Source organism: Bordetella genomosp. 4, assembly GCF_002261185.1.
In the GTDB taxonomy this organism is placed as follows: domain Bacteria; phylum Pseudomonadota; class Gammaproteobacteria; order Burkholderiales; family Burkholderiaceae_B; genus Bordetella_A.
Genome location: NZ_NEVQ01000013.1, coordinates 572135 through 629805, shown reverse-complemented (window position 1 = coordinate 629805; position 57671 = coordinate 572135). Strand labels below are relative to the sequence as shown.

The window sequence follows — 57671 nt, the reverse complement described above, 5'->3', positions numbered from 1 at the left end:
GATTAGATAGTTGCTATAGGCTTGATTGTTGTCTCGATCTGCATACCACAGGACTTGAAAGCCTCTGGTGTTCACGATCGATATATTGTCCAGTATGCAGTTTTTAGGGGTTTTGAACGAGAAGCCTTGTCCGCCCGTCGCTGGGGCATTTCCATCGAGCCCCAGCATTCCACCATCGAGCTTGAGATTACGAAATACGATGCCATCGGGTGCATTGGCTTCGAACAGGTTTCCGCCTATGCCGTATCGCTGAAACTTGATCGTGCTGCCACGCAGTCAAAAGAAATATCTTTGGCGGCTGTTCCAAATGTGAGTTTGTCTGAACCCATCATCCAGATGTGGCCTTGGTCTACGCAATGCACCGCGATACCACCGCGGCTTTTCCCCGTGTTAATAGCAAGTTGAAATGCCGCCCAGTCCAGTTGTTGGTTGAGCGAAGTCGCATGCGGATAGACGGCTTGAGCTGCAGCTAAAGACGCGAATTTGGAGCTTAGAGGCCGGCTTGTGCCGTCTCCGATGGCACCGAAGTCTTTGATCGAAAGGGTGTCTTGAAGCCGAGAATACACGTCTCGGTTGACATATCCCACCAACGCCGCTCCCTTTGCAGGATCGGTCGCATTTGCAAGATCACCTCGTAGTGCATCATCAGCCATTTCAGCCTCCCGATAGAACTCGTTGCGGATCCAGATTAGGCCAGTTATAGCACCGAAGCGTGTCAGGTGCGTAACGGGTAATGTGGGCTTGGGCTGACTCGGCAGCCAGGTGGAAAGACCAGGCGAGTGGTTGCGTGGAAAGCATTGGAACGTAATCCCATATTACGTCACTACACCCTCAAGCCAATCCATAACCCCACCAACGCACCTAACCCCCATGCGCAAATCCGATTTCGCAAAGGCCGCCTTGCTACCCCCGCATCGAGCTACCCGCTGGTACCACCCCGTCGAACAATCCATGATGGAGTTCGGAATCATCTCACCCCTGCGCGCCGCGATGTATATCGCCACCCTGGGCCACGAATCATGCGGGTTCACCTGCACCCGTGAAATATGGGGCCCCACAGCCGCGCAGCGGCGCTACGAGGGCCGAACTAGCCTGGGCAACACCCACCCCGGCGACGGATTCCGATACCGGGGGCGCGGCCTGATCCAGATCACTGGCCGCGCCAACTATCGCGCGGTGTCGAATGGGCTGGACGTTGACTACGTGACCCATCCAGAATGGCTCGAACGCGCCGTGGACGCCGCCAGAGGCAGCGGCTGGTGGTGGCTGAATAATGGATGCAACGAGATCGCCGATAGCGGCGATTTTTTGCGTCTGTCCATACGGGTCAATGGCAGGAATGTCAGGGGTCTGCCTAACGGATGGAGCGATCGGAACCGCAGGTATGCAGCGGCGTGCATGGCACTGGGAGTGTGACGCTGACCGTCATTGGGGCGCACAATCATTGCATCAGAAATCACTCTGCCTGCAAGCTGCGGACTTTTGTTAGACAATTCAGTAAAGGTCGGCGTAGTGCCAGCTGTTGCATCTGGCATATGTCCCTCACCGGATTCGCCGACGATTTCCAGGAAAGCCAGCATGACGCTCGCAACAGGAATAACGGCAATCCTCGTAGGCATCGTCGCCTACGGTATGGGCAAACTCAGCGTTTACGTCCAACAGGACAACGAGCGCGATTCGGCATTGCCCGACGACCCTGCGCTAGGTTGGGGGCAACGCCAGTTCGAGTTGTGGTGGCAGACCCAGGAAAATGCATTAGCGGCGGAACGGGAATTGGCAAAGCTGATTTCGACGCTGTCATTGGCCAGTATCGCTGGCATCGTCGCTTTGGGCGAGTTGAGAATCCTCAGCGCTACAGGCCTCTGTGTGTTGATTGTGGGCTTTCTGCTGCCGGTTTTATGTGGCGTCTTCAATCTGCAAATGCGCCAATCGCTGTTTCAGCAGCGCGCGCGTCGGCTGCAGGATGCTTTTGCGCAGGGCGAGCCAACTCGGCGTTTGCGCCGCGATGCCCTGGGTCACCATATTGTTTCCGCAATCTCAACGCTCGGCGCAATCCTGTTCGCCATCGCGCTGGTGCTGACCGCACTGACTTTGGCCGCCAGCAGCTCTGATTGCGCCGGCCCGCGCGCCAAGTACAGTCTGGAGCAACTGTATTGCAGCGCGCCTGTCCACAAATTGAGACGCCAGGACTGAGGACGCCTTGATGGCGACCTCAGCACCTGCTATTCCAGCTTGATTCCCGCATCCTTCACGACTTTCAGCCATTTCTCGATCTCCGCTTGTAGCGAGCGATTGAATTCCTCCGGTGTACTACCCACGGTTTCAATGCCGTCCTGCGCGAGACGCTCCTTTAATGCCGGATCGGCCAGGACCTTGACGATGGAGGCGTGCAGCGTCTGGATGATAGGCTCGGGCGTGCCGCGTGGCGCCAATACGCCATGCCACGCAGAGGCCTCATAGCCGGGAACGCCTGCCTCGGCCACGGTAGGCACATCAGGCAGCAATGGCGAGCGGCGCGCACCCGTCACCGCCACGGCCTTTACATTACCCGCCTGCGCCTGTTTCGACGCCGATGCAGCGTCGCCAAACGTCATGTCCACGACACCACCCACGACATCGAGCAGGGCAGGTCCTGCGCCTTTATAAGGCACGGGAATCAGCGAAATATCAGCCTGACGCATGAACAGCTCGACCGCCAAATGCGCAGAGCTGCCTTGGCCCGCCGTGGACAGGGTCAATGTACGAGGTTGACGTTTGGCGAGTTCGATCAGCTCTGCCAGGGTGTTGACGGGCAGTTGTTTCTTCACCGCCACGACGTAGGGATAGCTGGTCAGTTGCGTAATAGTCGCAAAATCCCGCCGTGCGTCATAGGGCAGTTTGCTATAGACCGAGGGATTGATCGCATTGGGGCCGCTTTGCCCCAGCAGCAGGGTGTATCCGTCGGGGGCGGCTTTGGCCACTGCATCGGTGCCTATGATGCCGCCAGCGCCACCGCGGTTGTCGATGATGAAGGGCTGGCCCAGTTGTTCGCTGACGCCTTTAAATACGAGGCGTGCGACGATGTCCGCGCCACCGCCGGCGGCGAAGGGGACGATGACCTTGACCGGGCGGTCGGGGTAGGCGGCCTCGGCGTGGCTAGCGCCGAGTGCAGCGAAACAGATGGCCAGCGTTGGCGCGACTGCCTTGAGAATGCTGCGCATGAGAAAGTCTCCTGTGTTGTTTTTGTAATGTGATGGCTTATGGAATGCTGGTAGCCGGAACGCCGCCGGCGTAGGTGCGATAGCTGACGCCGCTATTCCAGCCGGCATCCACTGGCAATAGCACACCGGTGATCAGGCTGGCCTGGTCGGAACACAGAAACGCGACGGCGTTGGCGACGTCATCAGGCACGGGTAATGCCGCTAATGCATGCACAGACATCATCTGCGCCAGGTCGCGTTGGCCGCCGTCGATTCTGGCCTGCAGGGCAGGGGTCATGACGTAGGTGGGGGCAACACTATTGACACGTACGCCATGCGGCCCGAGCTCTTGGGCGAGGATTTGCGTCAGACGGGCGATCGCCGCCTTGCCCGGGTTGTAGGCGGGCAGGGGCAATGGGTGCAGACTGTTGATGGAGCCGATGGTCACGATGTTGCCATGCCCCTGCGCACGCATGCGTACGCCGAAGCTGCGGCATGCGTGCACGGTGCCGTGGTAGTTCACGCGCCACATGCGGTCGTGTGCCGACAGGGCCATGTCCAGCACGGATTCGGTATTGGGAATCAACGCGGCGGAGGTGACCAGTACGGTCGGTTCACCCAGGTCCGCGCTGATGGTGTCGGCGCAGGACTGCACCGCATCGGCATTGGCGACGTCGCAGGCATAAAAGCAGGCGCGGGCACCCTGGCTGTGCAGTTCAGCGGCGAGTGCCTCGCCCGATTCCTGCGTGACGTCCAGGATGGCTACGGCCAGCCCCCGGGCCGCGAAACGTCGTGCGCATGCGGCGCCGATGCCGCTGGCGCCTCCGGTGATGACGGCAACGCCGGTCGCCGTGCTCATGCCTGACCCGCTGCCGCTTTGCCGCGGACTTGTACGCCTGCGCTGTCTTCGACGTAGCGAATGATTTCGGTCAGGTCGGCATCGCTGCCGAGTTTGTCGCGGGCATCGTTGAGGAGTTTTCGCGCGGCGTCGCCGACTCGCAGCGGTACGCCGAGTTGCTCGCTTTCTTCCAGGCAGAGGCGCACGTCTTTGGTGGACAGGCCGATTGCAAAACCGAAGTCAAAGCTGCGCGTCAGCACAAAGCGCGGGATTTTGTCCTCAGAAGCGTTGGTGCGGCCTGAACCGGAGTTGATGATTTGCACCATGACGTCCGGATCGAGGCCCGCCTTGACACCCATCACCATCAGTTCGGAGGTGATGCTCAGCGCGGTGACGGAGATCAGGTTGTTGATGACTTTCATGGTCTGGGCCATGCCGGGTTTTTCACCAACGTACACGGGCTTGCCCAGCACGTTGAAGATGTCCTGCAACTGCTCGAAACGCTCGCGCGGACCGGAAATCATCAGAGCCAAAGTGCCACGCGTGGCGCCTGTGACGCCGCCGCTGACGGGGCAGTCGATGCTCTGGATATTGGCAGCCGCCAGGCCATCGGCCAGGGTACGCGCGGCGGCGGAGCCGCTGGTGGATAGGTCGATCACGGTACGTACGGCTTTGCCGCGCGCCAGACCTTGTTCGCCGAGCGCCACGGCAATGACGATATCGGGGGTGGGCAGCGATACCAGTACGGTGGTGGCGCTATCGGCCACGGCTTTGGGCGACTCTGCGATGATCGCGCCTTTGTCTTTCAGGGCCTGCAAGGCCTCGGGCTGGGTGTCGTAGATGGTCAGGGTGTAGCCGGCATTGAGCAGCCGTTCTGCCATCGGGGTGCCCATGCGGCCGATGCCGACAAAGCCTAGATGTTTTTCCGTCGTCATGATGTTTTTCACTCGCACAAAAGGGGAAGGGGTTCAAGCGGCTGTCCAGCCGCCATCAATGGGTAGCGTCGCGCCGGTGATATCGCTGCCGGTATCGGCGCAGAGAAAACAAATCAGGGCAGCCACGTTTTCCAGGGCCACAAAACGGCCGGTGGGCTGGCGTGCGGCGAGATACTCGCGCTCGGCGTCCTCGATGCTTTGGCCCGACTGTTTGGCGATGGCGGCAATCTTGCTGACGATGGCGGGCGTCGGGGCGGTGCCGGGCGCGACGGCGTTGCAGGTGATGCCGCTGCCGGCTGTTTCGATGGCCAGGGCGCGGGTCATGCCCAGCAGCGCGGTCTTGGTGGTGATGTAGCCCACGCGATTCGGTGCTGCGCCGCTGCCATAGACGGAGGACAGGTTGATGATGCGGCCCCATCGCTGGGCGAGCATGCCGGGCAGGGTGAGTCGTGCCAGGTGAAACGGGGCAGAGAGATTGACGGCCAACCCCTCATCCCAGTGTTCACGAGGCAGTTGATGGGCCGGCTCGAAATGCCGGATCACGGCGTTGTTGACCAGGATGTCGATGCGGGGAAATCGTGCCAATGCCTGTGCGGTCATGACCTCAATCTGGTCTACATCGCGCAGGTCGGCTTGCAAGAGCTCGACGTGGGCGCCATGGCGGTCTGCGATGGTGTCGCGGGCGTGGCGCGCTTGGTCGTTGGCTGCGAGGCAATGCATCACGACGGATGCACCGGCGGATGCCAATTGATCGGCAATGGCGTATCCCAGGCCGGCTTCTGCGCCCGTCACGAGTGCATGGCGGCCTTTTAGCGGTGAGCTCATGCGGCGTCCCCGGCAGTCTTGGTCGGCGTGACGTCGAGCTGCGCGATCTGGCCTGCGTGCTCGGGCGAGGGCGCGGGATAGCGTTGCATGACCTGCGGATCGTGTCCGGGAATGATGTGGTCCTCGGAATCGGCGAGGCTGCGCACGATGCGATAGCCCTCGAGCATGTCGCCTACGTTATAGACGACGGGAAAGGGGGCGTTGTTGCCGATGTTTCCGTATAGGTGGGTGGCGTCCGAGGCCAGCACGACCCATCCGCGCTTGGTCCACACGCGCACGATTTGCAGGCCGGCGGTGTGGCCGCCTACCAGATGCACGGACAAGCCAGGGGCGAGTTCGCTGCTGCCTTGGTGAAAGGTGACACGGCCTGCATAGAGCCGCCGCACGTACTCGACGATGTCCTCGACGTCATAGGGATGGCGCAATGCGCCGTGGCACATGCAACGCCCGGTGGCATAGGTGGGCTCTGCGTCTTGAACGTGAAAGGTGGCGTTGGGGAAGTCGGCCAGCGTCCCCGCGTGGTCGTAGTGCAGGTGGGTGAGGATGATGTTGCGGACTTGAGCGGCATCTATGCCCAGCAGCTTTAGCCCTTGGGCGGGACGCATGAACAGTTCGCGGCCTCGCTGCTGTGCGGCTGTTTCGCCAAAGCCGGTGTCGACCAGATAGATCTCGTCGTCACGGCGCAGGACCCAGACGTAATAGTCCAGGTCGGACTCTGCATCGTGGAAATCAACGTGGCCTAGATAGTTGTCGGATGAAGTCCGGCCGGAATGGCGCGCGTAGCGAATCGCGTACACGCTGAAAGGGGCGTAGTCCAAGGTATGTCTCCTCCTGGTCGAGGTGTCGGTTTTATTCAAATACAATAGGATTGTATTATAGTAATACATCATGCGGTGGCAAGAGGATGGTCCGGCGCCGCATTTCATCCGTGGAGAAAAAATATCATGGCATTGAGGCCCGAATTCCAATCCGAGCAGTTCCAAAAGGGGCTGGAGGTGCGTCGAGCTGTTGTGGGTGACGCCTATGTCGACAAGTCGCTCAATGGGGCCGACGACATGAGCGCCCCGCTGCAGAAGCTGGTGACGGAGTACTGCTGGGGGGATGTGTGGACCCGGCCCGGGCTGGAGCGCAAGACCCGTAGTTTTCTCAATCTGGCGATGCTGATCGCATTGAATCGGCCGAACGAGTTGCGGCTGCATATGCGTGGCGCGGTCAATAACGGCGTGACGAAGGAAGAGATCGTCGAGGTGATTCTGCAGGCCGCTATCTATTGCGGTGTGCCGGCTTCGTTGGACGCGATGAAGGCGGCGCGTGAGGTGATCGCCGAGATGGAAAAGGAAGGCGCATTACCGTAAAGCACAGCCGCGGATGCTGATATGTCAGGTGTGTGCCGGTGGCGAGAAACGATCGGCACGCCATAACGAGGAGACACGAATATGAAGAATGAGTCGATTGCGTTTATCGGTCTAGGGGCGATGGGCCTGCCGATGGCGCGCAATCTCGTCAAGAACGGATTTGCGGTGACGGGATATGACTTGAATCCGCAGGCGCTGGAAGCGCTGGTGCAGGCGGGCGGCAAGCGGGCAGCGAGTGCGCGGGAGGCTGCGGCCGATGCAGGGTTGGTGATCACGATGCTGCCGACGGCGGCTCACATTCGCGCCGCGCTGGAGGGCCCCGAAGGCGCGTTGCAATCGCTCTCGGAGGCGTCGCTGCTGATCAATATGTCGACCATCCTGCCGCACGAGACGGAGGGCATTGCCGCGGTGTTGGCAGCGCGTGGCCTGCGGATGCTGGATTCCCCGGTGGGGCGTTCTGCGATGGAGGCCGAGCGTGGGACGCTGCTGATTCTGGCCAGTGGCGCGGCCGCCGACAAGGCCCGGGCAGAGGAGGCGTTGCTCTGCATGGGCAATCAGATCATTGATTGCGGCGAGGTAGGCGGCGGCTCGCGGGTGAAGGTGATCAACAACTTCATGGGGATCTCACTCAATGCCTTGACGGCCGAGGCATTGACGCTGGCCGAGGCCTGCGGGCTGAGTGTGGAGCTGGCGTTGCAGGTGATGCGCGGGACTATCGCGGGCCAGGGCCACATGAATATCACGTATCCGAACAAGGTGCTGCGGGGTGACCTGTCGGCGGGTTTTCAGGTCGATCTCGCGCATAAAGACCTGGGTCTGGCCCTGGAGTTGGCATCGCGCAGCCGTGCGTGCGTGCCGATGGGTAGCGCCGCGTATCAGTCGTATACCGCGGCGCGGGCGCAGGGCAGGGGCGGGCAGGACTACAGCGCTATTTATCCCTTGATGCGCAGTCTCGCGGGGCTGCCTGAAGCCCTGCCGTATACCGTGGATACCCCGGTGAATGCGGATCCCTTTGGAAAGTCGGCGGCTCGTTGAGTGGCGCCAGCGGTTTTTAGGGCGATCATCGTCCGTGGACCCTGAACGGTATAGGCTCTGTTAATCCGCTTGGTTAGTCCGCGCTCTCGGACTGTAGCGATTCCTGCAGGATTTTGATCGCGACGTCGGCGGCATTGCGTACGTGACGTCGCGCCGCTGCGCGGGCGGCCTTGCCGTCACGCGCTTCTAGTGCCTGCAGCAGCTCGGTCAACTCGGCGATGCTGTGCTTGGAGCGTCCAGGCGCCTGGATTGATGTCGAGCGCAGCAGCATGACGCGAGAGTTCAGCAGATGCAGGCTGTTGGTCAGCGCCTCGTTGCCGGCGCCATCCAGCAATTGCTGATAAAAGGCGTTTTTCGCAGCTAATTGTTGGAGGGCGGTACCCTTGGGCAGGGTGCGTTTCAGCGCTTCGAGTGCTTTGCGCAGCGCCGTCAGTTGCGCTTGCGTGGCGTGCTCGGCGAAAAGCTCACAGGCCAGGCCTTCGAGTTCTTCGCGGACTTGGTAGATGCCGCGCGCTTGTTCAGGCGAGAGGCGGGCGACGACTGGACCGCGGTGAGGAATGACGAGAATCAGGCCTTCGGATTCCAGCTGGCGCAAGGCCTCGCGGACCAAAGTCCGGCTCACGCCGGTCATCTCGCACAGGTCACGCTCGGGTAATCGTTCACCGGGCCGGAACCGCCCGACCAGGATGGCGTTGCGAATGTTCTCTGTCACGCTGTGCCTCAGTACTGAAGCGACGCGTTGGACCTTGAAATCGTCTTGTGGCTCTACGTGGGCAGTCATGGGCGTAATGCAAAAGGTATCCAGGGCATGTTCGAGCGCCCCGGATACCGTTGGGTGCGCCCGTCGATTATTGCGTTTTGCCTAATACCTTTCGAACACGGTCCAGGTAGGCAGGGCCATCGAATCCAACTTGCTGGGCACGTTTGTTCCAAGCATCGTACGCGGATCCTATATATTGCGGCTGCATTAGTTTAGCCCTTTCTTCATCCGGTGCGACCCAGAAGGTCACGCCGTTCTTTTCCATCGCCTGGCGCGCATTGGCGACAAACTGGTCGTATTGGGTAAAGGCGTCGTGTTGCACGCCGTCCATGGCGCTTTGGACTTGTTTCTGGACGTCGGGCGGCAGTTTTTCCCAGCTGTCGGGGTTGACGAGTATGGCCCAGCCGTTGATTGGGCCGAGGCTCCAGTTCTGGACGTTCCTGGCGATGCGCCAGAATTCCAGCGATCCGCCTACGCACATAGAGATAAACAGGCCATCGATGACGCCACGCTCTAGCGCCGGGAAAATCTCAGTGGTGGGCATGGCGACCGGCTTGCCGCCCAGGGCGTTGACGACTTCGGCGGTCTGGGGATTGTGCACGCGCAGGCGTTTGCCCTTGAAATCCTCGATTTTATGGATGGGGTCCTTGGAAAACAGCTGTTGAGTGCACCAGGTGCCCTCGGCAAGCACGATGGCATTCCATTTGTCTTTCCAGATTTTGCGGGTGTCTTCGCACCAGAAGGCGTCGCAGACCTGCTTGTACTCTTTGATGTCGTTGATGAGCCCCGGCAGGTTAAAGATGCCCATGCGCGGCTCGTCGGCCGCCAGATAGGTGTGCAGGGCCGCGCTCATGTCCACGCGGCCTTCGCGTACAGCGGTCGCCATTTGGGCGGGCGGCACCAATGAGTCGCTGACGGTGACCTTGACCTTGCCGCCGGTGGCTTTGGCGACGCGGTCGGGAACTGACGCGGTGAGAATGGAGTAACCGTCGCCTGGTGAAGTGATGACAGCCATGGTCAGGTCATAGGTCTGTGCCTGAACGCTGGCAGCCCATAGGGTGGCGCCCATGGCCGCCGAGAGCACTAGTGACCGTAGCCGCGAGGGCGGGCGAGAGGGGTGATTCATGTTGCTCCTCCTGGATGATGCGCGGTGCGCTGTGTGAAATTATGATCATTCGATCATACAATATGCCTATAATATCGTCGTAGCAATTCTCTGGCGGTCGATATCGATCAGGGAAAACACCATCGCGCGCACAGCGTCGAGGAGACAAGCATGAGCAGCATTGATATGCCGATGCAGGCGCCGGCAGAGGGCGTCATATCGCCAGGGGCGTCGCCTTATCCATTGGGTGGCAGCGCGGACTTCAGCCTGATTCGGGCAATGGTGGGTATCACCCGCTGTGCTGGATCGCTCGCGACGGCAGCGTTGCTGTTGATGGCGCTGTCGATGTGCTACGAGATCTTTTCCCGTTACGTCTTTAATTCGCCGACCGCGTGGGCCACGGAAATCTCGGGGTATCTGTTGGTGGCGACGGTTTTTTTTGGGCTGGCCGCGGCGCAGTCGGCGAATGCGCACGTGCAAGTAGAACTCTGGATTGATCGCGTGTCCTCATCGGCGCGGGTGCAACTGGAACTGCTGGGGCAATGGCTGGCTTTGCTGTTCAGTGTGGTGCTGGGATGGCAGATGGCCAGCTTTAATTTTCGCGAGTATGTGAATGACACGCGGGATTGGGGCTTGTTGTCGACGCCGCAATGGATGCCGCAGTTGTCAGTGTCGCTGGGCATGTTGACTTTCTGCTTGTCGATTCTGGTCGATATCTATCGTTTGCGTCCGCCCGCGGAGCATGGGCGCCGTTGGCTGGCGCCGATTGCGTTGGCCGTGATGGTGCTCGCGCTCGTCGGCCTGGGGTCTAATCCTGTGCTTATTGCAGGCAGCCGGATCGATTGGGGGATGGCGGTGATCGCCGTGGCGTTCATCATTGCGATCTGGGCGTGGAGCGGCACGGCTACGCTGGTGCAGTCCTTGATTCTCATCGGCGGCTGCGCCGCCTTGTATGCCTTGGCGCGCGGGCAGTCGTTGGGATGGGTGGCTGCGCTGTTGGTGGCCAGCATGATGGTGTTTCTGTTTCTCGGCGTACGTATCGGTGTGGCGTTGGGGATGGTGGGGTTGCTGGGCGTGTATTTTTTGTTGTCGCGCCCTCAGCTTTCGCTGCTGGCCGAGCGGGCCTGGAGCAGTACGAATACTTTTACGTTGACGGCCGTTCCCATGTTTATTTTTATGGGCGGGCTGTTGCTGCGTAGTGGGATTACGTCCGGCATGTTTGACGCGTTGGTGCGCTGGTTCGGCCGCGCGCCGGGCGGCCTGGCGCATGCCTCTGCGGGGGCTTCGGCGATCTTTGCGGCGGTGTCGGGGTCCAGTCTCGCCACGGCGGCGACGTTGGGAAAGGTCGCCTGCCCGGACATGATCGAGCGCGGCTATAGCCCGCGACTGACGTATGGGGTCGCAGCGGCGGGCGCTACGTTGGGCATTCTGATTCCACCCAGTATTCCGATGATTATTTATGGGACGACGGTGGGGGCCTCGGTGACTCACTTGTTTCTCGCCGGGATGATTCCGGGCTTGTTGTTGATGGGCGTCTTTATGCTGGGTGCGCTGGTATGGGCGCTGACGGTGCCGGGATCGGCTCCGCCTGCGCGTGCATACACCATGCGTGAAAAGCTCTCGGCCTCGCGCGGCATGGTGCCGTTCGTGGCCATCATCGGCGCGGTGCTGGGCTCTATGTATGCGGGGATCGCCACACCGACCGAGGCTGCCGCCATCGGCGCCGTCAGTGCGTTCGTGCTGTGCTGGTTGCGCGGCAAACTCAATTGGCGCGCGCTGATGGAGATCGCCTATGACTCGGCGAAGGTCACCGCCTTGTTGCTGCTGATCGTGGTGGGGGCGGGCATCTTCAGTTGGGTGTTCGACTATCTGAGGTTGCCGCGCGAAGTCGTCAATCTCATTCAGGGGGCCGATTTCTCGCCCGTCCTCGTGATGGGAGCGATGGTGTTGATTTATCTGGTCCTGGGCATGTTCGTAGAGTCGATCGCGATGATGCTGATGACGCTGCCGGTGACCTATCCGATCGCTATGGCGCTCGGGCTGGATCCGATCTGGTTCGGTGTGTTTCTGGTGTTGATGATCGAGGTGGGCCTGATCACGCCGCCTGTCGGCATGGTGCTGTTCGTGTTGCGCAGCATGAATGATAAGGCCCGATTCGGCGACATCATCCGCGGCGCGTTGCCGTTCGTGCTGATGATTCTGCTCTTCTTGTGCCTGATTTATGCCTTTCCGCAGATCGTCATGTGGCTCCCCCAACAAGTGAAATGACAATGAATCAACCCGCTGTTTCCGATGCGATTTCCCCCTCTATCGAACTATCGCGTTTCGTTGCGGCGTCGCGATGGGAGGATGTACCGGCAGAGGTGCGGCATGCCGCACGACGGGCGATTTTGAATTTTTTCGCCGTGGCGATCTCTGCGGCACGTACGCCGTCGCTGGATATTGCGGTGCGTACGTATGCGCGATTTTCGGCGGGGCCGCAGGCGAGCCTGGCGGGCCGGCCTGATCGCGTGGATGTGTTGAGCGCTGCTGCGTTGAACGCGATGGCGGCGAATGTGTTCGATTTTGACGATACCCATCATCCGACCATTATTCATCCCTCGTCGCCGATTGCGCCGGTGTTGTTCGCCTTGGCCGAGACGCGGCCCATGAGTGGGCAGGAATTGCTGCATGCTTTTGTGCTGGGTGTTGAGGTGGCTTGCCGTATCGGTAATTCGATCTCGCCCGAACACTATGCGCGTGGCTGGCATATCACCTCGACGTGCGGGGTGTTTGGCGCGGGGCTGGCAGCGGCGAAGACACTGGGCTTGGATGCGCGGCAGAACGTTCATGCGCTGGGTATTGCGGCCGTGCAGGCGGGTGGACTGGTGGAGGCGCTGGGTACCGGGGCCAAGAGTGTCAGTGTGGGAAATGCCGCGCGAAATGGGCTGTTGTCGGCTCTTTTGGCTGCTGATGGTTTTGATGGGCCGGCGTTGCCGTTGGAAGGGGAGCGCGGGTTCTTGAGAGTCGTCAGCGACGCGCCGCGCCTGAATGCGATGACAGAGGGGCTCGGGGGCAGCTGGGAATTGTTGAATAACGCCTACAAGCCGTATCCCTGCGGCGTGGTGTTGAATCCGGTCATCGATGCTTGCCTGGAGCTGTCGTCGGATCCTCGTATTCAGAATGAGGGATGGCGCGGTATTTCCCGTATCGAACTGACGGGGCATCCTTTGTTGCGCCAACGGACGGATCGTCCCGGTATCACCAGCGGGCGACAGTCTCAAGTGTGCGCGCAGCACGCTGTGGCAGTGGCATTGGTACGAGGTCGCGCCGGTCTCGCTGAGTTTTCTGATGAGGCAGTGGCGGATCCTGTTCTGCGCACGCTGGGTGCACGGCTGGCGTTCAACGATGATGCCGCGATGTCGGTTGACGCGGTCAAGGTGCGCGTTGAGTTCAACGACGGCGCGGCGTTGCTGCGTGAAATCACTGCGCCGCGTGGGTCGTTGGCTCGTCCGCTGGAGGACGACGCGATCGAGCAGAAACTGCGTGACCTCGTGCGTTATGCCGGCGTGGATGTGAATGCCGATCGCTTGATTGATTCGGTCTGGTCATTGGAGACGGCTGCCGATGCCGCGTTGCCTATGCGCCTGGCCGCCACTCGTAAATAGGAGACACTGCGTGAAAAAGAAAATCATCGGGGCCATGATGGCTGCGTTGTTGATGGGCAGCGCAGCCCAGGCGGAATTTCCCGACAAGGCGATACGCATCGTGGTTCCTTTTGCGGCCGGTGGTGGCGTGGATACGCTGGCGCGGCCGTTCGCAAAGGAGCTGGGCGAGATTCTCGGACAGAGCATCGTGGTCGAAAACAAGGCCAGCAATACCGGCCAGATCGGCGCCATCGATGTTGCCCGGTCTGCGGCCGATGGTTATACCGTGTTGTTGAGCTCGGCGGCTTTTGGTACGACACCCGCGTTCTATCCGCAGGTTCCGTATGACCCGATCAAGGATTTCAGTCCGGTGATGATCATGGCGGCCGCGCCGCAAGTGCTGGTGGCCAGCAACAAGTTCAAGGCCGAGTCTCTGCAGGACGTGTTGGCTCAGGCCAAGCAGTCAGACAAGATCAATTTCGCCTTGTCCGCGAGCACCGGAATTCAGGCGCTGGCCACGGCAATGCTGGCCAAGCAAGGCGGCGTGGCTTTCACGAAGATTCCGTACAAAGGGGCCGGCGCTGCCTTTGTCGACCTGATCAGCGGCGAGGTGGATCTGATGATCGATAATCCCGCGTCTTCATTGGTGCATGTACGTTCGGGAAAGCTGCGGCTGCTGGCCACCACGGGCGCAAAACGGATGAGCATTTTGCCGGATGTACCGACCGTGGCGGAAACCCTGCCAGGCTTCGAGGCCCGCAATTGGTTCGTGCTGGTGGCCCCGGCGGGAACACCGCCAGCGGTCATCGACAAGCTGAACGCAGCGTCGCGCACGGCGCTGAATACGCCGGCGATGAAAGAGCTGCTGGCGCGTGACGGGGTAGACCTGGTGGCGAACAGTCCAACGCAGGCATCAGAGTTTCTGCAGGCGGAAGCCAAAAAGTGGGGCGACCTGGTCAAGGAGTCGAATCTGCAGGTGCAATAGGCGTGACGGTCTATTCACCATGCGGCAATTGCGTATGGACATAAACGTTCACTGCATCTTCCGATAGCGTGTCCTTAGATCGATAGTGGATAGGCTCGCTCAGGTTTCACCATCCCGCCGAGCCCACGGCTGACTGGCGTAGCATTGCGCCAGATAATCGATGAAAGCCTGCACACGGGCAGGGCGTTTGCGTCCGGGCGGGGTCAGAATGTGCAGAGCAATGGGTTCGACCTCCCATTCATCCATCACGGTCTCCAGCCGGCCTGCCTCAATATCCTGCCAGACCAGGAATTCCGGCTGTAGCGCCAGGCCGAGACCGGCTGTCAGCGCATGCGTCAGGGCTTCGGCGTTGTTGACGCGCAAGGGAGTGTGCATCGTCTGGCTGAATTCGCCGTCTCGCTCATGCCGGAATCGCCAGCTCGGGCCGTTGCGCGAATAGGCATATTGCAGGGCGCGGTGGTCAACGAGTTCGCTCGGGTGCTGTGGCCGGCCATGACGCTCGAAATAGCCGGGCGAGCCCACCAGCAGGATGCGCACGTTGCACAGGCGTTTGGCCAGTAGGCTGGAATCGGACAGAGCAGAAATGCGCACGGCGACGTCGAACCGGTTCGCAACGAGGTCCTTTTGTTCGTCGCTGAATTCGATGTCCAGACTCACATCGGGGTGGGCCTGCATGAATGGAGGCAGGACGGGCGCCAGATGTGAGAGCCCGAAGGACATCGGGGCGGTGACGCGGACCAGGCCGCGCAGGGCGGTGGCCTGTTCGGCCAGGTCGGCTTCGACGGCCTCGCCTTCCTCGAGAATGCGGGTGGCGCGCTCCAGCGCAGCCAGCCCGCTCTCGGTCAAGCTCATGCGGCGGGAGGTGCGGTGAAACAGCATGGTTTTCATGCGTGCTTCCAGGCGCGTGATGGCTTTGGACACCGTGGCTTGTGACAAGGTGAACTCGTTGGCGGCGCGGGCAAAGGATCCTGTTTCGGCAACCTTGGCAAAGATGGCCCAGGCTTCGAGATCTGGCAGTCTGTTCATGGGGACGGGCGAATGAGTGTGTTGTGCTGGATTCTACTGACCGCATGGTGCTGGCGGCAATGCGTCGCAGCCTGTTTGCCTGGCTGGCAGGGATCTATTGACGGCTCGCTACGAGGCTGTTCCTGGCGCGTGTGAGGAATGCGCCCTTGGCGCAATGACGCGTCCACCTCAATTTTGGAAAGGATGCATTTCCAATTTGGCTCTTCTGATGACATCTATCGAGCCCTACACTGCTGCGCTGCGGCACTTTATTCGATCATCACTGTAGGGAGCAATGCGATGTCCAAGTATCTCGAAGTCCTGACCCCCCAGAATAGCCAGATCATCTTCATCGACCAGCAGCCGCAGATGGCCTTCGGTGTCCAGTCGATCGATCGCCAAGTGTTAAAGAACAATGTCGTTGGCTTGGCTAAAGCCGCGAAAGTGTTCGATATTCCAGCCACCATCACCACCGTCGAAACGGAAAGCTTTTCCGGTTTTACATATCCCGAGTTGTTGGCCGTTTTTCCGGATCATCCGATCCTCGAGCGCACGTCGATGAACTCGTGGGACGATCAGAATGTGCGTGATGCGTTGGCTGCACATGCAGCGCAAGGCCGCAAGAAAATCGTAGTCTCAGGTCTGTGGACCGAAGTGTGCAATACGACGTTCGCACTGTCGTGCCTGCATGACACGGACTATGAGATTTACATGGTGAGCGACGCGTCGGGAGGCACGTCGGTCGATGCGCATAAATACGCGATGGACCGCATGGTTCAGGCGGGTATTGTGCCTGTGACGTGGCAACAGGTGTTGCTGGAATGGCAGCGCGACTGGGCCCGCCGTGATACGTACGATGCGGTGATGGAGATAGTCAAAGAACACTCGGGCGCTTATGGCATGGGCGTAGACTACGCCTATACGATGGTGCACAAGGCCCCGGAGCGTGTGAAGCACGGCGAGCGTATTGGCCCGAATCCGGCCAAATAATCTGAATCTGGCCAAGAGTAGCCCCGGGCCCGCGCGGTCTGGGGCGCAGCTATGTCTGCCGGCGTTCATCGGCGGCCTCAAGAAAAGCTCCACAACGAGGAGAAAAGCGTGACAATGACAACTCGTCGAAAAATTCTCGGCGCGGCCACCACGCTGGCTGCCACAGCAGCGTTCAATGGCGCATTGGGCCGCAATGCGGCGGCCGAGGCACTCCGGAAAGGAACGTCGACCGTGTCCGATGCTAGTCCTGACATCATTTTCCATAACGGCCAGATCACGACGCTGGATCGTGCCAAACCGGTGGTCAGCGCCGTCGCGATCAAGTCTGGCCGTTTTGTCGCGGTGGGCACCAACGAAGAGGTCACACGGCTGGCGGGATCGAATACCCGCCTGATCGACTTGAAACGCCGCCATGTGCTGCCCGGGCTGTTCGATAACCACACGCACGTGGTGCGTGGCGGTTTGAACTACAACATGGAGCTGCGCTGGGATGGCGTGCGTTCGCTGGCCGACGCGCTGGAGATGCTCAAGCGCCAGGTGGCCATCACGCCTGCGCCGCAATGGGTGCGTGTAGTGGGCGGGTTCACCGAGCAGCAATTCGTCGAGAAACGCCTGCCGACGATAGACGAGATCAACGCGATCGCGCCTGATACGCCGGTCTTTCTGTTGCATCTGTATGACCGTGCGCTGCTCAATGGGGCGGCGTTGCGTGCGGTGGGCTACACCAAAGATACGCCGGATCCGTTGGGCGGGCAGATCGTGCGTGATGCCAATGGGAACCCCACGGGTTTGCTGCTGGCAAAACCCAACGCCACGATTCTCTATTCCACGCTGGCCAAAGGCCCCAAGCTGCCGCTGGACTATCAGATCAATTCGACGCGCCATTTCATGCGCGAACTGAATCGACTGGGCGTCACGGGGGTGATCGATGCGGGCGGCGGTTTTCAGAACTATCCCGAGGACTACGAAGTCATCCAGAAACTGGCCGATGCCAACCAGATCACGGTGCGCCTGGCCTATAACCTGTTTACGCAGAAGCCCAAGCAGGAGAAGGAAGATTTTCTGAACTGGACCAAGTCGGTCAAGTACAAGCAGGGCGATGACTATTTCCGCCACAATGGGGCAGGGGAAATGCTGGTCTATTCGGCTGCCGATTTCGAGGATTTCCGTGTCGAGCGCCCGGATATGCCGCCGCAGATGGAAAGCGAGCTCGAAGAAGTCGTACGCGTATTGGTACAGAACAAATGGCCATGGCGTTTGCACGCGACATATGACGAAACGATCTCGCGCGCGCTGGATGTGTTTGAAAAGGTCAACCGGGATACTCCGTTAGAGGGAATCAACTGGTTCTTTGACCATGCGGAGACGATTTCCGACAAGTCCATTGACCGTATTGCGGCGCTGGGCGGTGGTATCGCCGTGCAGCATCGTATGGCCTACCAGGGCGAGTATTTCATCGAACGCTATGGCGCAAAGGCGGCCGAAGCCTCGCCGCCGGTCAAGCGTATTCTGGAAAAGGGTGTCAAGGTGTCGGCTGGCACAGATGCTACGCGCGTTGCCTCGTATAACCCTTGGGTGTCGTTGTCGTGGATGATCACGGGCAAGACCTTGGGCGGCACGCAGATGTATCCCCAACGCAATTTGCTGGATCGTGAGACGGCATTGCGCATGTGGACGGAGAATGTGGCCTGGTTTTCCAACGAGGAAGGCAAGCGCGGCCGGATTTCGGTCGGTCAGTTGGCAGACTTTATTGTGCCGAGCAAGGATTTCTTCAGCGTGCCCGAGGATGAGATCTCGTTTTTGACGTCGCACCTGACCGTCGTGGGCGGAAGGGTGGTGTATGGCGAGGGCGAGTTTGCCCAGCACGACGATAATCCGTTGCCGCCCGCAATGCCCGACTGGTCGCCCACGCGCTTGTTTGGCGGCTATGCGGCCTGGGGGGACCCCGAGGGCGCAGGCAAGAACTCGCTGTCGTCTTCGTCATACCGGCGCTATCAGGCGGTGGCAGGTTGTGGTTGCGCCAGTGCGTGCGGCTTGCATGGACACGACCATGCGAATGCCTGGGCATCGAAAGCGCCTGTATCGGATCTGAAGGGCTTTTTCGGTGCGCTGGGCTGCTCGTGCTGGGCCGTCTGACCGTCGTGGAAAAGGGACCCTCCATGCCTGCACCTGATGCTGCGACGGATCACGCGCTGACTGCCGCTGTCCGGCCGATATTTGGGAGCCGTGCTGCACGCTTTGTCGCTTATCTGGCCTTGTGCGCGGCTTATCTGCAAGGCGGACTCGTGAAGCTCACCGATTTTTCGGGAGCTATCGACGAGATGAACCATTTTGGCCTGTCGCCGGCCCCGCTGTTTGCGGGGGCGGTGATAGTGCTTGAACTGGGCGCTTCCCTGATGATTCTCACAGGCCGGCTACGGTGGCTGGGGGCGCTGGCTCTGGCAGGGTTTACGGTGCTGGCGACCGGCATGGCCCTGCGGTTTTGGGAATTGCCGGCCGGGCAAGCGCGTTTCATGGCCGCTAATTCGTTTTTTGAACACGTGGGCTTGGTTGGCGGCTTTCTGCTGGTGGCCTGGCTGGATTTGAGGGATCGGCGGGCATGACGCATACGGATGAATCCCCATCAGGCAGCTTTGCGCCGCTGCGGCAGACGCTGTTTGCGGTGTTGTGGGTGGCCACGGTCATAGGCAACACCGGCAGTTTCGTGCGTGATGTCGCCAGCGCGTGGTTGATGACTGACTTGTCTTCATCGCCCACCGCGGTGGCGATGGTGCAGGCTGCGGCCACGTTGCCTGTGTTTTTGTTGGCAATTCCAGCGGGCGTGCTGGCCGATGTTCTGGATCGGCGCAAGTTTCTGGTCGGTATCCAGTTCCTGTTGGCAGGTGTCAGTGTCACCCTGATGCTGTTGTCGGCTGCGGGTCTGCAATCGGTGGCGTCCCTGGTGGCCTTGACGTTTCTGGGGGGTGTCGGTGCGGCGTTGATGGGGCCGACTTGGCAGGCCATCGTTCCTGAGCTGGTTCAAAAGAAAGATCTCAAGAGCGCGGTGGCGCTCAATTCGCTGGGCATCAATATCGCGCGTGCGGTTGGCCCCGCACTGGGAGGGCTGATTCTGGCCAGTTTCGGGGCGGCCTTCACCTATGGCGTGGATGTGATCAGCTATGTGTTCGTGGTCGCCGCGTTGCTGTGGTGGCGCCGCCCGCAGGCGGTAGACGATGAGCTATCCGAGCGTTTCGTGGGGGCTTTTCGTGCCGGATTGCGCTATGTCCGCGCCAGCCGCGAGTTGCATGTGGTGTTGATTCGGGCGTTCTTGTTTTTCGCGCTCGCCAGTTCGATCTGGGCTTTGCTGCCTTTGGTCGCACGCCAGTTGTTGGGCGGCGGCGCCGGTTTTTATGGCATTTTGCTTGGAGCGGTCGGTTTGGGCGCGATCGGCGGCGCGGTCGTCATGCCGAGCCTGCGTGCGCGTCTGGATGCGGATGGATTGCTGTTGGCGGCGGCGTTGGTCACGGCGGCGGTGATGACGTTCCTGTCTTTCGCGCCGCCGCAATGGGCTGCGGTGGCTGCGTTGCTGGTGCTAGGGATGGCTTGGATCACTGCGTTGACGACGCTCAACGGGGTGGCGCAGGCGATCTTGCCGAACTGGGTGCGTGGGCGTTCATTGGCGGTGTACCTGACTGTGTTCAACGGCGCGATGACCGTGGGCAGCCTGAGCTGGGGCGCGGTCGCGCAATGGACGTCGGTACCTATAGCGCTGTTGACCGGCGCGGCGGGGCTCGTGGTGGTTGGCCTGATCGCGCACCGTATCAAGCTGCCAGCGGGCGAGGCCGACTTGGTGCCGTCGAATCATTGGCCCGAGCCACTGACCGCTGCCCCTATCGAACATGACCGCGGGCCGGTGCTGATCCAGATCGAGTACCGCATTGCACCTGCGGATCGTGCGGATTTTCTCAAGGCCTTGGCACGGCTGTCGGCAGAACGCCGCCGCGATGGCGCCTATGCGTGGGGCGTGGCAGAGGACTCTGCCAATCCCGAACTGATGCTCGAATGGTTCCACGTCGAGTCGTGGGCCGAGCATTTGCGCCAGCATAGGCGGGTGTCCAAGGCGGACGCCGACGTTCAAGGAGAGGTCCTGCGTTTCCATCAAGGAGAGCAGCCGCCTGTGGTGCGCCATTTTCTGGCGTTCAATCGTCCGCATCAGGGGCGGGCGTAGGCCAGGCGGCGAGTGTGGGCGCTGCTGTTTCCTCATGGTGGAGTCGGCGGCCGTCTACACCAAGCCGCGCTGGGCCAGATTCCGGTACAGTGCGCGCGTGCCGAATTGCCAGGGCGCTATCTCGGTGCACAAGCCAACTCGATTCACTAGCGCCCCGAGGGAGTCAGTCGAGATGGTTACGATGTCGCCTAGGTGATGCGTGAATCCTCCTCCGGTTTGGTCTCGATCCTTGACGGGGGAGAACATCGTTCCGAGAAACAGCATGAAGCCATCGGGATATTGATGGTGTGCGCCATATGTCTGGGCGAGCAAGTCAAGAGGGTCACGGCTGATCGATTGCATGTGGCTGACGCCATCCAACTCAAATTTGTCTTCCCCTTCGATACGCAGCCTGACCGACAATGTGCGTACCGTATCGATCGTGAAGTGCTCGTCGAATATCCGGACGAAGGGACCAATCGCGCACGACGCATTATTGTCTTTGCATTTACCCAGCAGCAATGCCGAACGCCCTTCGATGTCGCGCAGATTGACATCGTTGCCCAGCGTGGCGCCGACGGCGACGCCGTGGGCATTGGCCGCCAGTACGACTTCGGGCTCGGGATTATTCCAATTCGAGGCAGGCAGCAAGCCCACCTCGTCGCCGAACGCGACAGACGACATGGGCTGCGCCTTGGTGAAGACCTCGGCGTCGGGCCCGATCCCGACTTCCAGGTATTGGGACCATAGGCCGCGCTTTTGCAGCTCGGCCTTCAGGCGGATGGCGGCGTCGGAGCCAGGGATGATCTGCGATAGATCGGCACCGATGAGCTGTTGAATGGATGCGCGCACATCCTGCGCACGGCTGGCGTCGCCACCGGCTTGTTCTTCGATGACGCGCTCGATCAGGCTGACGGCAAAGGTGACACCGCAGGCCTTGATGGCCTGTACGTCGCAAGGGGCCAACAGTTTCAATGCTGGCGGTTCGTCGTGCAGTTGGCTGGCCAGGATGTCGGCAGCATCCCCCAATTCGTCGCCGTCGCATTGATTCAATAACGCGGCGAGATCCGGTTTGTCGAAAAGATCGGCCGATGTGGCAGCGATGTGGGTGATGTCCAGCATTTTTCCCTGACGGACCAGGACGACGCAGGGGCCCTCGAAGGAGGGCGTTTTGCGCCAGACTCTGCCGACCAGCAATGCACGATCCAGATCGGTGGGCAGGCCGGCGTGTATGTTTCTCGCATTCATTGTTGAATTGTTCTCGATGGGTTTGATCGCGTCCGATTGCAGCTGACGTTTGTTGTCAAACGGCCAGCATCAGTTGGTTGCTGCCTTCTTGCACGATCTCGCCGTGCTGGTTCTTGACTTTGATGTCCAGCGTGACGATGCCGCGCTTGCCCGAAGTTGTCAGCCTCTTTGCCGACACAGTGAGCTCGGCCTCGATGCGATCGCCGACAAACACGGGGCCGACAAAACGCCATGATTCCCAGTTGAGTGCAGCGATCACGTCAAATTGCACGAGCGAGCGATTCTTTAAGCCATCGACGAGGCTGAGCACCAGCAGTCCGTGTGCAAGCCTGCCTCGAAAGCCGAGATCAGTGGCGAATTTTTCGTCGACGTGGTGAGGCATGAAATCGCCCGTCAATCCTGCGAATCCCAGGATCTGGCTTTCGCTGATGGTGATTCCGGGCGTCTTGAACGAGTCGCCCACCGACAGATCGTCAAATTTGTTCAGTTGAGTGGTATGCATAGGGATGACTACTAAAAAATAGGGCGGAAAAGCTCAATCGGACAACGACCGTCCACGAGTCTCTGGGCTGACGAGCAACCCTATCGTGGTGATGACAGCCATGGCGATGGCGTATATCGCGACATAGGTATAGGCGCCGTCGCCCGCCTCGAGCAGTGCTGTGCAGATAAAGGGCGCGATGCCGCCTGCAAATACGGCGGAAATTTCGCGTACGGTGGAAATAGCGGTAAAGCGGGTACGCGCGTTGAAGAGCTCATTGAAATAGGCGCCTTGGACGGACAGCATCGCGTAGTTCGAGAATCCGATCGCGATGGCGATCGTGGCAATGACCACGGCATCACTGCCGGAATTCAGCAGCCAGAAATAGGGCAGGGTTCCCAGGCCGAACAGCAGTGAGCCGAACAGGTACACGGGTTTTCTGCCCACGCGATCCGACAGCCATCCGAAAAAGGGAATGGTCAGTATCCCGAGGCTGGCGCCCAGCAGGACGCCGGCCAAACCCACGCTCCTGGATACGGCCAATTGCTTGGTGATGTAGGCGAGCGTCCAGACTTGGAAAAAGTATCCCGACACGTTTTCAGCGAAACGCGTGGCAAAGGCGATCCAGAACTTTTGTCCCGCGTCACGGAACATGTCTTTCATCGGGCTCTTGGTGACGTTGCGTGTCTTTTTGAGCTGCTCGAATACGGGAGACTCATTCACCTGTTTGCGGATATATACGCCGGCGATGATGGCGAATATGCTGAGCAGGAAGGGGATGCGCCAGCCATAGCCGATGAAATCGTCTTCCGACATGACATTGTTGAGCAGAAAGAACACGCCGGCCGATAGCAAGGTGCCCAGACATACGCCCAAGGTCGGCAGGCTGGCATAAAACCCGCGTTTTTCCGCCGGCGCGCATTCGGCCGCCAGCGTGACGGCGCCGCCATATTCTGCGCCTGCGGCCAGGCCTTGGAGAATGCGCAGCACGATCAGGCAGATCGGGGCGAGGATGCCGATGGAATGATAGGTGGGCAGGAATCCCACGGCCATGGTGGCGACACCCATCAACACCAATGTGACGACCAATACTTTCTTGCGGCCGTACAGGTCACCCATCCGGCCAAACACCACGCCGCCCAGGGGCCGTGCAAGAAAGCCCACCGCATAAGTGCCAAAGGCGGCCAGCGTGCCCATGAAGGACGAGAGCTCAGGAAAGAAGAGCCGATTGAAAATCAACGCGGCCGCTGTCGCGTAGATGTAAAAGTCGTACCACTCGAGCGCGGTGCCGATCACGGCCGAGGTCGTCGCCTTGCGCAAGTTGCGCGCATTGGCATCGGACAGGGCCGAGCTTTCGTGGGCTCGGGAATCTTGTCCCGAATGGGTTGGCAGAATAGCGTTCTGCTGGGTCACTGTCTTCTCCTTATGGGGATAGGTATGAGTAATACCAGGCGGACGATGCCCGGTATTTCTATTGCGTGCGCGACGGGCGGTTAATGCGATAGCCGCGTGAATTCCCGGTTCAGTTCTGCAATGAGCTGCCGATGCGCTGTCTGATCGGCGAGCGCAGCACGTATCGCCGCCGAGGCTCGAGTCTGAAACTCGATATACCCCGGACAGCGTGGACGGACATAGGCGTCTTCCATTGTCTGCAGTGTGTTCTGATAGAAATTATTCGATGCGGCATTCACGTCTGGGCTGGTCCATGCCGTTCGATGACTGGGTTGCCCTTCGTGTGCGGGAATGAACGAGACTTGTGTATGCTCGGCCATGAGATGGCGCAGGTGGTCCAGCAGTGCTTTGGACGGCTTTGATCTCTTGCTCAATGCGATGCCTGTACCGCCCAAGGTAGACCCACGGCGCCCGCCAGCGGCGAGGATGGGCGCGTCATGGAATGTGACGATTTTCCGGCCGGCCCTTGGCATCGAATAATTCACATAGCCGTAGACCAATGGGCAATATCGCACCTCATCGTGATTGGCCATCAGTTCGAGGATGCCGATCGGATTCAGGGTATGGACCGATTTCGGCATTCGGCCATACAGCGTCGCCATGATGTCGAGGACGTCCAGCGCCACGCTTTCCTTGACGAAATAAGGGCGGTCTGGATCGACCTCGGCGGGTGCCCCATGAGCGGCCATCATCGAGCAGAAACTCAATAAGGCGTGCGGCCCCGCAACGGACAGGCACACGCCGCCTTGTGACGACAGTTGCACGACGTCCTGCCAGGTGACAGGCATGGACCTGTCGATCAGATCCGTCCGTGCGGCGGCAACTTGTGTGGCTGCATCCAGGGGGATGGCCCATTGTTTCCCTTGCCAGGAATACGAGGCATAGCTGAGGCCGACAGATTGTGCCGCCCACGCACGCAGCTCGTCTGGGGCAAACAGATCCTCCAGCGGCCACAGGCATTGCTCCTGTACTGCTTCGCCGATATGCGGATGATCGATCACCACCAAGTCGTACTGGTCGCACAGCTCGCGCAAAGGATGGGATTCGAATCCCTCCAGCGGTTGCGTGCGCCAACGCAGATGCAGTGCCTGCGCCTGGGGGAGTCTGGAGGCCGCGTCCAGGGCGGTAAATCCGCGAGGGTGATCCCACGTGAGACCATTAATGGCAAGCTCGGACATCTAGTTCACCGTTTCGGCGATAACGTGTTTTTCCAGGAGCTGCGCGATCTGCGTTTCGCTGTAGCCCAGTCCAGCCAGCACCGCACGAGTGTGTTGTCCGACCAGAGGCGCGCCGCGTGTCACCGAGGCGGGCGTCTTTGAGAACTTATAAGGGAATCCAGGCGCTTTGACGCGGCCTTCTGTCGGATGATCGTATTCGATGAAGGTTCCGTTGTGTGCGATCTGGGGGTCTTTGAGCAAGTCCCCGTATCCATATACCGGGCCGGCCCAGATGCCATGGGCATCGAATAGCGCCAGCCATTCGGCGGTGGTTTTCGCTTTGAGGCGGGTTCTGGTGCGCGCGTAGATTTCGTCGCGATAGGTCCATGGGTCGGTCGAATCGTTCATCTCGACAAAGGTCGGTTCGCCGATGACTTCGCCGAACGTTTTCAGCGAGGGCATAGCCACGATGACGAATCCGTCTTGGGTCGGGAACGCGCCGTAGGGCGCACGGATATAAACGTGTGCGTGAGGTTCGTTGGAGCGTTTCTGCGGCAGGCCACCCTGCATGAATACTGCCAGCTCCTGCATTTGCAGAGTCGTGATGGCATCCAGCATGTTCACGGTGACCAGTTGTCCTTCGCCGGTTCTTTCGCGATGCAAAAGCGCGGCCAGTACGGCCTCAAAGGCCGTCGATGCTGCGACCGCGTCTACGAGATATTGGCCCGCGGGGGAGGGGGCATCGCCTTCGCGTCCCGTCGACAGCATGGCGCCTGACATCCCCTGCAGCAACAAGTCCTGGCCTGGCCGATGGGCGTAGGGGCCGTCCTCGCCATAGCCTGACATCGATACATAGATCAGCGAGGGATTGAGTTTCGACAATGATTCGTAGTCGACACCCAGCCGCTTGGCCACGCCGGGCCGATAGTTCTGCACAAAGACGTCGGCGGATTTGACGAGGTCGAGCAGAATCGCGTGTCCCGCCTCGTCTTTGAGGTTCACCGCAAGCGAGCGTTTATTGCGGTTCAGAGACAGAAAGGATGCGTTGATCTTGTTGCCCGTGGCGCCGCCGGCGGGCGTGTGCCGTTGCCATTCGCCATTGGTAGGCTCGACCTTGATGACGTCAGCGCCGAGGTCGCCAAGACGTTGGGTGGCAAAGGGGCCTGCCATGGCAATAGTGCAGTCTACGACCGTATAGCCCGAGAGGATGGATTTAGCAGCTTGTTCCGACATGAAAGTACGACACCTGAGAGGATTGATAGCGCAAACATGATAGCGCTATCATGTTTGCGCTATCAATTCATTTCGAATCAGGGTTTTCCCTGGTTTGCATTTACAGGGTGATCAGGCGCTCTCGCGCTGTATCAACTGGTGGTCGAGGCGTATGGTCGACTCGAGGTTGTCTGCGCCGTCAGCTCGAGCGAGCAACATTTGTGCAGCGGTAGCGCCCATTTCCTCGGGCCGGGTGCGGACTGTGGTCAAGGAAGGCGAAACCATCGTCGCCAGCTCATAGTCGCCGAATCCGCAGATGGCGAGCTGATCCGGAACCTTGATGCCGCGTCGGTTGCATTCCAGGATCGCGGCGAGCGCCATGGTGTCGGCTGAAAAGAAGATTGCATCTGTCTCAGGCGCATTGCGCAGGACTTCGTCGAGTCCTCGCACGCCATCGGCGCTGCTCATGGGCAGTTGCAGTTCTACGCGATAGACATTGGGCAGTCTGGCTTTTTTGACGGCCTTGCACAGGCCCAGATAGCGGCTTTGTGCGCGAGAGTCCTGGGAACTCGACCCGCCGACAAACGCGATCCGCTTGCTGCCGCGCTGGCAGAGCAGGCGGCCCACATCGTAGCCGGCCGTGAAGTTGGAAAAGCCGACCGCCATGTCGATCGGATCGCCGTCGGTGTCCCAGGTTTCGATGACGGTCACGCCGCTTTGCTGCAGCAGCGTTCGTACCTTTTCGCTATGCTGCAGGCCCGTGAGGATGATGCCCATGGGGCGTCGTTCGAGCAGGCTGCGCACCAGGGATTCCTCGCGCTCGGCGGAATACTCGGTATTGCCAATGATGACCGAGATTTTGTGGGGCTCCAGCGTGTCGATCACGCCTTTGACTTCGGCGGCGAAGGCGGAACTGGACAATGTCGGAATGATGACCGCAACGACGCGGCTTGATGCCGACGCCAGACTCCGGGCAGCGGCATTGGGGATGTATCGCAGCGCCTGGATCGCAGCCTCGACCCGGCGGCGAGTCTTGTCAGCGACGAGAGAGGAATTCGCGACGACGCGTGAAACCGTTTGCGGCGATACGCCGGCATATTCGGCGACGTCGAACATGGTGACTGCGCCGCCGGCTTTTTGTTCTCTCGTTTTTTTGACTTTCATGATCGGGCCAATGACAGAGTATGCGCATTCTATCAGCCAGGCCGATGATTGGCGTTCCTAATGCGTGATTTGATGGCGCTAACATGGTAGCGCTAGCAACGTGATGATGCGCTACACAAACGGCGGTACATGACGCGTCAGGCGCGTAGGGACGGAGTTGTCGAGCATCGTGCGATTTCCGTTACGGCAACTACGCATAGACATAGGGATTCACTGTGGCTTCCGGCAGGCGAGGGTTAGGTCGATAGTAAAGAAATCGGCGGCCGATAGGTCTAACTTGATGTGGATTGGAATATACGTCATTGACGTATATAATTAAATGGAATTTATCGAAACCCCAGTTTTCACGAGGTTGATTACCGCGTTGTTGTCAGATGAGGAATACGCCGGGCTACAGAGTTTGCTCATCGAGAATCCCGAGAAGGGAGACCTGATCCGCGGCGGGGGCGGCATACGGAAACTGCGTTATGGGCGGCAAGGCGTGGGCAAGAGCGGTGGAATCCGAGTTATTTATTACTGGATTAGTGAAGCCCACCAAATCTATATGTTGGCCGCCTACCCAAAGTCTAAGCAGGCTAATTTGACCTCCGGCGAAATTGCAGTGCTGCGCGAATTAGTCAAGGAGCTGTAAAAATGAAGAAGGACAACGCTGTATTTGACGATTTGCAAACCAGTCTGAAGCAGGCGGCTGCCATTCGTAAAGGCGCGATGAAGCCGTCGCGCGTGTTCAAGGTCGATGTGATCGATGTAAAGGCGACGCGTGAGAAAACCCATTTGTCTCAGGCCGAGTTCGCCAAGGCAATTCAGGTCAGCGTTCGTACACTGCAAAACTGGGAACAAGGCCATCGCAATCCGACGGGCCCTGCTGTTGCGCTTTTGAAGATCGTAGCGAGCGTTCCTGATGTGGCTGTGCGGGCATTGCTGCGCGCGTGACAGAAGATTCGGTCATGCAGCGAGCCATTTGTGACGCTCGTAGTCAGGCAAAAGCCGCGATCGGATAGCCAATATCCTGCGCAGCTTGGCGTATGGTGCGGGCGATTTCGATAGAGTCCGGTGTGTCGCTGTGCACGAGGATGGAGTCTACAGGCATGTCGAGCTCCGTTCCGTCGATGGCGCGGACTTTGCCGTCCTGCAATACGCGTTGCACCCGTTCGCGGATCACGGCCGGATCATGGATCACTGCGCCTGGCGTTTTGCGGCTGACGAGGACGCCGTCGGGCGTGTAGGCACGGTCGGCCAGGAATGATGCGACGATGTCGATGCCCAGTTTCTGCGCCACCCGGTATGCAGCGGTGTGGGGCAGGGCGACGAATTTGAGCGTCGGGTCAAAGGCCTTTACCGCGCTCAATGTGGCAAGGGAAACGTCCTCGTCGACAAAAGACAGATTGCCCAGCGCCCCGTGAAAATTGGCATGGGTGAGCCGGGATCCAGCGTGTTCTGCGATGGCGCGCAGCGCACCGAGCTGATAGATGGTCATCAGCTCGAGTTCCTTGGGGGTATAGGCGATATGGCGGCGTCCAAAGCCCTGGATGTCTGGATAGCCGACATGGGCGCCTATGCGGACGCCGTTCTTGTTTGCCAGCACTGCCGTCTGATGCATCGTCATGTAGTCGCCAGCATGAAAGCCGCAGGCGACGTTAGCCGATGTGATGAGGCCCAGAATCGCAGCGTCGTCGGCCTTGGCATAGTCGCCATAGCCTTCGCCCAGGTCGGAATTGATGTCGATGGTTTTCATAATGGGTTTCAGTGAAAGCGTCGGCGCGTCAACTCGCAACGCAGCGCGATGTCGTCCAGGAATTTCTGATGGCGGGTGGTGATCGCCGCAGCATAGGCGATATCGCAGAGGGCAAACCGCACGGGCGTGCCGGGGCGCAGTTGCGCGAACATGTGCAAGTCTGCCTCGATCACGGTGGCGATGACGGGATAGCCGCCGCTGGTGTTGCCATCGCAGAGTTGGACGATGGGCAGGCCTGCGGGAGGCAACTGCACTACGCCAGGCATGATGCCATGGGAGCGCATTTCATGCCGTCTCTGCATTGGCAAGGTGGGGCCTTCCAACCGGCAGCCGACGCGGTTGCTTTGGGGGGAAACTTGCCAGGTGGCGTTCACTAATTGCTGCTGTGCGGCTGGGGTCAGGTCCGGCCATTGCGCTGCCGGCAGAATATGCACCAGCGGAACGACGGTCTCGCCGTCCGGGGTGGTCTGGTCCGCACGGTCTCCCTGGTGCGCGTAGGGCGCGCGTTGCATGACCGGCAAGCCAAAGCCCGTATTGCGGCGCGTGAGGGCCGGCATGGGGCAGAGGTCCAGCATGTCGCCGTTCTTGAGCGCACGGCCTTGCATCCCGCCATATCCGCCTTTCAGATCGGTGGAGGCAGACCCCATTACGGAGGGCACCGCCAATCCGCCGCGAAACGCCAGATAGCTGCGCACGCCGGCGTTGACTGCACCCAATCTCAATTGCTGACCGGCCCGCACGCTCAGCGCCCACCAGTTGGGTAATGACCGACCGTCGAGGGTAGCCTCGACGGTGGCGCCTGATAGCGCGATTTCAGTGTCGGTGTGAAAGGTCACGCATGCATGGCCCATCGTGATCTCCAGGCCCGCTGCGTCAATGGCATTGCCCAGCATCAGATTCGCGACTGACAACGCCACGGGATCCATGGCGCCGCTCAAGCCGACGCCGAGATGGCGCCAGGATTTGCGGCCCAGGTCTTGCACCGATGTATAGAAGCCGGCCTGATTGATTTCAATCATGGCAGGACCTCCTGGATTTCAAAGCATACGGTATCCCCGGGCGTGAACAGGGCGGGACGCTCCTGCGTATGATCAAAGCAGTTGAGCGCCGTCTTGCCGATGATGTGCCAACCACACGGTGTGGTGCGGGAAAGGATGGCAGCTTGGCTGCCGCCTACGATGACGGATCCGGCCTCCACACGAGGCCTGGGTACGTCGCGTCGTGGCACGGCCAGGCGGGGGTCCAGGCCGCCTAGATAAGCGAATCCCGGTTGGCTGCCCAAGGCATAGACGACATAGGTACCCTGCGCATGCAGGTCGATATAGTCTCGGGTCGTCAATCCAGAGTGACGCGCCACGAGGCCGAGATCTTCTCCATCCTGTCCGCCGTATACCACCGGCACGATAATCTGACGGCCGGGGGCTGCGCTGGCCCCGGCCGTTTCCCAAGCGTCGTGGATGAAAGCCTGGCAGGCATCGAAGTCGTGCTGGATGCTGCGGAAAATCACCAGCAGGTTGTTCATGCCGGGCACGACTTCGAGCACGTCTTCGCGAGCCGATAGGCAGGCGGACATGCCCCAGACTTTCTGCTGCACGGTGAGGTCCGCGGTAGATGAGGTGGGAATGCCGAGGTCGCACAGGATGGCGTATTCGCCTTGCCTGGAGCAGATCGGTTTAGCGGCAGGACGGGTCATGTGCGGTCATTGGGGCAACGTTGGCGTGCGCAGATGCCACTGTGTACGGGATTGATAGATTTCGCCGATGTCGAGGATGCTTTCTTCGCTGTAAGGACGGCCGATGATCTGCAGTGACAGCGGCAGACCGTGTTGTGTAGCGCCGTTCGGTACAGCCAAGGCCGCTAGATTGAAGAAGTTGGCAAACCGCGTGTAATAGGCGGGGGTGGAGTTCTGGTCGACTCCCGTCAGCGGCAATGGCGCGGTGGCAGTGGTAGGGGTCAGCAGGGCATCGACCTGCTCGAAAATGGGTTCGAGTTCGCGCTGCATGGCTTGCCGGCGCCGTAGTGCATTCAGATAATCTGCGGCGCGCACAGTGCTGCCTTTCAGCAAACGGGGGCGCACGTCCTCGTCCAGGGGTTGAGAGGGATCGTCGACGAGTTCGGCGTAGAAACTATAGCCCTCGGCATTCATGATCAGGCTATTGAACTCGGCAACTTCGGCAAAGCCATAGGGCAGTGTGATGTCCACGATGTCGGCACCGGCTGCGCGCAACACCTCGAGAGAGGCATCATAGGCGGCCAGGACTTCTGCCGTTGCAACGGCGCGCTCGCTGTCTGGCAGGCGGGCCAGGCGCAGTCCTTTCAGGCCGTTGTGCCGTCGTGCCTGCACGATACGTTGTGCATGGTGGGGGCTGCTGGCGCGGCCGCAATCGTCGTGCTCTCGTAACGCGTGGTAGAGCAGGCGTGCATCGCCCACTGTACGAGTCATGGGGCCCGGGGTGTCCAGTGTGGTGCTCAGCGGCAGTACGCCCTCGGTACTGATGCGTCCGGTGCAGACTTTCAGGGCGGTCAGATTGCACCAGGAGGCGGGCAGTCGCACGGATCCGCCTGTGTCGGTGCCGATGGCCCACGGCGCCAGGCCCGCCGCGACGGCCACACCCGAGCCGCTGCTCGATCCGCCGGGCGTGCGCGGCACGTCCAGATCCCAGGGGTTCAGTGGTGTCCCCAGGCGAGTGTTGGTACCCCATCCGCCAGTGGCAAACTCGACGGTGTGCGTTTTGCCCAGGATGATCATCCCTTGTTGCCGAAGGCGGTGCACGAGGGCCGCCGTGACAGGGCTGCGGCGATCCCGGTTGGCGGCGCAGCCTCCCATGGTGATACGTCCTTCGATCTCGATCAGGTCTTTGAGGGCGATGGGAATGCCGTGCAATGGACCGAGGGCACTGCCCGCCTGGCGGGCGAGGTCTGCGCTTTGTGCGAGCTGTAGGGCTTCTTGCGCATAGGTATCGACAAACGCGTGCAGGCGGTCGTCCTGGTCTGCGATGCGCTGCAGATAGTGCTCTACCAGGGTTGCGGATGATAGCGTGCCTGCCTCGAGCTGGGCAGAGAGTTCGGTGACGGTCGTGAACGGATTGGGTAATGACATTGCACGGTTTCCCTGTTCAATGCTGCGCCAAGTGTTGTGCGATGATTGCCGAGGTACCGAGAATATCAGGGTATTTCTCGCCGGCGTCTACCCGTTGCAAGGTTTGTTTTTCCGCGGTTTGCAATCCGATGGCTTTGTTGGCGGCATATTCGATCAGCTCGGGCCGCAGGACGAGCACACCGTTTTCGTCGGCCAGTATGGCGTCCCCGGGGGATACGGCTACGCCGCCGCAGGACACGGGGATGCAGAATTCTCCGCCTATGCCCAACGTTTTTACGGTAATGGTGGTGAGTCCCCGCGACCAGACCGGCAGGCCATAGCGTCGCAATTCCTCGATATCGGTGACGACGCCGTCCACGATGATGCCTGCGACCCCGGCTGCGCGAGCGGCGTAGGCCAGTGCGCCGCCGAGGCTGGCGTGGCGCTGATCGCCGCAGCGGTCGATGACCAGAATATCGCCTGGACGGGCCTGACCCACGGCGTAATGCGCCATCGCGCCATCGGGGCCGGGGTAGCGCACGGTCACGGCAGTGCCGGCAATACGTTTGGGCGGCAGCATGGCGCGGATGCCGCTATCCATGAAACCCGTGTGCAGAAAATGGCCGATCGTGGCTGGCTCGGCGCGGCTGAGCAGGTCAATACGTTCGGCGGCGATGGGTTCGGGAAGCGATTTCAACAGGTACATGAGAACAGTCTCCAGATTCAGGTATGGGAGCCGATGTTCGGTTCGGCTGAGCTTTGATAAGGCGGCGGTCTAGCGATACCAGAGAGCGACTTCGGGCCAGACGATGATGATTCCGACCAAGGTCAGCAGTGCGAGCAAATAGGGCGACACGCCGATGAACACGTCCATGAGCGAGCCGCGTCCGCGCGTTGCCTGTACGACGTAGCAGTTCATGCCGACGGGCGGCGTGATGAGGCCGGCCTCGGTGACGAGGATCACCATGATGCCGAACCAGACGGGATCAAAGCCCAGTTTGGCCATGATGGGGGCGAGTACGGGTACGGTCAGGACCGTCAGCGACAGGCCCTCCAGAAAGCAGCCCAGGATCAGGTAGATGAGCACGACCAGCAGGACCAGCGCATAGGTGCTGAGATTCAGGTCGAGCACAAAGCTCTCGAGCAGGCGCGAAAAACCGATCATGCCCAGCGCAAAATTCAGCAAGGCGGCAAAGATGATGATGATCATCAGAATGGCATTGGTCTTCGCCGTGGCAAATAGCGCGGAGTTCAGAATGCTGAAAGACATGCGGCCCCTGACGAGTGCCAGAACGACGGTCGCAATGACACCGAGCGCAGCGGCCTCGGTCGGCGTGGCAATGCCTGCATAAATGGAGCCCACCACGACCAGAAACAATCCCAGAGGCGGCAGCAGTTTGGGCAGCGTGGCAATGCGCATGTTCCAGTCGGTCTCGATCGGCTTGCCGCTCCATTCCGGGCGTAGGATGCACAGGATGGTTGTCACCAGCATGAACAGTGCAGTCAGGATCAGGCCCGGCACAATGCCGGCCAGATAGAGCTCGGGAATGGAGGTGTTGGTAATGCTGCCGTAGACGATCAGGTTGATGGAGGGCGGAATCAGGATCCCCAGCGTGCCGCCTGCAGCAATGCTGCCCAGAAACAGCCGCTCGTTATAGCCATGCAGTTTGATCTGGGGGACGGCGATCGAGCCGATGGTGGCAGCGGTGGCGAGGCTGGAACCCGAGGTCGCAGCAAAGATGGCGCTGGTGGCGACATTGGTTTGCATCAATCGACCCGGCATCCTGTTCAGCCATGGCGCGACGGCATCGTACATTTCACCGGCAATCCCGCTGCGCACGAAGATCTCGCCCAGCATGATGAATAAGGGCACCGAGATCAGCACATAGTTTTGCGACTGGGCCCAGGCTGTCATGCCGAGTGAATCTACGATGGGGGCCGGAGAGATCAGCCCGACAGCGAGCGCGCCCAGGCCGATGACTGAAAAAATGGGCAGGCCCGCAAGGAAAAGAATGAATGCGCCCACGATGAAGGCAATGCCGATCGTCATAGTGTGTACTCCCCAGCCTGCTCGTCCTCTTCTACGAGTGCGATGGTTTCTTCATACTTGCCTTGCAGGGCGAGGCCGAGGCTCTCCAGCAGTACCAGTACCGCGGAAATCAGAAAGAGCAGAACGCCAGCCAGGAAAATGAATTGAGGTATCCACATAGGTACGCGCAACGGTGTGTTTGATACTGCATCAAACGTCCATGAGTCGAACGCAAGAACCCATATCTGCCATGTCAGGATGCCGATCAAGACGACTGTCGTCAGCACGGCCAATACGTCAAGCCAGGCTTTGGCGCGTGGCGGCAGCGTCATGTGCAGAACATTCACTCGTATGTGGCTGCCTTGGAAAAAAGCGTATGACAAGGCCCAACTGGTAGCCAGGGCAAGTGCATAGCCGCCAAGCTCGTCGGCGCCGACGAAGGCGACGCCAAATACTTTGCGAACCAAGACGTCGGCGCTGACTAACAGCGTCGTGGCGAACAGGACGTAGAGTCCAGCCAAGGCTGCCATGCAAGACAGGCGCTCGAACAGCATTCGGGCACTGGTGAGATAGGACATGTTTTCTCCCGTGCTGCCCGCCTGTCCCGCGTACCTCAGGGACTGGCGGGCAGCGTGTAGGTTGGATTACGGTGCGGGAATCGTCATGTCGACGACCTTGCCGACGGTGTCGTTCCAGGCCGTGGCGCAGTCTTTGCCGCATGCCTTGCCATATTGGGGCAGTACTTTCTGCTGAACGACTTCGCGTACTTTGGCCAGGTCTTCTTTGCTGGGTTCGACTAGTTTCATATTGCCCGGCGTGACGCCGGCTTTACCGATCATCGTGCAGCGTTTGTCGGCGGTGTTGCACCAGATGCCTTCCTGTACGTTCTTGGCCTGGATGGTGTCGCTGATGTTGCGGTAGTAATAATCTATCGCTTTGGTCAGCCATGCGCGTTGGGTCTCGTCCAGTTTGGCCAGGCTCTTGGTGTTGATGACCTGGATGGTGGGGGCCCAGCCTGCGATCAGCGTGAACATGGTGTCGGAGACTTCGTAGAGCTTTGCGGTATTGCCGGACATGGTGCCCGTGATCACGCAATCGATGACACCGCGCTGCAGCGCTGGGACCAGTTCGCCGAAAGCCATCGTGACAGGCGCGGCGCCCAGGCCTTGTACCAGCTCGGATAGTGTGCTCGAGCTGACGCGCACTTTTTTGCCTTTCAGGTCGTCAATGGTTTTGATGTCGCCCCTGCAGAAAAAGGTCTGCGCGCCGGACATGCCTGCACCCAGCAGATTGAGGCGGTAGCGCTTTTGCAGCGCAGCTTCGGCAGCTGGCTCGTAGGCGGCCAGGACCTTCTTGATGGTGTCTACTGAGGTGGCTACTCCGGCCAGATCGAAGCCGTCCAGGGTCGGCACATCGCCCGAACCATAGTTGGCTACCATGTTGGCCATGTCGAAAGTGCCCTGAGAAATGAGTTGCAGGGCATCTGATGGTTGGGCGTTGATGTCGGTGACGCTGTTAAGTGTTGCGGTGACTTTGCCAGCGCCCAGCTCCTTGACGGTTTCGCTCCAGAAGGGCTTGACGACGAATACCCATTCCGCCGTGCCTACAGGCGGTCCCAGCACGCGCATGGAAAAGGGCTTCATTTCCTGTGCAAGAGAAAGCAGTTCTGCCTTGGTATCGGTCTGTGCGCGCACGGTTGTGGCAGCGACTGCGGTGACCAGCACCGCTACGGCGGAAAGAAGTTGTTTATGGATCTGCTTCATGTTGTCAGCCCTCTGTTGTGTGACCGCGTGCGCAAGGCGCGGCGGCGGAACTAGGTGAATAACAGCAGGAGCCCAGGGGCCCGTGTGCAATCTAGATCAAACGTAAATGTTCGACCGGGACATCGCCGATCAGCATGTGCCCTGGGGCGTGAGTAATCAGGATCGGGGGTTTGGCGAGTAGCGCAGCAGCCTGTGGCGTGACGCCGCAGCCCCAGAATACGGGGACTTCGCCGGGCAGGATGTCAGTGGGCTCGCCTTCGTCGGGGTGATGGACATCGGCGATGCCGATCTCGGCGGGATTGCCCATATGTATGGGCGCGCCATGTGCGCCGGGCAGGCGGGCGCAAACCTCGTATGCGATTCGGGCCTCTTCAGGCGTATAAGGCCGCATCGATACCACCATAGGCCCATGGAATGCGCCGACGCGCCTGGTCTGGATCGAACTGTGATACATCGGGACGATTTTGCCTTCGTCCACATGCCTGACGCGCAGGCCTGCTTGTTCCAGGGCGTACTCAAATGACAAGGAGCATCCCAGCACAAAGCCCACGAAATCGTCTTGCCACAAGGAGGACACATCATCGATTTCATCCACGAGCTGTCCATCGCGCCAGACGCGGTAGCGCGGCAGGTCGGTTCTGAGATCGATGTCAGTGCCCAGCATGGGCACAGCGGGATCACCGGGTTGAGTCATCCCGATCAAGGGGCAGGGCGTGGGGTTGGCTTGGCAGTAACCATAGAAATCCTCGGCCCAGCTTTTGGGCAGAATCACCAGATTGCTCTGGCCATAGCCCGGCGCCATGCCGCTGGTGTTGCCGTTGAACAAGCCCTGGCGTGCTTGCGAGCGTACACCTGCTGGTGTGGCGGCCCATGGCGGCAGTTGAGATTGCGTATCGGTGGAAGTCATTGGACGGGATGCTCCGAGAATAAACGGCCTGTCGGCGTTGCCTGTTCGAGACTGTCGATGGCGTGTAAAGCGGCCCATATCGTGGCCTGGTTTGACGTAACGACGGGCACGTTCAATGAGGCCTCTAGCGTCTGTATGCATTCCAGCGACCGCCAAGCGGTGCACGAGCAAAACAAGGCCTGGGCGCCGCCGTCGAAATGTTCGAGCGCAAACTGCGCGATTTCCGCGGGATCTTGATCGTTGATGGCACGATGACCGTTTGCGGCAGCACGCGCATCGCCGTGGACGCCTTTGACGTCCATGCCATGTGCGATGTAGTACTCGGCGAGTTTCTGGTTGGTCCAATCGGGGTAGGGGGTCATGACCGAGATGGAGCGCACGTTCAACGACTGGAACGCTTTTGATACCGCAGTGCTGGTAGTCACGCACGGGATGCCGGTGCGTTGCTCGATGGTGTTCGTGACCTGCTCGTCCCAATCTGCGCCGCGATAAAAGCTGCCTGAGGTGCAAGCGTAGGCGATGACGTCTATCTTTGCAGTGGCCAGCAGCGCGGCTTTTTCCTGCAGATCCCGATTCATCAGGTCCAGCGATGTCTCGGTCATGGTGCCGTCAGGAATGTACAAACGTTCGCTGTGCACGGTTACTGCATCAGATAGCAGCCGCTGAAAATCGGCTTCGACGGATGTGTTGGTCGACGGAATGAGAATACCGATACGCTTTGGAAGCATGCTTTTTTCCCCGGAATCTATGTTGTGACCGCTTTGGTACACTTTTATGTCACTGCCACTTCCATCCTATATGGCATGCCAGGTGCGTGGGTAATCAAAAATCCTATGTGGGCTGCGGTCAATTTCTATCATGATGATTTCCCTAACCCAGATAGAAACTTTTTACTGGGTTGCCCGGCTAAAGAGTTTCCATGCAGCCTCCCGGCATCTGCATTTGACGCAGCCGACGGTATCTACGCGTATTCACGAACTCGAAAGCGTCGTGGGCTACCGGCTTTTCGAGCGCGACGCAAAGGGCGCGGCCCTCACGCCCAAAGGCGCATCGTTTCTGAATAAGGCGACGCAGCTGCTCAAGCTCGCCGACGATGTGTTGACCGAGGACGTCGTGCCTATGCGCGGCCTGCTGCGCTTGGGCACGAATGAGTCCGCTGCGCTGTCTGGATTAGGGGCTTTTCTCGCCGCACTCAGCGAGCGCTATCCGTCGTTGCAGGTGGAGCTGAGCGTCGATGTCGGCTCTATTTTGCGTGGCAGGTTGTGTGCGGGGGGATTGGATTTCGCCATTTCCACCGATCCCGGCGCTCACCCGCATATCCGCGATGTGTTGTTGGGTGATTCTGAAATGTGCTGGGTCGCGGCAAAGGGAAAGGTCAACCAGACTGCGCCTCTGACAGCGGCCGATATTGCCCGCATGCCCGTGCTGACGGTGCCGGCGCCGTCTGCGTTGCATGCACTGAATATGTCGTGGTTCGCTGGCGCACGCGTTTCGCCTCCACGGATCAATTCGTGCAATTCATTGGCAGTCATGGTGCGTCTGGTCGTGTCCGGCACGGCAGTCGCTATTTTGCCGCGAGCCATCCTGGAGCGCGAGTTGGCCGATGACAGCATCGATATCCTGACGGTTGACCGGCCGGTGCCGCCACTGGCTATTTATGCGTCGTTCCCGCTCATCGGCGACATACGTATATCGGAAAGCATTGCAGACATGGCGCGCGAGGCTTTGCTGGATTCGCAGTTGATTCAGGGCTGCGACTGACGTGCCGCGGCCATGACGGTCAGCGTTAATGCCCGTTCTGCAACAACGCACTCAACGCCGCAACCGTACGCGTCAATTGTGCTTCGGTATGCAGGCACGAGATAAAGAATCGCAAGCGCGCGGATTTTTCAGGTACGGCGGGATACAGGATGGGCTGTACGTTGATGCCTTGTTCGAATAGCGATGCGGATAGGCGCGCGGCTTTTAACGAACTGGCGGTGATGGCAGGCACCACCGCATAACCTGTACTGCTGCCGGTGTCGATGCCGGCGGCCTGTGCGGTTTCGAGGAAATAACGGCCACGCGCCTGCATCGTGGCGACGCGTTCTGGCAGGTCTTGCATGCGGCGCAACGCGGCCAGCGACGCGGCGGCGACGCTGGGGGGCATGCCCACGCTGTATAGAAAACCCGGCGCCAGGAATTTCAGGTGTTCGATGAGGGCATGTTCGCCCGCAATGTAGCCGCCGCAGCCTGCCAGCGTTTTGCTGAGCGTGCCCATCCAGATGTCTACGTCTTTGCCGGCCAGGCCAAAGTGTTCGCGAATGCCGTAGCCGCGTTTGCCCATGACACCTAGCGAATGCGCCTCGTCCACCATCAAAAAGGCTTTATGGCGGCGTTTGATCTCGACGAAGCGGGGCAGGTCGGGGTAGTCGCCGTCCATGCTGTAGATGCCTTCGAGCACGATGAGGACGCGTTCGAACTGATGGCGTTGCTGGGTCAGGATGTCGTCCAGCGCTGCCCAGTCGTTATGGGGAAAGGACAGGCGGCGTGCGCCCGACAGCTGCGCGCCCTGCAGGATGCTGTTGTGGATGAACTCGTCGTGCAGGATCAGGTCGCGCGGTCCGAACAGATATCCGATCGTGGATACATTGGTCGCGTGGCCGCTGACGAATGCGACGGCCTCGTCGACCTCGTAGATATCGGCGAGGGCCCGCTCGAGCTCTCGATGGACGGGGCGTTCGCCCGACACCAGCCGGCTGGCGGATACGGAGGTGCCGTAGCGCTCCATGGCCTGGCGTGCGGCAGCCTGGACCACCGGGTCGCCGGACATGCCGAGGTAGTTGTAGCTGGCGTAGTTGATGTAGGACTTGCCGCCAATCTGGGTGTCGGCCCCGGCGGTGCCTTCGTGCAGCTTGAAAAATGGGCTGCGCACGCCCATGCGGGCGGCGCCTTCGTTCATGATTTGCAGCTGACGGTATCCCGGGTGCAGATCGAATCGATAGAACTCTTCGGGAATGGCGTTTTTGCGCGCGGACGATTGGAATAGCGTCCGCGACGGCGGCTCTTGCCCGGCTTGGCGCAGCTTGCGTTCCAGGGCTTGCTGGATCAGCTTGTCTTTGATGCTGGCTGATAGGCCGGGCAGGCCTTTTTTAGTGAGGCTCACGGTCAGTGGATCATGCGTTTGCTGTTGATGTTCCCTGATTTTAGTTCATCGGCGAATTTGGCCATGGCTTCGGCCGGGACTTCGTCGGTGTGTTGTGAGACCACCTGCTCGACTTGGGCCAATACCGTGTCCTGTTCGGCATGGTCGCCCTCGCCGCGCAGCAGTTGGATCAAGCGGCCAGCCAGCTTGGACAAGGTGGGGCTTTCGTTGAGCGCCATGACCGGCAGGCGGATGCCAAACCGGTTTTCCAGCGCGACGACCAGCTCGACGCCCATGAGGGAGTCGAGACCCATGTCGTAGACCGAGACGTCGGGATCGATCTTGTCGGCAGATACGCGCAGGATTTCGCTGACTTCGGTCTTGAGCATCTCGACGAATACCGGATGCAAGGCAGCGTCGTCCATGGTGGCCAGCAGATGCGAGATGTCGCGGGCGTCGCCGTCGTCGTCGCCGCTGTCGCTGCTGCGGCGGGCCAGGACGCTGAATTTAGGCGTATTGGCGCTGGGCAGGAACCGCCGCAGGGCGCGCCAGTCCAGTTCCAGGACGCCCAGGCCGCTGGCGTTGGCCAGCAGCATGTCTTCCAACGCGTGCAGCGCTGCGTCGGAGGCCAGTGCTGCGCCACCCATGCGGCTCTGCAAGGCATCCTTGATTTTCTTGTTGCGCGCCAGGTAACCGACGTCGTCGATGGCGCCCCAGCGTACGCAGGTGGCCGGACGGCCTTGGGCGCGGCGCTGGCGGGCCAGGCCCTCCAGCCACATGTTGGCGGCAACGTAGTTGGCTTGCCCCGGGTTGCCGAACAGCGTGGTGCCCGACGAGAACATGACAAAGAAATCCAGCGTCAGGTCCTGTGTGGCGGCATCCAGATGCTGCCCGCCCAGGACTTTGGGGGCCAGCACACGCTCGATTTGTTCGGCGGTCGCGTTGCGGATGAGGCCGTCGTCGATGACCATGGCGGCGTGCACAATGCCTTTCAGTGGCGGCATGGTGCCCTGGATATGCGCGACCAGATCGTTGACGGCCTGTGCATCGGTGACGTCGCAAGGCGCGGCATGGACGGTGACGCCGCGAGCTTGCAGCTCGGCGATGGCTTGTTGTGCCGTCTCGGACGCAGGGCCGCTGCGGCTGACCAGCGCCAGATGACGCGCGCCTTTGTCGGCCAGCCATTGCGCGGTGCGCAGGCCAAAGCCGCTGAGACCGCCAGTGATCAGGTAGGTGGCCTGTTCGGGCAGGGTCAGTGCGGCGGCATCGGTCGTCGCGGCGGCCGTGTGCGTGTGGCGGATACCGTTGCGGTACGTGATGACGATTTTGCCGATCTGGCGCGCCTGCTGCATGTAGCGGAAGGCGTCGACAATGTCGTTGGCGTCGAATTCCTGATAGGGCAGAGGATGCAGCACGCCCTGGGCAAAGAGCGCCATCATTTCGCCGAACAGGCGGCGGGTCAGGGCGGGGCGCTCGTGCATCAGTTGGTCGGCGTCGATGCCGAAGTAGCTGATGTTGTTGCGGAATGGGCGCAGGCCGATGCGGGTGTTTTCGTAGAAATCGCGTTTGCCCAGTTCGAGGAACCGGCCAAAGGGTTTCAGGACACGCAGGTTGCGGTTGACGGCTTCGCCGGCCAGGGAGTTCAGGACCACGTCTACGCCTTGGCCCTGGGTATCAGCCAGGATGTCGTCGGCATAGGCCAGCGAACGCGAGTCGTAGATGTGCTGCACGCCCATCAGGCGCAGGAAGTCGCGTTTTTCTTCAGAGCCGGCGGTGGCGTAGATCTCGGCGCCGCGGGCTTGCGCAAACTGGATGGCGGCAATGCCGACGCCGCCTGCCGCGCCATGGATCAGGACCTTTTCGCCTTCTTCGAGCTGAGCCAGATGGTGCAGCGCGTAGTAGACGGTAAAGAAAGTACTGGGAATCGTCGCCGCCGCCTCGAAGGAGATGCCTTCGGGGATGTGGGCGATGGCGCTGGCCTTCGTAAAGACGCGGTTGGAGAAGCTGGCCGGGCCAAAGCCTACGACGGCGTCTCCGGGTTGATAGCCGCCTTCGGCCTGCGGGCCCACGCGTCGCACGGTGCCTGCGAATTCCAGGCCGAGGGTGGGGCCGGCAAAGCCGTTTTCGATGGCTTCGTCCGACAGCAGGCCCAGCGCGTACATCACGTCGCGGAAATTCAGGCCTGTGGCGTGGACTTCGATTTCCAGCTGGTCGTCGGCCAGTTCGGCCGCCGGGCCGGCCTGCCAGCGCAGGTTGCGCAGTTGCCCTGGGAACTCAAAGCCCAGGCTGATCTGGTCGGCGGTGTGATCCAGCGCAGCGGCATTGGATGGGCGGGGCAGAGTATGCAGGCGGGGCGCGTAACGCTCGCCATTGGCCGTCAGGGCGGCCTCTTGCTCGGCATCAGGGTGGCATAGCTCGCGCACCAGGGCGTCGATCAACACCTCAGTGGGCTCGGCATGCGGCAAATCCAGCAGGCGTACGCCGTAGTTGGCCGCCTCGTTCATCATCGTGCGGCCATAGCCCCACAGCGTCGTGTCGTTCAGGCCCGTGGAGGCGGCGTCGGGCGTGGCCAGATGCTGCGCGGCGCCGACGGTGATGAGCCAGAGGGTGGCTTTGCTATTACTGCGTTCGAGCGCCTGGGCGATAGAGGCGGCCAGAGCACAACGGCGGACTTGGGTTTGCAGCTCCGTGGTGTGGCTGGCCGCGCTCGGAATCAGACCGTCCAGATGGATGACGCCGTGGATGGTGCCCAACTGGCTGGTGGCTTGCGCCAGCAGCGCGTCCAGATGGGCGTCATCCACCTCGCGTTGGATCAGCGTGCGATGGCCTGCCGCATTCAGGGCCGTGGTGATGGCCTGGGCCAGCGTGGCGTCGGTGTCTCGGGATCCGATGAGCACCAGCCAGCCCGGCTGTTCGGGTTGGGAAGCAGTTTGCGCTGCGGCAGCCGCAGGCTGGGCGACGGCGGATGCTGTTGTGGCAACGGCGCTCAGCAGATACGGACCCGACAAGGACTCGGACACGAATTCCAGGACCGGGCCGCAGGTATAGCCCTGCTGTGTCAGCATGTCCTGCCACAGGCGGGCGGGATACTGGCATGAGGCTTGCAGTCCCTCGGCGTCCGCCGGCGTCCACCATGTGGCTTGCGCACCTGCCACGAAATCCAGCCACGCAACGGGATGATGGCCAAGCAGCAACAAGGTGCCGCCGGTCTTCAAATGCGCACGGGCATATTCCAACGACCGCAGGGCGTCGTCGGGGCTGCTGGCATCGGCATGCAGCACGATCAGGTCGTAATAACCGGACTCGTTGGCTTGCGGCGCGCCCTCGATCAGGCCGCACGAGGCGTCAGGATACGCATCGAGCAGACGTTGCGCGTTGTCGACGGCGGATTGCTGGGTGGACACGTAGCGGTAGTCCGCCACGTCGAAATCCAGCGTGGTGCAGCAGTGCACCGCAAAAGCCGGCGCGTAGGCGCTGATTTCCAGTACGTTCAACCGGGCACCGGCTGGCAGTTGGCCTTGCGCCTGGGTCAGCAAGGTCTGCAAGGCGGCGCCGATGCGTTCGCGAGCCTCGGTGCCCAGGATCTGATGCGTCAGCGCGCTGGGCGAGGCGTCAGCGGGGCAGACGCTGTCCAATGTGACTTGACCCTGCAAGAGCCGGCCCAGATGCAGGCCGACACGGCCGACGGCGTGCACGATGTGCGCATAATCGGGGTATTCGCGCAGCAGGCTGTTCCAGATGTCGATGACATCGGGGGCGTTGTCTTCCTGGACAGGGATGCCCCAGCCCGACGGTGAGCGCTCCAGCAGTCCTGTATCGGTAGCCCGCGCCAACAGATGGTCCAGCAAGGCAGCGGAGTCGGGCGAAGCCTGGCGGCAACGTTCGACAGCATCGTTGTACAGATGGTGGCCGTTGGGCGCCAATGCCGTCAGCGCCCGGACAAAGAAATGGTCGCACAGGCTATCGAGCAAAGGCTCGATTTCGTGAGCGTAACGCGTATGTGTCTGGTCCTGAGCGGCACCGGCCGCCACGCTCGCCCAGGCGTCGGAGGCTGCGCCTGCATCCAGCGCACTGATGCGGCTGCGTGGATCCAGGACATGCGGACGAGGCACGCCCGCGTCGTCGACGAAATCCAGCGTGTCGCCGGTCGCTTTCGAGAGACGGATGCTCTTGAATCGGGCTTCGCGCACGGCGGCGATTTGTTCGCCCTCGGCGTTGTAGATGTCGAATTCGGCCGTCAGCGAATGCGGGGCGCGGCGCAAGAGGCGGGCGCGCACGAAATGCGGCACGTCTGTCTCTGAGCGTACGGCCATGCGTCCGATTTTGGCGGGCACGAAGGCGACGCCTTGGCCCATGGCCGGGTCATCGCGCAACAGTTGGATGATCAACTGGAACGTGCAGTCAAGCAGCGCCGGATGCAACAGGCTGCGTGACAACTGGTCTTGCAGGACCGCGGCAGGCTGCAACACAGCCAGTACGGTATCGTCGGATTCTTTCCAGCCGTGATGTACGGCGCGGAAGGCGTCGCCGTAATCGAGTCCTACTGCACGAGTCAGCAGCGCATGACTGTCGGTATTGAAGTCGTATGGACGTTCCAGCGCGCGCACAGGGGCACCGGTAATCAGGGCGTCGCTGGCCTCACGCAGCACCCGGGCCGTGGCATGCAGGGTCCAGGGTTCGGGGCTGCCCACGTCTTTTGCTTGGATCCGCAAGCTGCCGTCGGAGGTATCGACCGTCACGCGGGTACGTTTGGACGGCGAGGGGGCCAGCAGCAGCGGGGCGCGGATCTCGAGCTCTTCGATTTCCAGCCAGGGCGCCGGTTGCCATTGCTGTGCTGCGGCCAGGGCAATCTCGGCAAATCCGCTGCCCGGGAATACCGTCGCGTCGCCTACGATGTGGTCGGCCAGCCAGGAATACAGCCTCGTATCGAGCTGGTTTTCCCAGATGCCTTCGTGCTGGCTGAGCGGATATCCCAGCAGGGGATGGACCTTGGCGCGCTGCAACTGGCCGAGCGAGTCGGCGGTGGCCGGGTGCCAGTAGCGCTCGCGTTGCCAGGGGTAGGCGGGCATGATGACGTGGCGGCCTTCCCAGGGGAACAGGTCCTGCCAGTCGATTTGCGCGCCGCTCAGGATGGCCTGGCCAGCGGTGTCGTGAATGCGGGCGGGATCGTCATTGCCGCGGCTGGCGGTCAACAGGACACGGCCTTTGCGTTCGGCGCTGTTCAGGCCATCGTTGACGTATGAGCGCAGCACCGGATGCGGGCCGACTTCGATGTAGACGTTGTCGCCTCGCTCGACCAGGGCGTCGATGGCCTGGTGAAAACGTACCGGTTCACGGACGTTGCGCCACCAATAGTCTGCGCCGAGTTTCTTGCCGTCCAGCAGCTTGCCGTCTACGGATGAATAGAAGGGCGTGTGGCCGGCCTTGGGTGTCAAGCCGGCCAGGGCCTGCTGCAGGTCGGCCTGGATGGGGTCCATGGCAGCGCTGTGAAATGCGTAGTCCAGGTCCAGGCGCTTGTAGAAAACCTTGCGCTCGGCCAGAGCAGCCTCGACGGCCGCCAAGGCAGCCGGATCGCCAGCCAGCGTGGCGCCGCGTGCGCTGTTGTAGCCCGCCACACATACGGCGTTGGTGAGCTGCAGCTCGGTCAACAGGGCGAGGGCAGCGCCTCCGTCTATCCCGACGGCAGTCATGCAGCCGTGGCCCTTGGTGCTGCCTTGCAGCCGGCTGCGATGGAATATGACCTGAACCGCGTCGGCCAGGGTCAACGCGCCGCAGGCCCATGCGGCAGCGACTTCGCCGACGCTATGGCCGATGACGCCGGTCGGCAGGATGCCGCGCTGCGCGAGCATGCGGGTGATGCCTACCTGGATCGCGAACAAGGCCGGCTGCGCGACCTCGGTGCGTGCATATTGATTGGCGCTGTCGGTGCGTGCGAGCTCGTCACCCAGGCGATAACCCGCCAGGGGGGCGAACAGCGTATCGATTTCGTGGACCGCTTCGGCAAAGACCGGATCGGCCAGCAGTTGGCGGCCCATGCCGTCCCACTGCGACCCGTTACCGGAATAGACGAACACTGCGCCTTGGGCGTCGGGCACGGCGCTGCCGGATGCCACGCTGTACCGAGGGGCGTCGCCCTCGGCAAACTGGCTCAAGGCCTGCGCGACTTGTTCGCTGTCGGTGCCGTAGACGACAGCACGCTCGGCATGCCATTCGCGGCGCATGGCGGCGTGGTAGGCCACGTCATACAGCGCGCGTCCGGGCTGGCTCTGCAGCACGCCTGCCAGGTCGCGAGCCGCGGCCTTGAGCGCCTCGGGCGTTTTGCCGGACACGATCACGGGCACGGCTGCGGTGTTGGCCAGCTTGTCGGCCGGATCGTTATCGGCTTCAGGCGCGCTTTGCAGAATGACGTGGGCGTTGGCGCCGCCAAAACCGAACGAGTTCACGCCGATGGTCAGCGTGCCGCTGGCGGGCAGGGCGTAGTTCTCCGTGGCAACCGAAATATTCCAGTTGTCGAACTCGATGGCCGGGTTCAGCGTCTTGATGCCGATGGTGGCGGGCACGACGCGATGTTGCAGGCTGTAGATGGCCTTGACCAGGCCGGCCACGCCCGAGGCGGCCTCGAGGTGGCCCAGGTTGCTCTTGACCGAGCCGATGGTCAGGGGTTTGCCCGTGCCGCGAGGCTGACCCAGCGCCGCGCCGATGGCGCGCGTCTCGATCGGGTCGCCCACGGCGGTGCCTGTGCCGTGAGCCTCCAGATAGTCAATGTCGGCGATGTCGATGCCCGCGCGTTCGTACACCTGCTGCATCAGCGAAATCTGAGCATTGGCGTTGGGCACGGTCAGGCCCGATTTGCGGCCGTCGGTGTTGACGGCGCTGCCCGCAATGACGGCCAGGATGTGATTGCGGTCGGCGACAGCCTGGTCGTAATCTTTCAGCAAAAACAGGCCGCCACCCTCGGATCGGACGTAGCCGTCACCCGAGGCATCGAAAACCTTGCAGCGCCCTTCGGGCGACAACATCGAGGCCTTGGAAAACGTGATGAAGCCATAGGGGTGCAAATGCAAGCTGATGCCGCCCGCGATGGCCTGCGTGGTTTCGCCGGTCATGATGGCGCGGCAGGCCTGGTGCACGGCGACCAGCGCCGACGAGCATGCGGTGTCCACGGCCATGCTGGGGCCGTGCAGATCGAACAGGTACGACAGGCGGTTGGCCGCGATACTGGACGTGTTGCCCGTGGCCATCGATGCGTCGACGGCCCCCATGTCGTCGGAAAGGCGATATGAATAATCGGCGCTGGCGATGCCGATATAGACCCCGCAGTCGCTGCCGCGCATGCGCGAGGGTGGTATGCCAGCGCTTTCGATGGCTTCCCAGCACAATTCCAGCAACATGCGTTGCTGCGGGTCCATCAGAGAAGCTTCGCGCGGCGAGATGCCAAAAAAGTGCGCGTCAAAACCGGAAATATCCCCCAGGGATCCAGCAGAGAAGGTGTAGGCAGTGCCGGGGTGGTCCTTGGCGGGATGCAGATAGGCGTCTTGCTGCCAACGGCTGGCGTCAACTTGGGTGACCAGATCGCGTCCGGCCATCAGGTCATTCCAATATCGCTCGGTATCCGTTTGCGGAAACCGGAACGAGAGCCCTACGACGGCAACACGTTTTGCCATGAATGAAATTCCTTCAACAACAGCTCTTGAGAGCCTTTTGATTTTGTTCTGCTGGCAACCAGTAGCCGCACAACCGATTACACCAGCCCACGAGGCACTGGACATACTGGCTGCGCCTGCCAGTAGTCGCCCAAGCCGCGCCGATTATCCGACGGGTAAAGCCAGACTATCTGCGATGATGTGGAAGACGGCGTGCCCGCTGCTTCTCAAGGCAGGGCAAACCGCTGACATACTGATACCTGTGCCATAAAAAAGAGGCTCGGCCATTATGAAGGGAGTATCCGTAGAGTTCGAGTTCGCAAATTTTACTGTTTATATTGTGTCTGCAAGATCGTAAGACGATATACGGAAAAATATAGATACAATTGGCCCGCTTATCGTCGGCATCGTGTACACGAAAAGAGCTATTTCTCGGGAAATACGCGAAAATCCTCTCTGCTATCTAGCCGGTAATTGCTGCATTTGTTATTAATTAAATGAAAATTATGTAACTAAACCAGCGGCTAATTATAGTTCATGGCCGGTTAGACATTTCTTGTTTCGTGGTGTGGTTTCTACACGAAACTTTGAAAATAATTGTCAAGACTGGGGAAATTGTACGGAAATAAAGCAAAACGGGGCTTTCGGAGCCCCGTTTGTGTGACCCGGATATCCGGGTTTTTGATACTAATGAACGCTTGAGTTACCCGACGGCGACCGAGCGATATTACTTATAGGCGGTCTTGCTGCCGTCCTTGTGCCAGGTAAAGACCTGGAATTCGAATTCGTTCAGATCGCCTTGTTTGTTCCATGACGTTTTGCCGATGGGAGTTTCGAAGGTATTGGCGTGCAGGTACTGAGCGACCTTGGTCGGATCGGTGCTGCCCGCGCCCTTGATGCCGTCGGCAATGACCTGAGTGGCGGCGTAGGCGGTCAATTGGAATGCGCCACTGGCGTTGCGCTTTTTGCTTTCGAACGCTTTGACGATATCGGCGTTGGCCGGGTTTTGCGTGAAATCGGCGGGCAAGGTCAGCAACATGCCTTCGGCAGCAGGTCCGGCAATGGCGTTGATGTCCGGATTGCCGACACCCTCGGGGCCCATGAATTTGGCCTTGACGCCTTGTTCGGCGGCCTGGCGCAGCAACAAGCCCATTTCGGGGTGATAACCACCGTAATAGACGAAATCCACATTATTGGATTTCAGTTTGGTGATGACGGCAGAATAGTCGCTGTCGCCCGCGTTGATACCCTCGAAGACCGCGACTTTTGTGCCGGCTTTTTCCAGATCGTTTTTAACGGCGGTGGCGATACCCTGGCCATAGGATTGTTTGTCGTGCAAAACCGCGACGGTTTTGGGTTTGAGCGTATTCAGAATGAATTTCGCTGCGGCGGGGCCTTGTTGGTCGTCGCGGCCTATGGTGCGGAAAATGAACTCGTAGCCTTTGCCGTCGGTCAGGGCAGGGGCCGTGGCCGAGGGCGTCACCATCACCACGCCCTCATTGTTGTAGACGTCGGCCGCCGCGATCGTGGCGCCCGAGCAGACGTGGCCAACGACAAAACCGATTTCGTCATTGACGACGCGGTTGGCTGCGACCGGCCCTTGCTTGGGCTCGCAGCCATCGTCGATGACGACGGTTTCCAATTTTTTGCCATCCACGCCGCCGGCAGCGTTGATCATCTCGACGGCCGTATCGACCCCCTCGCGCACCATGGCGCCGTATTGGGTCACGGGGCCCGTGGTCGGACCGACAACGCCAATTTTGATGCTCTCTGCCTGTACGCCAGCAGATACCGTGAGGCCTGCCGCGATGCCCAGCGCAGCCAGTACCGGGCTGAGGCGGAATGTTTGTTTCATGAGGGATCTCCTTGGCTTCATATTTCGTATTCGGGCGGGGGCTGATCGTGTCTATGCACCCGCTCGGTGCAGGGCAAGCATACCTGAAACAAGCACCGGTTTGAGGTGAAAACGGGGGCGTAAATGGCCTTGCGCAGGGCAGGGAAATCCCGTATCAACGCGAATGGTCGGTCTGCAGTCACTTCGCGCCCGCACTACCGTGCCGGCAAAATTGGATACTGAGCCCGATAGACGATGGCAGTCGGCGCTATATGCAAATCCGCATATATACAAAAGACAATTTATTCGTTTGCCATCATAAGGCTGCGCGGCATCATATCCGCCATGAGATTCCAACCGATTATCGTTCCGGGCTGGAAAGATTCCGGCCCCGGCCATTGGCAGACGCGCTGGGCGCATTGTTTACCACATGCGCAGCGCGTGCAGCCGCCTGATTGGGACAATCCCGATCCGGCGGTCTGGCATGCGACGGTGGCTGCCTACGTGGACCGTGCGGCGTGTCCTGTGCTGCTGATCGCCCATAGCCTGGGATGCCTGGCATCCGTGAGCCTGCCGGTTCCATTGCGAGCCAAGGTCGCGGGTGCTTTGTTGGTGGCGCCGGCTGATGTTGAACGCCACAGTGCGCCGGATTGCCTACGGGCATTTGGGCCGGTGCCGCTGCATTCGCTGCCATTCCAATCTGTTGTTGTCGCCAGCGATGATGATCCGTACTGCCGGTTGGACCGCGCCCGGCAGTTCGCGTCGGCGTGGGGAAGTCGTTTCGAGGTTCTCTCCGGTGCGGGACATATCAACACAGAGAGCGGCTTTGGGGATTGGCCTCACGGTTTGAAATTGCTCACCGCGCTGCGCCGTCGAGCCATCTGGCGTGTCGCTGCGCCATTGCCTCGCGTCTCGCGGGTGCAGGAGTCTGTGGCGTTGCCTTGATATTGAGTAGTCGGGTTTGAATAACCGTGTGTTTAGTCGTTCAGGTTTTCAGTTGTGGCTGGTTTGGATGGCCTGCTGAAGGGGGGCGCTGAGCGTTGCAGTGTGGGCAGGATGGGGGGGCGAGTGCTATTGGACGTCGAGGCGGGGCAGTGACCGTGTTGGCGCTTCACGGAGTCGGTCGGCCGCCTGCGCGGCCGACACCGCTTTGTCAACCTCGTCGCTACGCTCCTTCGGTTTCCCTCGCTCGACTCCGAGGCGCGCCAACACGGTCACTGCCCCGCCTCGACTCGCAGCATCTCTGATTCCCTCGCCGCTGGCACGACTGGTCTACGTAGGCTTCGTAGGAACTGGCGTTTGCAAGGATGAAGATCTTGCAGGGCTGCTATTCATGGCCGCCTACGGGCGCGGCCATGAATAGCGTTCATAATCTGCATGCGAAGGCTTTGGCATCGGGGATGAACAGAAGATCTCTCGAGCTACGATTTCGTTATACCCAGAGATGCGCTACGCATCATCGCCGCATGCATCAACTCTAGCCAAGCAGATCTTCCAAACTGGCACCATGCCACCCCGCCGCATGCCCGGACCGATCGCTATTCGCGCGTGTGCAGGGCACGCGCGAATAGCAGCACCGCAAGATCTTTCTCTTTGCCAACAGGGCTACAAAAAAACGCCAAGCAAGAAAATCGTGCCAGCGATGTGATGAGCTTGAATTACTGCGAGTCGAGCCGAGGCAATCGGGCCGTGCGGGCGCCTCAAAGCCGAGTGGAGCGGAGGCTGAAGGGAGGCCCGAAGGGGCCGGACGAAGCGAGCGAACACGGTGTCCGGCGCCCGCGCGCCGGACCGGCTTTGTGAAGCCCGCACGGCCCGATTGCCTCGGCTCGACGTCCATAAGCACACACACCCTACGCCCATCTAAACCGCCAACGAAATTCAACCCAATCGATCCAGCCAATAACAAAACCCTCACCGGGATAACCCGATAGTCGAATCGTCGATTGCTCTGCTAATAACGATCAATTAAGATGGTTTCACACTATCACAGAGCGTCTGTTGTTATTTCAAAACGAGGGTGCAAGTACACATTGCGCCCCTATCGTAGCTGACCGGATCCGGCATCCGCCGGGCATTCCACGAAGGACCTGGAGACAATACGATGAGGAAACACCGCTTGCTTGGATGGGCGTTAGCGCTATGCGCTTTTTCTCCGCTGGCATACGCGGATTGGCCTGAAAGGCCTATCACGATGTATGTGGCGTGGGGCGCAGGAGGAGGCACCGATGCCACGGCGCGCATCATCGCCTCGCTGCTGGAAAAGGAATTGGGCCAACCCGTCAACGTCGTCAATCGCACGGGCGGTAACGGCGTCGTAGGACATGCAGCGATTGCCAAGGCCCGGCCTGATGGCTACACGTTGGGCATGTTGACGGTCGAGATTGCGATGATGAAGCATCTGGGCTTGACGTCTCTGTCGCCAGCGGACTATACGCCGCTCGGGTTGATGAACGTGGACCCCGCTGCGGTTTCTGTCAGCGCCTCGTCTTCGTACAAAACGATGGGCGATCTGATGGAGGCGATCAAGGCGAATCCCGGCAAGCTCAAGGCATCAGGCACTGGCCAGGGCGGTATCTGGCACATTGCGATTGCCGGTTTGCTCAAGACCGCAGGCCTGGATCCGGCGGCAGTCCCCTTTGTGCCATCTAACGGCGCGGCGCCGGCCATGTTGGAATTGGCCTCCGGAGGTATCGACATCGTGCCGACTTCCTTGCCCGAGGCGCGTCCGATGATCGACGCTGGTAAAGCGAAACCATTGGCGGTGATGGCCGACAAGCGCGAGGCCCTGTATCCCGATGTGCCGACGCTGAAAGAGTCGATCGGCGTGGATTGGAAAATCGGCGTGTGGCGCGGCATCGCAGGTCCCAAGGGCCTGCCCGACGATGTTACCAAGCGGATGGTGCAGGCGCTCGACAAGATCAATCACAGCAAGGAATTCCAGGATTTCATGAAGCAGCGCGGCTTTGGCATCGGCTGGGCCGGCGGCGCGGAGTACGGCGCCTTCATGCAACGTTCGATGGATGATTTCGGGCAAGTGATTTCCGCGATTGGCATGGCGCGTCCCGCACCGCAGTAGCCATTGGCATCGTTGCCGCATCGCATTCCCCGGCCGCTATGCCGGTCGGGGTGTCGAACCCTCATTTCGTAGAGGTCCCATGAAATTCGACGATATTCGAATTGGGATTGTGCTGGGCGTTTTCTCTGTATTGGTTTTCGCCGCTGCGCGCACTTTTCCCGTGATACCTGGCCAGCATTTTGGCGCGAGTCTGTTTCCGACGCTGATTTCCATAGGCCTGTTTATTTGTTCCGTGTTGTTGGTGATCCAGGGATGGCGTGCGCGCCGCGCAGGTGCCGCGCGCAAAGGCTGGCCCGCGTGGTTGCGGGATCCGATGGCGGTGCTGCGTTTTCTGATGGTGCCGATTTCGCTGGTGTTTTATTTCATGGCGGCGGACTGGCTGGGATTCTTGCTGTGTTCCTTTTTGCTGCTGCTGGTGATGCAACGCCTGTTTGGCGTGCGCTGGATGCGCGCGTTGATTGTCTCGGTGGCCGTCTCGCTCGTGATTCATGTGATGTTCTACAGTGTGCTGCACGTGCCATTGCCGTGGGGTCTGCTCGAACCGTTGGCATGGTGACATCATGGCATCTGAACATATCTATCAGGCATTGCTGCAGGTAGCCGACCCGTTTGTGCTGGGCGTGATTTTGCTGTCTGCGATATTCGGTCTGTTCGTGGGGGCAGTGCCCGGCCTGAGCGCGACGATGGCCGTCGCGTTGCTGGTGCCCATCACGTTTTTCATGGACCCGATCCCGGCCATCGCGATGATGGTGACGGCCACGGCGATGGCGATCACGTCCGGGGATATTCCGGGGTGTTTGCTGCGCATACCGGGCACGCCGTCGTCGGCGGCTTATACCGACGAGGCCTACAGCATGACGCGGCGAGGCCTGGCCGATCAGGCGTTGGGCGCGAGTATCGTGTTCTCGTGCATAGGCGGACTGTTCGGCACGTTCGTGTTGATTACGTGCGCACCGATGCTGGCCGATTTTGCGCTGAATTTCACGTCGTACGAGTTTTTCTGGCTGGTGGTGCTGGGCCTGTCGTGTGCGATATTCATTTCTCCATCGAGCACGCTGCGTGGTTTTGTGTCGTTGTTGATCGGGTTGTTGCTGGCCTGTGTTGGGATGAACAATCCCGCGGCGTACCCGCGTTTCACGTTCGGCAATGATGACATGCTCAATGGCGTGACGCTGTTGCCGATGATGGTGGGGATGTTTGCGGTGTCCGAGGTGCTGCGTTATGCCACGGATATCAGTCAGCGACCGGTGGATATAAAAGGGCGCATCGGGAATATTTTCACGGGAATGGGCGGATTGATGCGCAAGTATCCTGCCAGTGTCGCACGCGGCAGCGTGCTGGGAACCGTGGTGGGTATTCTGCCGGGGGCTGGGGCCGACATCGCCGCCTGGATGTCGTATGGCGTGAGCAAACGTTTTTCGCGCGAGCCAGCGAAATTCGGCACAGGCCATGTAGAAGGAATCGTCGAGGCCGGGGCCGCCAATAATTCCGCATTGGCCGGCGCGTGGATCCCCGCGTTGGTGTTCGGGATTCCGGGAGATTCGATTACGGCTATCGTGATCGGTGTGCTGTATATGAAAAACATGACGCCAGGCCCAATGATTTTCACCAACAGCCCGGTCGAGATGTATGCGGTTTTCACTGTGTTCGTGTTGGCGAACATCATCATGTTGCCCTTGGGCTATCTGGCGGTAAAGACGGCCAAGCAGGTGCTGAATGTGCCGCGTAATGTGTTGATGCCCATCATTCTGCTGTTCTGCATCGTGGGGACTTTTGCGATCAATAACAGCGTGTTCGATGTGCTGGTGATGTTGGTGATGGGCGTGCTGGCATATCTGATGGAGGAGAACGACTTTCCGATTGCACCTGCTGTGCTGGGAGTGGTGCTGGGCGGCATGCTCGAAGAGCATTTCGTTTTCTCGATGATCAAGGCCGATGGGAATTTCTGGGCTTTCTTCAGCCGTCCGATTGCGTGCGGCCTGGGTGTCCTGGCAATCCTGGTGTGGTTGATACCGCTGTGCAAAGGCGTATATCGCATGTCGATGCAGAAAAGGAGCGTGACGGCATGAGTCGTGATGAAATTGGGGTTTATGCAGCTGGCGCGCTACGGGAGTTTGCCGAGCGGGTGTTGGTGCAGGCCGGGATGCGTACAGATATCGCGGCTACCGTGGCCGAGGTATTGGTGGAGGGCGATTTACTGGGACATACGACGCATGGCCTGGCGTTGTTGGCCCCCTATGCAGCGGAACTGCAGCAAGGCCGCATGACCAATGACGGCGAGCCGGAGGTCCTGTCCGACAAAGAAGCGGCGGTATTGTGGGACGGCCGGCGCTTGCCGGGCCCCTGGCTGGTGTGCCGCGCAATCGATGAATTGCTGCCGCGTGCGCGACGTTTCGGTTCGGCAACCCTGGTCATCCGGCGCAGCCACCATATTGCGTGCCTGGCCAGCTATCTGTTGCGCGCAGTTGAACAAGACATGTTGATCGTGCTGGCGTCATCCGATCCGGCAGGACGTAGCGTGGCGCCTTTTGGCGGCACTCAGGCCGTGTTTACGCCTAATCCTATTGCCGCAGGCATCCCTGCAGCATCGCCGTTGTTGATCGATATCTCCGCTTCGATCACGACTAACGGTATGTCCGCACGTTTGGCGCAGCAGGGCAGGCAGTTCGATGAGGCCTGGTTGATCGATGCGCAGGGCAATCCTACGCGTGACCCGTCAGTCTTGTTTGCTCAGCCGCCCGGCACCATCCTGCCCGTGGGCGGCATCTCCGCAGGGCACAAAGGGTATGGCCTGGCTTTGCTGATCGAGGCGCTGACAGGCGGCTTAGGCGGTTATGGCCGTGCCGACGGCGCCGAGGGGTGGGGCGCTACGGTGTATCTGACGCTGCATGACACAACGGGTTTTGGTGGCAAAGAAGACTTTCATCGGCAGATGGATTGGCTGGCACAGCAGTGCCGCGAGAATCTGCCTCGGCCAGGCGTGGACGCAGTGCGATTGCCGGGTGACCGGGGCCTGGCATTGCGGGCACAGCAGCTCAGTCAGGGCGTGTCCCTGGATCCCACGATTGTGCCGGCGTTGCACAAGTTGTCCGAGACGTGGTCCGTGCCGATGCCATCAGCGATTCAGGCGCATACGGTTCGCGGTGCCTAGAGACTGATGGCGGACGCCGATGGATCACGGCATCGTCAGATCCGCCGCCCGGTCTGCACGTCGAACCAGTGCAGGGCGTGGCGGCCGTCTGAACCGAGTTGGATGGAGTCACCGGGTTTGTACGGCGTGGCGGCCAACAGGCTGGTGGGACAGCGGACGACGATAGGCGATTGACCGCAGCGCGCGTGCAAGAGTTGTTCCGAGCCCAGGGTTTCGATCATTTCGACTTCAGCGGGGATGCCCTGACTATCGAGACTGATGTGCTCCGGACGTATGCCCAGGATGACGGGGCGGCCACGTATGGCGGCGGGGACTTGGTCTGCCGGGATTTGCAGAGCGATGCCGTCTTGAGTCTGGACGCTGCCTTCGGCGGTGGTGGCAACCGTAATCAGGTTCATGGGCGGAGAGCCGATGAAGCCTGCGACAAAGGTGGAGGCGGGCTTTTCGAAGACCTCCATGGGAGTGCCGATCTGCTCGGGCACGCCCTGGTTCATGACAATCATGCGATGGGCCAGCGTCATGGCCTCGACTTGATCGTGCGTGACGTACAGGCTGGTGGTGCCCAGGCGCCGATGCAGTTTCATGATTTCCAGACGCATGGCCACGCGCAGTTTGGCGTCCAGGTTGGAGAGGGGCTCGTCGAACAGAAAGACTTTGGGTTCGCGCACGATGGCGCGGCCCATGGCGACGCGCTGGCGCTGGCCGCCGGACAATTGCCGCGGGCGGCGGTCCAGCAGCTTTTCGAGCTCCAGGATTTTGGCGGCGGCGTCGACGCGTTTGCGTATGTCGTCCTTGGAGAATTTGCGGATTTTCAGGCCGTAGGCCATGTTATCGAACACGCTCATGTGCGGGTAGAGCGCGTAGTTCTGGAACACCATGGCGATGTCGCGTTCGGCAGGCTCGAGTTGATTGACGACTTTGTTGTCGATCAGGATCTCGCCGCTGGTGACAGTCTCCAGGCCGGCGACCATGCGCATCAGCGTGGATTTTCCGCAGCCGGACGGGCCGACAATGACGATGAATTCGCCGTCCTTTACGTCTGCGTCGATGCCGTGGATGACGGCGACGTTGCCGGCATAGGTTTTCTTGACGTTGCGAAAGCTCAGGGTTGCCATGAGATATTCTTTGCGTAAGCGGCTGCCCGGGTGAGGGGCGGCACGGTTATTTTTCGGTGTCGACCAAGCCTTTGACGAACCACTTTTGCATCAGGATCACGACCAGTACCGGCGGGATCATGGCCAATAGCGCGGTGGCCATGGTGATGTTCCACTCGGTGACGCTGTCGCCGCCGCTGATCATGCGTTTGATGCCGATGACCACGGGGTACATGTCTTCCTGGGTGGTGATGAGCAGTGGCCAGAGGTACTGGTTCCAGCCGTAGATGAACTGGATGACAAAGAGGGCGGCGATGCTCGTGCGCGATAGCGGCAACAGCACGTCGCGGAAAAATCGCAGCGGGCTGGCGCCGTCGATGCGCGCGGCTTCGACGAGCTCGTCGGGCACGGTCAGAAAGAACTGGCGGAACAGGAACGTCGCAGTCGCCGAGGCAATGAGCGGCAGCGTCAGACCGGCGTAGCTGTTGAGCAGTCCCAGATCGGCGACCACTTTGTAGGTGGGCGCGATACGGACTTCGACGGGCAGCATCAGGGTGACGAAGATCATCCAGAAAAAGAACATGCGCCCCGGAAAGCGGAAATACACCACGGCAAAAGCCGAGAGCAATGAGATGGCGATTTTGCCCAGCGAGATGGCCAGCGCCATGATCAAGCTGACATACAGCATGCTGCCCACG

General features: G+C 60.5%; 50 protein-coding genes (2 of these 50 running past the window's edge). 19 read left to right on the top strand and 31 right to left on the bottom strand.

Translation table 11 applies throughout. From position 1 onward, the window contains the following. Together CAL20_RS13165 and CAL20_RS13160 are read right to left on the bottom strand one after the other, a co-directional pair. On the bottom strand, positions 1–168 hold the start of the coding sequence (locus CAL20_RS13165) for a hypothetical protein (RefSeq protein WP_094838075.1). It extends 963 nt beyond the left edge of the window; only the first 168 of its 1131 coding nucleotides appear in the window; its start codon is at positions 166–168; its stop codon lies off the left edge, out of view. 68 nt (positions 169–236) lie between these two features. Next, on the bottom strand, positions 237–653 hold the full coding sequence (locus CAL20_RS13160; RefSeq protein ID WP_094838074.1) for a hypothetical protein: 417 nt from the start codon (positions 651–653) through the stop codon (positions 237–239). 217 nt (positions 654–870) lie between these two features. Between CAL20_RS13160 and CAL20_RS13155 the strand changes: the two genes are divergently transcribed. Both CAL20_RS13155 and CAL20_RS13150 read left to right on the top strand, forming a co-directional pair. After that, positions 871–1416 carry a glycoside hydrolase family 19 protein gene (locus CAL20_RS13155; protein WP_143277065.1) on the top strand — a complete coding sequence of 182 codons (546 nt, stop codon included), beginning with the start codon at positions 871–873 and terminating at the stop codon, positions 1414–1416. A gap of 162 nt (positions 1417–1578) precedes the next feature. Beyond that, a complete protein-coding gene (locus CAL20_RS13150) occupies positions 1579–2193 on the top strand; it encodes a hypothetical protein (protein WP_094838072.1) in 615 nt (204 codons plus the stop codon). A 29-nt stretch (positions 2194–2222) separates the two neighbouring features. Here CAL20_RS13150 and CAL20_RS13145 read toward each other — a convergent pair whose 3' ends face one another. The 5 genes from CAL20_RS13145 to CAL20_RS13125 are packed head-to-tail and all read right to left on the bottom strand — an operon-like array spanning position 2223 to position 6595. Then, positions 2223–3200: a Bug family tripartite tricarboxylate transporter substrate binding protein gene (locus tag CAL20_RS13145; RefSeq protein ID WP_094838071.1), complete on the bottom strand. Its 978-nt coding sequence runs from the start codon at positions 3198–3200 to the stop codon at positions 2223–2225. A 37-nt stretch (positions 3201–3237) separates the two neighbouring features. After that, the gene (locus CAL20_RS13140; protein ID WP_094838070.1) at positions 3238–4038 is read right to left on the bottom strand and encodes an SDR family NAD(P)-dependent oxidoreductase; all 801 of its coding nucleotides are present in this window, start codon (positions 4036–4038) and stop codon (positions 3238–3240) included. After that, the gene (locus tag CAL20_RS13135) at positions 4035–4952 is read right to left on the bottom strand and encodes an NAD(P)-dependent oxidoreductase (RefSeq protein WP_094838383.1); all 918 of its coding nucleotides are present in this window, start codon (positions 4950–4952) and stop codon (positions 4035–4037) included. The genes CAL20_RS13140 and CAL20_RS13135 overlap by 4 nt, the downstream gene beginning before the upstream one ends. A gap of 33 nt (positions 4953–4985) precedes the next feature. After that, positions 4986–5777 carry an SDR family oxidoreductase gene (locus CAL20_RS13130; protein ID WP_094838069.1) on the bottom strand — a complete coding sequence of 264 codons (792 nt, stop codon included), beginning with the start codon at positions 5775–5777 and terminating at the stop codon, positions 4986–4988. Then, complete coding sequence (locus CAL20_RS13125) at positions 5774–6595, bottom strand: N-acyl homoserine lactonase family protein (protein ID WP_094838068.1); 822 nt, start codon at positions 6593–6595, stop codon at positions 5774–5776. The genes CAL20_RS13130 and CAL20_RS13125 overlap by 4 nt, the downstream gene beginning before the upstream one ends. A 126-nt stretch (positions 6596–6721) precedes the next feature. Here CAL20_RS13125 and pcaC point away from each other — a divergent pair, with 126 nt between their 5' ends. Both pcaC and yihU read left to right on the top strand, forming a co-directional pair. After that, complete coding sequence (gene pcaC / locus CAL20_RS13120) at positions 6722–7132, top strand: 4-carboxymuconolactone decarboxylase (protein ID WP_094821585.1); 411 nt, start codon at positions 6722–6724, stop codon at positions 7130–7132. Positions 7133–7213: 81 nt separating this feature from the next. Continuing rightward, positions 7214–8167: a sulfolactaldehyde 3-reductase gene (gene yihU / locus CAL20_RS13115; RefSeq protein ID WP_094838067.1), complete on the top strand. Its 954-nt coding sequence runs from the start codon at positions 7214–7216 to the stop codon at positions 8165–8167. A gap of 73 nt (positions 8168–8240) precedes the next feature. On the opposite strand, the gene CAL20_RS13110 is transcribed toward yihU, so the two are convergent. Together CAL20_RS13110 and CAL20_RS13105 are read right to left on the bottom strand one after the other, a co-directional pair. Beyond that, a complete protein-coding gene (locus CAL20_RS13110) occupies positions 8241–8948 on the bottom strand; it encodes a GntR family transcriptional regulator (protein WP_094821583.1) in 708 nt (235 codons plus the stop codon). A gap of 67 nt (positions 8949–9015) precedes the next feature. Beyond that, positions 9016–9996: a TRAP transporter substrate-binding protein gene (locus CAL20_RS13105; RefSeq protein WP_373558302.1), complete on the bottom strand. Its 981-nt coding sequence runs from the start codon at positions 9994–9996 to the stop codon at positions 9016–9018. Positions 9997–10203: 207 nt separating this feature from the next. Between CAL20_RS13105 and CAL20_RS13100 the strand changes: the two genes are divergently transcribed. From CAL20_RS13100 to CAL20_RS13090, 3 genes are read left to right on the top strand one after another with little or no spacing between them, the layout of a single operon-like run. Then, entirely contained in the window at positions 10204–12300 is a 2097-nt protein-coding gene (locus CAL20_RS13100) for a TRAP transporter large permease subunit (RefSeq protein WP_094838065.1), read from the top strand. Beyond that, positions 12297–13679: an MmgE/PrpD family protein gene (locus tag CAL20_RS13095; RefSeq protein WP_094838064.1), complete on the top strand. Its 1383-nt coding sequence runs from the start codon at positions 12297–12299 to the stop codon at positions 13677–13679. The genes CAL20_RS13100 and CAL20_RS13095 overlap by 4 nt, the downstream gene beginning before the upstream one ends. Positions 13680–13689: 10 nt before the next feature. After that, on the top strand, positions 13690–14643 hold the full coding sequence (locus CAL20_RS13090) for a tripartite tricarboxylate transporter substrate binding protein (RefSeq protein ID WP_094838063.1): 954 nt from the start codon (positions 13690–13692) through the stop codon (positions 14641–14643). Positions 14644–14742: 99 nt separating this feature from the next. Here CAL20_RS13090 and CAL20_RS13085 read toward each other — a convergent pair whose 3' ends face one another. Then, positions 14743–15669 carry a LysR family transcriptional regulator gene (locus tag CAL20_RS13085; RefSeq protein WP_094821578.1) on the bottom strand — a complete coding sequence of 309 codons (927 nt, stop codon included), beginning with the start codon at positions 15667–15669 and terminating at the stop codon, positions 14743–14745. Positions 15670–15948: 279 nt separating this feature from the next. Between CAL20_RS13085 and CAL20_RS13080 the strand changes: the two genes are divergently transcribed. The 4 genes from CAL20_RS13080 (at position 15949) to CAL20_RS13065 (ending at position 20845) form a co-directional block, all read left to right on the top strand. Next, positions 15949–16638 (top strand): hydrolase, encoded by a 690-nt coding sequence (locus CAL20_RS13080; RefSeq protein WP_094822097.1) that lies wholly within the window; start codon positions 15949–15951, stop codon positions 16636–16638. A gap of 231 nt (positions 16639–16869) precedes the next feature. Beyond that, entirely contained in the window at positions 16870–18774 is a 1905-nt protein-coding gene (locus tag CAL20_RS13075; RefSeq protein ID WP_256981549.1) for an amidohydrolase, read from the top strand. A 23-nt stretch (positions 18775–18797) separates the two neighbouring features. After that, positions 18798–19241 (top strand): DoxX family protein, encoded by a 444-nt coding sequence (locus CAL20_RS13070; RefSeq protein ID WP_094822096.1) that lies wholly within the window; start codon positions 18798–18800, stop codon positions 19239–19241. Further along, the gene (locus CAL20_RS13065) at positions 19238–20845 is read left to right on the top strand and encodes an MFS transporter (protein WP_094821576.1); all 1608 of its coding nucleotides are present in this window, start codon (positions 19238–19240) and stop codon (positions 20843–20845) included. The genes CAL20_RS13070 and CAL20_RS13065 overlap by 4 nt, the downstream gene beginning before the upstream one ends. A gap of 54 nt (positions 20846–20899) precedes the next feature. Here the strand turns inward: CAL20_RS13065 and CAL20_RS13060 are convergent, their stop codons facing one another. From CAL20_RS13060 to CAL20_RS13035, 6 genes are all read right to left on the bottom strand, one after another. Next, positions 20900–22072 (bottom strand): fumarylacetoacetate hydrolase family protein, encoded by a 1173-nt coding sequence (locus tag CAL20_RS13060; protein ID WP_094821575.1) that lies wholly within the window; start codon positions 22070–22072, stop codon positions 20900–20902. A 55-nt stretch (positions 22073–22127) separates the two neighbouring features. Continuing rightward, complete coding sequence (locus CAL20_RS13055) at positions 22128–22574, bottom strand: MaoC family dehydratase (protein ID WP_094821574.1); 447 nt, start codon at positions 22572–22574, stop codon at positions 22128–22130. Positions 22575–22607: 33 nt separating this feature from the next. Further along, complete coding sequence (locus tag CAL20_RS13050; protein WP_176456517.1) at positions 22608–23966, bottom strand: MFS transporter; 1359 nt, start codon at positions 23964–23966, stop codon at positions 22608–22610. An 80-nt stretch (positions 23967–24046) separates the two neighbouring features. Beyond that, entirely contained in the window at positions 24047–25183 is a 1137-nt protein-coding gene (locus CAL20_RS13045) for a hypothetical protein (protein WP_094821572.1), read from the bottom strand. Then, the gene (locus CAL20_RS13040) at positions 25184–26395 is read right to left on the bottom strand and encodes a CaiB/BaiF CoA transferase family protein (protein WP_094821571.1); all 1212 of its coding nucleotides are present in this window, start codon (positions 26393–26395) and stop codon (positions 25184–25186) included. Between the two features lie 111 nt (positions 26396–26506). After that, the gene (locus CAL20_RS13035) at positions 26507–27538 is read right to left on the bottom strand and encodes a LacI family DNA-binding transcriptional regulator (protein WP_094838061.1); all 1032 of its coding nucleotides are present in this window, start codon (positions 27536–27538) and stop codon (positions 26507–26509) included. 319 nt (positions 27539–27857) lie between these two features. Between CAL20_RS13035 and CAL20_RS13030 the strand changes: the two genes are divergently transcribed. Beyond that, on the top strand, positions 27858–28169 hold the full coding sequence (locus CAL20_RS13030; RefSeq protein WP_094821569.1) for a type II toxin-antitoxin system RelE/ParE family toxin: 312 nt from the start codon (positions 27858–27860) through the stop codon (positions 28167–28169). 2 nt (positions 28170–28171) lie between these two features. After that, complete coding sequence (nadS, locus tag CAL20_RS13025) at positions 28172–28471, top strand: NadS family protein (RefSeq protein ID WP_094821568.1); 300 nt, start codon at positions 28172–28174, stop codon at positions 28469–28471. Positions 28472–28514: 43 nt separating this feature from the next. Here nadS and CAL20_RS13020 read toward each other — a convergent pair whose 3' ends face one another. From CAL20_RS13020 to CAL20_RS12975, 10 genes are all read right to left on the bottom strand, one after another. Further along, complete coding sequence (locus CAL20_RS13020) at positions 28515–29273, bottom strand: LamB/YcsF family protein (RefSeq protein WP_094821567.1); 759 nt, start codon at positions 29271–29273, stop codon at positions 28515–28517. An 8-nt stretch (positions 29274–29281) separates the two neighbouring features. Further along, a complete protein-coding gene (locus CAL20_RS13015) occupies positions 29282–30292 on the bottom strand; it encodes a biotin-dependent carboxyltransferase family protein (protein ID WP_094838060.1) in 1011 nt (336 codons plus the stop codon). Then, positions 30289–30966, bottom strand: coding sequence for a 5-oxoprolinase subunit PxpB (pxpB, locus tag CAL20_RS13010; RefSeq protein WP_094838059.1), 678 nt, complete (start codon positions 30964–30966; stop codon positions 30289–30291). The genes CAL20_RS13015 and pxpB overlap by 4 nt, the downstream gene beginning before the upstream one ends. Positions 30967–30972: 6 nt before the next feature. Continuing rightward, a complete protein-coding gene (locus tag CAL20_RS13005) occupies positions 30973–32373 on the bottom strand; it encodes an amidase (protein ID WP_094838058.1) in 1401 nt (466 codons plus the stop codon). A gap of 16 nt (positions 32374–32389) precedes the next feature. Next, positions 32390–33058 carry an RraA family protein gene (locus CAL20_RS13000; RefSeq protein ID WP_094838057.1) on the bottom strand — a complete coding sequence of 223 codons (669 nt, stop codon included), beginning with the start codon at positions 33056–33058 and terminating at the stop codon, positions 32390–32392. Positions 33059–33127: 69 nt separating this feature from the next. Then, positions 33128–34402, bottom strand: a complete 1275-nt coding sequence (locus tag CAL20_RS12995) for a TRAP transporter large permease (protein ID WP_094838056.1) — start codon at positions 34400–34402, stop codon at positions 33128–33130. Further along, positions 34399–34959 carry a TRAP transporter small permease subunit gene (locus tag CAL20_RS12990; RefSeq protein ID WP_094838055.1) on the bottom strand — a complete coding sequence of 187 codons (561 nt, stop codon included), beginning with the start codon at positions 34957–34959 and terminating at the stop codon, positions 34399–34401. The genes CAL20_RS12995 and CAL20_RS12990 overlap by 4 nt, the downstream gene beginning before the upstream one ends. A 66-nt stretch (positions 34960–35025) precedes the next feature. Then, the gene (gene dctP, locus CAL20_RS12985; RefSeq protein ID WP_094838054.1) at positions 35026–36144 is read right to left on the bottom strand and encodes a TRAP transporter substrate-binding protein DctP; all 1119 of its coding nucleotides are present in this window, start codon (positions 36142–36144) and stop codon (positions 35026–35028) included. Between the two features lie 91 nt (positions 36145–36235). Next, positions 36236–37051: a putative hydro-lyase gene (locus CAL20_RS12980; RefSeq protein WP_094838053.1), complete on the bottom strand. Its 816-nt coding sequence runs from the start codon at positions 37049–37051 to the stop codon at positions 36236–36238. Further along, on the bottom strand, positions 37048–37779 hold the full coding sequence (locus CAL20_RS12975) for a maleate cis-trans isomerase family protein (protein WP_094838052.1): 732 nt from the start codon (positions 37777–37779) through the stop codon (positions 37048–37050). The genes CAL20_RS12980 and CAL20_RS12975 overlap by 4 nt, the downstream gene beginning before the upstream one ends. Before the next feature lie 130 nt (positions 37780–37909). On the opposite strand from CAL20_RS12975, the gene CAL20_RS12970 reads away from it, so the two are divergent. Then, positions 37910–38812, top strand: a complete 903-nt coding sequence (locus CAL20_RS12970; RefSeq protein ID WP_094821557.1) for a LysR family transcriptional regulator — start codon at positions 37910–37912, stop codon at positions 38810–38812. Between the two features lie 25 nt (positions 38813–38837). On the opposite strand, the gene CAL20_RS12965 is transcribed toward CAL20_RS12970, so the two are convergent. The 3 genes from CAL20_RS12965 to CAL20_RS12955 form a co-directional block, all read right to left on the bottom strand. After that, positions 38838–40196 carry an aminotransferase class I/II-fold pyridoxal phosphate-dependent enzyme gene (locus CAL20_RS12965; RefSeq protein ID WP_094821556.1) on the bottom strand — a complete coding sequence of 453 codons (1359 nt, stop codon included), beginning with the start codon at positions 40194–40196 and terminating at the stop codon, positions 38838–38840. 2 nt (positions 40197–40198) lie between these two features. Then, positions 40199–47839, bottom strand: coding sequence for a type I polyketide synthase (locus CAL20_RS12960; protein ID WP_094838051.1), 7641 nt, complete (start codon positions 47837–47839; stop codon positions 40199–40201). A 706-nt stretch (positions 47840–48545) separates the two neighbouring features. Continuing rightward, positions 48546–49673 carry a branched-chain amino acid ABC transporter substrate-binding protein gene (locus tag CAL20_RS12955; RefSeq protein WP_094838050.1) on the bottom strand — a complete coding sequence of 376 codons (1128 nt, stop codon included), beginning with the start codon at positions 49671–49673 and terminating at the stop codon, positions 48546–48548. 324 nt (positions 49674–49997) lie between these two features. On the opposite strand from CAL20_RS12955, the gene CAL20_RS12950 reads away from it, so the two are divergent. From CAL20_RS12950 to CAL20_RS12930, 5 genes are all read left to right on the top strand, one after another. After that, positions 49998–50597, top strand: a complete 600-nt coding sequence (locus CAL20_RS12950) for an RBBP9/YdeN family alpha/beta hydrolase (protein WP_094838382.1) — start codon at positions 49998–50000, stop codon at positions 50595–50597. Positions 50598–51753: 1156 nt separating this feature from the next. Beyond that, on the top strand, positions 51754–52728 hold the full coding sequence (locus CAL20_RS12945) for a tripartite tricarboxylate transporter substrate binding protein (protein ID WP_094821553.1): 975 nt from the start codon (positions 51754–51756) through the stop codon (positions 52726–52728). Between the two features lie 79 nt (positions 52729–52807). Then, complete coding sequence (locus CAL20_RS12940; protein WP_094838049.1) at positions 52808–53284, top strand: tripartite tricarboxylate transporter TctB family protein; 477 nt, start codon at positions 52808–52810, stop codon at positions 53282–53284. Between the two features lie 4 nt (positions 53285–53288). Continuing rightward, positions 53289–54797, top strand: a complete 1509-nt coding sequence (locus CAL20_RS12935; RefSeq protein ID WP_094838048.1) for a tripartite tricarboxylate transporter permease — start codon at positions 53289–53291, stop codon at positions 54795–54797. Further along, positions 54794–55879 carry an Ldh family oxidoreductase gene (locus CAL20_RS12930; protein WP_094821550.1) on the top strand — a complete coding sequence of 362 codons (1086 nt, stop codon included), beginning with the start codon at positions 54794–54796 and terminating at the stop codon, positions 55877–55879. The genes CAL20_RS12935 and CAL20_RS12930 overlap by 4 nt, the downstream gene beginning before the upstream one ends. A 35-nt stretch (positions 55880–55914) precedes the next feature. On the opposite strand, the gene CAL20_RS12925 is transcribed toward CAL20_RS12930, so the two are convergent. Beyond that, positions 55915–56994, bottom strand: a complete 1080-nt coding sequence (locus CAL20_RS12925; RefSeq protein WP_094821549.1) for a sn-glycerol-3-phosphate import ATP-binding protein UgpC — start codon at positions 56992–56994, stop codon at positions 55915–55917. 46 nt (positions 56995–57040) lie between these two features. After that, a protein-coding gene (gene ugpE, locus CAL20_RS12920) for a sn-glycerol-3-phosphate ABC transporter permease UgpE (RefSeq protein WP_094821548.1) crosses the window boundary here: on the bottom strand, positions 57041–57671 show its 3' portion. Its footprint extends 197 nt past the window's final position; the window shows 631 of its 828 coding nt (coding positions 198–828); the start codon falls outside the window, past its right edge — the gene reads right to left on this strand; it ends in the stop codon at positions 57041–57043.

What these genes read in the sequence shown, in the direction of transcription:
- CAL20_RS13160 (WP_094838074.1), bottom strand. Translation starts at nt 653, where the DNA reads ATGGCTGATGATGCACTACGAGGTGATCTTGCAAATGCGACCGATCCT.
- CAL20_RS13155 (WP_143277065.1), top strand. Translation starts at nt 871, where the DNA reads ATGCGCAAATCCGATTTCGCAAAGGCCGCCTTGCTACCCCCGCATCGA.
- CAL20_RS13150 (WP_094838072.1), top strand. Translation starts at nt 1,579, where the DNA reads ATGACGCTCGCAACAGGAATAACGGCAATCCTCGTAGGCATCGTCGCC.
- CAL20_RS13145 (WP_094838071.1), bottom strand. Translation starts at nt 3,200, where the DNA reads ATGCGCAGCATTCTCAAGGCAGTCGCGCCAACGCTGGCCATCTGTTTC.
- CAL20_RS13140 (WP_094838070.1), bottom strand. Translation starts at nt 4,038, where the DNA reads ATGAGCACGGCGACCGGCGTTGCCGTCATCACCGGAGGCGCCAGCGGC.
- CAL20_RS13135 (WP_094838383.1), bottom strand. Translation starts at nt 4,952, where the DNA reads ATGACGACGGAAAAACATCTAGGCTTTGTCGGCATCGGCCGCATGGGC.
- CAL20_RS13130 (WP_094838069.1), bottom strand. Translation starts at nt 5,777, where the DNA reads ATGAGCTCACCGCTAAAAGGCCGCCATGCACTCGTGACGGGCGCAGAA.
- pcaC (WP_094821585.1), top strand. Translation starts at nt 6,722, where the DNA reads ATGGCATTGAGGCCCGAATTCCAATCCGAGCAGTTCCAAAAGGGGCTG.
- yihU (WP_094838067.1), top strand. Translation starts at nt 7,214, where the DNA reads ATGAAGAATGAGTCGATTGCGTTTATCGGTCTAGGGGCGATGGGCCTG.
- CAL20_RS13110 (WP_094821583.1), bottom strand. Translation starts at nt 8,948, where the DNA reads ATGACTGCCCACGTAGAGCCACAAGACGATTTCAAGGTCCAACGCGTC.
- CAL20_RS13105 (WP_373558302.1), bottom strand. Translation starts at nt 9,996, where the DNA reads ATGGGCGCCACCCTATGGGCTGCCAGCGTTCAGGCACAGACCTATGAC.
- CAL20_RS13100 (WP_094838065.1), top strand. Translation starts at nt 10,204, where the DNA reads ATGAGCAGCATTGATATGCCGATGCAGGCGCCGGCAGAGGGCGTCATA.
- CAL20_RS13095 (WP_094838064.1), top strand. Translation starts at nt 12,297, where the DNA reads ATGACAATGAATCAACCCGCTGTTTCCGATGCGATTTCCCCCTCTATC.
- CAL20_RS13085 (WP_094821578.1), bottom strand. Translation starts at nt 15,669, where the DNA reads ATGAACAGACTGCCAGATCTCGAAGCCTGGGCCATCTTTGCCAAGGTT.
- CAL20_RS13080 (WP_094822097.1), top strand. Translation starts at nt 15,949, where the DNA reads ATGTCCAAGTATCTCGAAGTCCTGACCCCCCAGAATAGCCAGATCATC.
- CAL20_RS13070 (WP_094822096.1), top strand. Translation starts at nt 18,798, where the DNA reads ATGCCTGCACCTGATGCTGCGACGGATCACGCGCTGACTGCCGCTGTC.
- CAL20_RS13065 (WP_094821576.1), top strand. Translation starts at nt 19,238, where the DNA reads ATGACGCATACGGATGAATCCCCATCAGGCAGCTTTGCGCCGCTGCGG.
- CAL20_RS13060 (WP_094821575.1), bottom strand. Translation starts at nt 22,072, where the DNA reads ATGAATGCGAGAAACATACACGCCGGCCTGCCCACCGATCTGGATCGT.
- CAL20_RS13055 (WP_094821574.1), bottom strand. Translation starts at nt 22,574, where the DNA reads ATGCATACCACTCAACTGAACAAATTTGACGATCTGTCGGTGGGCGAC.
- CAL20_RS13045 (WP_094821572.1), bottom strand. Translation starts at nt 25,183, where the DNA reads ATGTCCGAGCTTGCCATTAATGGTCTCACGTGGGATCACCCTCGCGGA.
- CAL20_RS13040 (WP_094821571.1), bottom strand. Translation starts at nt 26,395, where the DNA reads ATGTCGGAACAAGCTGCTAAATCCATCCTCTCGGGCTATACGGTCGTA.
- CAL20_RS13035 (WP_094838061.1), bottom strand. Translation starts at nt 27,538, where the DNA reads ATGAAAGTCAAAAAAACGAGAGAACAAAAAGCCGGCGGCGCAGTCACC.
- CAL20_RS13030 (WP_094821569.1), top strand. Translation starts at nt 27,858, where the DNA reads ATGGAATTTATCGAAACCCCAGTTTTCACGAGGTTGATTACCGCGTTG.
- nadS (WP_094821568.1), top strand. Translation starts at nt 28,172, where the DNA reads ATGAAGAAGGACAACGCTGTATTTGACGATTTGCAAACCAGTCTGAAG.
- CAL20_RS13020 (WP_094821567.1), bottom strand. Translation starts at nt 29,273, where the DNA reads ATGAAAACCATCGACATCAATTCCGACCTGGGCGAAGGCTATGGCGAC.
- CAL20_RS13015 (WP_094838060.1), bottom strand. Translation starts at nt 30,292, where the DNA reads ATGATTGAAATCAATCAGGCCGGCTTCTATACATCGGTGCAAGACCTG.
- pxpB (WP_094838059.1), bottom strand. Translation starts at nt 30,966, where the DNA reads ATGACCCGTCCTGCCGCTAAACCGATCTGCTCCAGGCAAGGCGAATAC.
- CAL20_RS13005 (WP_094838058.1), bottom strand. Translation starts at nt 32,373, where the DNA reads ATGTCATTACCCAATCCGTTCACGACCGTCACCGAACTCTCTGCCCAG.
- CAL20_RS13000 (WP_094838057.1), bottom strand. Translation starts at nt 33,058, where the DNA reads ATGTACCTGTTGAAATCGCTTCCCGAACCCATCGCCGCCGAACGTATT.
- CAL20_RS12995 (WP_094838056.1), bottom strand. Translation starts at nt 34,402, where the DNA reads ATGACGATCGGCATTGCCTTCATCGTGGGCGCATTCATTCTTTTCCTT.
- CAL20_RS12990 (WP_094838055.1), bottom strand. Translation starts at nt 34,959, where the DNA reads ATGTCCTATCTCACCAGTGCCCGAATGCTGTTCGAGCGCCTGTCTTGC.
- dctP (WP_094838054.1), bottom strand. Translation starts at nt 36,144, where the DNA reads ATGAAGCAGATCCATAAACAACTTCTTTCCGCCGTAGCGGTGCTGGTC.
- CAL20_RS12980 (WP_094838053.1), bottom strand. Translation starts at nt 37,051, where the DNA reads ATGACTTCCACCGATACGCAATCTCAACTGCCGCCATGGGCCGCCACA.
- CAL20_RS12975 (WP_094838052.1), bottom strand. Translation starts at nt 37,779, where the DNA reads ATGCTTCCAAAGCGTATCGGTATTCTCATTCCGTCGACCAACACATCC.
- CAL20_RS12970 (WP_094821557.1), top strand. Translation starts at nt 37,910, where the DNA reads ATGATGATTTCCCTAACCCAGATAGAAACTTTTTACTGGGTTGCCCGG.
- CAL20_RS12960 (WP_094838051.1), bottom strand. Translation starts at nt 47,839, where the DNA reads ATGGCAAAACGTGTTGCCGTCGTAGGGCTCTCGTTCCGGTTTCCGCAA.
- CAL20_RS12955 (WP_094838050.1), bottom strand. Translation starts at nt 49,673, where the DNA reads ATGAAACAAACATTCCGCCTCAGCCCGGTACTGGCTGCGCTGGGCATC.
- CAL20_RS12950 (WP_094838382.1), top strand. Translation starts at nt 49,998, where the DNA reads ATGAGATTCCAACCGATTATCGTTCCGGGCTGGAAAGATTCCGGCCCC.
- CAL20_RS12945 (WP_094821553.1), top strand. Translation starts at nt 51,754, where the DNA reads ATGAGGAAACACCGCTTGCTTGGATGGGCGTTAGCGCTATGCGCTTTT.
- CAL20_RS12940 (WP_094838049.1), top strand. Translation starts at nt 52,808, where the DNA reads ATGAAATTCGACGATATTCGAATTGGGATTGTGCTGGGCGTTTTCTCT.
- CAL20_RS12935 (WP_094838048.1), top strand. Translation starts at nt 53,289, where the DNA reads ATGGCATCTGAACATATCTATCAGGCATTGCTGCAGGTAGCCGACCCG.
- CAL20_RS12930 (WP_094821550.1), top strand. Translation starts at nt 54,794, where the DNA reads ATGAGTCGTGATGAAATTGGGGTTTATGCAGCTGGCGCGCTACGGGAG.
- CAL20_RS12925 (WP_094821549.1), bottom strand. Translation starts at nt 56,994, where the DNA reads ATGGCAACCCTGAGCTTTCGCAACGTCAAGAAAACCTATGCCGGCAAC.